This is a genomic window from Rhodobacter viridis, assembly GCF_003217355.1.
GTDB lineage: Bacteria > Pseudomonadota > Alphaproteobacteria > Rhodobacterales > Rhodobacteraceae > Rhodobacter > Rhodobacter viridis.
Map to the genome: position 1 here is coordinate 167,872 of NZ_QJTK01000004.1, position 57,671 is coordinate 225,542.

Annotated in this window: 45 protein-coding genes (2 of these 45 only partly in view); 23 read left to right on the forward strand and 22 right to left on the reverse strand. The window is 65.3% G+C overall.

From position 1 onward, the window contains the following. The 4 genes from hypE to C8J30_RS07955 all read left to right on the forward strand — a co-directional run. Positions 1 to 876, forward strand: the 3' portion of a protein-coding gene (hypE, locus tag C8J30_RS07940) for a hydrogenase expression/formation protein HypE (protein WP_110805309.1). 147 nt of this gene lie to the left of the window's left edge; 876 of the gene's 1,023 nt are visible here — the last part of the coding sequence; the start codon falls outside the window, past its left edge; it ends in the stop codon at positions 874 to 876. A gap of 178 nt (positions 877 to 1,054) precedes the next feature. Then, the gene (locus C8J30_RS07945) at positions 1,055 to 4,057 is read left to right on the forward strand and encodes a CheR family methyltransferase (protein WP_110805310.1); all 3,003 of its coding nucleotides are present in this window, start codon (positions 1,055 to 1,057) and stop codon (positions 4,055 to 4,057) included. Next, on the forward strand, positions 4,054 to 6,738 hold the full coding sequence (locus C8J30_RS07950; RefSeq protein ID WP_110805311.1) for an EAL domain-containing protein: 2,685 nt from the start codon (positions 4,054 to 4,056) through the stop codon (positions 6,736 to 6,738). Before C8J30_RS07945 ends, C8J30_RS07950 begins: the two co-directional genes overlap by 4 nt. Before the next feature lie 73 nt (positions 6,739 to 6,811). Beyond that, a complete protein-coding gene (locus tag C8J30_RS07955; protein WP_146227877.1) occupies positions 6,812 to 7,015 on the forward strand; it encodes a hypothetical protein in 204 nt (67 codons plus the stop codon). Between the two features lie 56 nt (positions 7,016 to 7,071). On the opposite strand, the gene C8J30_RS07960 is transcribed toward C8J30_RS07955, so the two are convergent. The 8 genes from C8J30_RS07960 to xdhA form a co-directional block, all read right to left on the reverse strand. Then, entirely contained in the window at positions 7,072 to 8,355 is a 1,284-nt protein-coding gene (locus C8J30_RS07960) for an NAD(P)/FAD-dependent oxidoreductase (RefSeq protein WP_110805313.1), read from the reverse strand. A 164-nt stretch (positions 8,356 to 8,519) separates the two neighbouring features. Next, positions 8,520 to 9,602 carry a BMP family ABC transporter substrate-binding protein gene (locus tag C8J30_RS07965; RefSeq protein ID WP_110805314.1) on the reverse strand — a complete coding sequence of 361 codons (1,083 nt, stop codon included), beginning with the start codon at positions 9,600 to 9,602 and terminating at the stop codon, positions 8,520 to 8,522. A gap of 39 nt (positions 9,603 to 9,641) precedes the next feature. After that, positions 9,642 to 10,571, reverse strand: a complete 930-nt coding sequence (locus C8J30_RS07970; RefSeq protein ID WP_110805315.1) for an ABC transporter permease — start codon at positions 10,569 to 10,571, stop codon at positions 9,642 to 9,644. Next, entirely contained in the window at positions 10,568 to 11,647 is a 1,080-nt protein-coding gene (locus C8J30_RS07975) for an ABC transporter permease (RefSeq protein WP_110805316.1), read from the reverse strand. The genes C8J30_RS07970 and C8J30_RS07975 overlap by 4 nt, the downstream gene beginning before the upstream one ends. Next, the gene (locus C8J30_RS07980; RefSeq protein WP_110805317.1) at positions 11,644 to 13,161 is read right to left on the reverse strand and encodes an ABC transporter ATP-binding protein; all 1,518 of its coding nucleotides are present in this window, start codon (positions 13,159 to 13,161) and stop codon (positions 11,644 to 11,646) included. The genes C8J30_RS07975 and C8J30_RS07980 overlap by 4 nt, the downstream gene beginning before the upstream one ends. Beyond that, positions 13,158 to 14,096: a xanthine dehydrogenase accessory protein XdhC gene (gene xdhC, locus C8J30_RS07985; RefSeq protein WP_110805318.1), complete on the reverse strand. Its 939-nt coding sequence runs from the start codon at positions 14,094 to 14,096 to the stop codon at positions 13,158 to 13,160. The genes C8J30_RS07980 and xdhC overlap by 4 nt, the downstream gene beginning before the upstream one ends. Continuing rightward, positions 14,093 to 16,393: a xanthine dehydrogenase molybdopterin binding subunit gene (gene xdhB, locus C8J30_RS07990; protein ID WP_110805319.1), complete on the reverse strand. Its 2,301-nt coding sequence runs from the start codon at positions 16,391 to 16,393 to the stop codon at positions 14,093 to 14,095. The genes xdhC and xdhB overlap by 4 nt, the downstream gene beginning before the upstream one ends. Next, complete coding sequence (gene xdhA / locus C8J30_RS07995; RefSeq protein ID WP_110805320.1) at positions 16,390 to 17,778, reverse strand: xanthine dehydrogenase small subunit; 1,389 nt, start codon at positions 17,776 to 17,778, stop codon at positions 16,390 to 16,392. Before xdhA ends, xdhB begins: the two co-directional genes overlap by 4 nt. Before the next feature lie 207 nt (positions 17,779 to 17,985). On the opposite strand from xdhA, the gene dnaE reads away from it, so the two are divergent. Beyond that, entirely contained in the window at positions 17,986 to 21,495 is a 3,510-nt protein-coding gene (dnaE, locus tag C8J30_RS08000; RefSeq protein WP_110805321.1) for a DNA polymerase III subunit alpha, read from the forward strand. A 6-nt stretch (positions 21,496 to 21,501) separates the two neighbouring features. On the opposite strand, the gene C8J30_RS08005 is transcribed toward dnaE, so the two are convergent. After that, positions 21,502 to 21,708 (reverse strand): SlyX family protein, encoded by a 207-nt coding sequence (locus C8J30_RS08005; protein WP_110805322.1) that lies wholly within the window; start codon positions 21,706 to 21,708, stop codon positions 21,502 to 21,504. A 73-nt stretch (positions 21,709 to 21,781) separates the two neighbouring features. Between C8J30_RS08005 and hisS the strand changes: the two genes are divergently transcribed. From hisS to hisG, 3 genes are read left to right on the forward strand one after another with little or no spacing between them, the layout of a single operon-like run. After that, a complete protein-coding gene (gene hisS / locus C8J30_RS08010; RefSeq protein ID WP_110805378.1) occupies positions 21,782 to 23,281 on the forward strand; it encodes a histidine--tRNA ligase in 1,500 nt (499 codons plus the stop codon). Then, the gene (locus C8J30_RS08015) at positions 23,281 to 24,351 is read left to right on the forward strand and encodes an ATP phosphoribosyltransferase regulatory subunit (RefSeq protein ID WP_110805323.1); all 1,071 of its coding nucleotides are present in this window, start codon (positions 23,281 to 23,283) and stop codon (positions 24,349 to 24,351) included. Before hisS ends, C8J30_RS08015 begins: the two co-directional genes overlap by 1 nt. Beyond that, positions 24,348 to 25,055, forward strand: a complete 708-nt coding sequence (gene hisG / locus C8J30_RS08020) for an ATP phosphoribosyltransferase (protein WP_110805324.1) — start codon at positions 24,348 to 24,350, stop codon at positions 25,053 to 25,055. Before C8J30_RS08015 ends, hisG begins: the two co-directional genes overlap by 4 nt. Before the next feature lie 9 nt (positions 25,056 to 25,064). Here hisG and C8J30_RS08025 read toward each other — a convergent pair whose 3' ends face one another. From C8J30_RS08025 to C8J30_RS08065, 9 genes are all read right to left on the reverse strand, one after another. Then, entirely contained in the window at positions 25,065 to 26,003 is a 939-nt protein-coding gene (locus C8J30_RS08025) for a 2-hydroxyacid dehydrogenase (protein WP_110805325.1), read from the reverse strand. Positions 26,004 to 26,006: 3 nt separating this feature from the next. After that, positions 26,007 to 27,146, reverse strand: a complete 1,140-nt coding sequence (rodA, locus tag C8J30_RS08030; RefSeq protein WP_110805326.1) for a rod shape-determining protein RodA — start codon at positions 27,144 to 27,146, stop codon at positions 26,007 to 26,009. A 10-nt stretch (positions 27,147 to 27,156) separates the two neighbouring features. Beyond that, positions 27,157 to 29,094, reverse strand: coding sequence for a penicillin-binding protein 2 (gene mrdA / locus C8J30_RS08035; protein ID WP_110805327.1), 1,938 nt, complete (start codon positions 29,092 to 29,094; stop codon positions 27,157 to 27,159). 15 nt (positions 29,095 to 29,109) lie between these two features. Beyond that, positions 29,110 to 29,649, reverse strand: coding sequence for a rod shape-determining protein MreD (locus C8J30_RS08040; RefSeq protein ID WP_110805328.1), 540 nt, complete (start codon positions 29,647 to 29,649; stop codon positions 29,110 to 29,112). Further along, entirely contained in the window at positions 29,642 to 30,541 is a 900-nt protein-coding gene (mreC, locus tag C8J30_RS08045) for a rod shape-determining protein MreC (RefSeq protein WP_110805329.1), read from the reverse strand. The genes C8J30_RS08040 and mreC overlap by 8 nt, the downstream gene beginning before the upstream one ends. Positions 30,542 to 30,577: 36 nt before the next feature. Then, on the reverse strand, positions 30,578 to 31,615 hold the full coding sequence (locus tag C8J30_RS08050) for a rod shape-determining protein (protein ID WP_110805330.1): 1,038 nt from the start codon (positions 31,613 to 31,615) through the stop codon (positions 30,578 to 30,580). Positions 31,616 to 31,925: 310 nt separating this feature from the next. Then, the gene (locus tag C8J30_RS08055; protein WP_110805331.1) at positions 31,926 to 33,485 is read right to left on the reverse strand and encodes a 2-isopropylmalate synthase; all 1,560 of its coding nucleotides are present in this window, start codon (positions 33,483 to 33,485) and stop codon (positions 31,926 to 31,928) included. Positions 33,486 to 33,769: 284 nt separating this feature from the next. Then, positions 33,770 to 35,215 carry a sensor histidine kinase gene (locus C8J30_RS08060; protein WP_110805332.1) on the reverse strand — a complete coding sequence of 482 codons (1,446 nt, stop codon included), beginning with the start codon at positions 35,213 to 35,215 and terminating at the stop codon, positions 33,770 to 33,772. Between the two features lie 188 nt (positions 35,216 to 35,403). Beyond that, positions 35,404 to 36,846 (reverse strand): MORN repeat-containing protein, encoded by a 1,443-nt coding sequence (locus C8J30_RS08065; RefSeq protein WP_110805333.1) that lies wholly within the window; start codon positions 36,844 to 36,846, stop codon positions 35,404 to 35,406. Between the two features lie 152 nt (positions 36,847 to 36,998). Between C8J30_RS08065 and C8J30_RS08070 the strand changes: the two genes are divergently transcribed. Further along, on the forward strand, positions 36,999 to 38,657 hold the full coding sequence (locus C8J30_RS08070; RefSeq protein WP_110805334.1) for an NAD+ synthase: 1,659 nt from the start codon (positions 36,999 to 37,001) through the stop codon (positions 38,655 to 38,657). Between the two features lie 261 nt (positions 38,658 to 38,918). Here C8J30_RS08070 and C8J30_RS08075 read toward each other — a convergent pair whose 3' ends face one another. Further along, the gene (locus C8J30_RS08075) at positions 38,919 to 39,383 is read right to left on the reverse strand and encodes an REP-associated tyrosine transposase (RefSeq protein ID WP_110805335.1); all 465 of its coding nucleotides are present in this window, start codon (positions 39,381 to 39,383) and stop codon (positions 38,919 to 38,921) included. Between the two features lie 54 nt (positions 39,384 to 39,437). Beyond that, positions 39,438 to 39,755: an antibiotic biosynthesis monooxygenase gene (locus C8J30_RS08080; RefSeq protein WP_110805336.1), complete on the reverse strand. Its 318-nt coding sequence runs from the start codon at positions 39,753 to 39,755 to the stop codon at positions 39,438 to 39,440. Between the two features lie 291 nt (positions 39,756 to 40,046). On the opposite strand from C8J30_RS08080, the gene C8J30_RS08085 reads away from it, so the two are divergent. The 4 genes from C8J30_RS08085 to C8J30_RS08100 all read left to right on the forward strand — a co-directional run bounded on the left by C8J30_RS08085 (position 40,047) and on the right by C8J30_RS08100 (position 43,929). Beyond that, entirely contained in the window at positions 40,047 to 41,144 is a 1,098-nt protein-coding gene (locus C8J30_RS08085; RefSeq protein ID WP_110805337.1) for an ABC transporter substrate-binding protein, read from the forward strand. A gap of 72 nt (positions 41,145 to 41,216) precedes the next feature. Continuing rightward, positions 41,217 to 42,107 (forward strand): ABC transporter permease, encoded by an 891-nt coding sequence (locus tag C8J30_RS08090; RefSeq protein WP_394341920.1) that lies wholly within the window; start codon positions 41,217 to 41,219, stop codon positions 42,105 to 42,107. Next, a complete protein-coding gene (locus C8J30_RS08095; protein ID WP_110805338.1) occupies positions 42,104 to 42,886 on the forward strand; it encodes an ABC transporter permease in 783 nt (260 codons plus the stop codon). Before C8J30_RS08090 ends, C8J30_RS08095 begins: the two co-directional genes overlap by 4 nt. After that, positions 42,883 to 43,929, forward strand: coding sequence for an ABC transporter ATP-binding protein (locus tag C8J30_RS08100; protein WP_110805339.1), 1,047 nt, complete (start codon positions 42,883 to 42,885; stop codon positions 43,927 to 43,929). The genes C8J30_RS08095 and C8J30_RS08100 overlap by 4 nt, the downstream gene beginning before the upstream one ends. Positions 43,930 to 44,061: 132 nt before the next feature. Here the strand turns inward: C8J30_RS08100 and C8J30_RS08105 are convergent, their stop codons facing one another. After that, complete coding sequence (locus tag C8J30_RS08105; RefSeq protein WP_110805340.1) at positions 44,062 to 44,934, reverse strand: MurR/RpiR family transcriptional regulator; 873 nt, start codon at positions 44,932 to 44,934, stop codon at positions 44,062 to 44,064. Between the two features lie 153 nt (positions 44,935 to 45,087). On the opposite strand from C8J30_RS08105, the gene C8J30_RS08110 reads away from it, so the two are divergent. The 9 genes from C8J30_RS08110 (at position 45,088) to C8J30_RS08150 (ending at position 55,795) form a co-directional block, all read left to right on the forward strand. Beyond that, entirely contained in the window at positions 45,088 to 45,858 is a 771-nt protein-coding gene (locus tag C8J30_RS08110; protein ID WP_245909729.1) for an N-formylglutamate amidohydrolase, read from the forward strand. After that, on the forward strand, positions 45,858 to 46,364 hold the full coding sequence (locus tag C8J30_RS08115) for a TRAP transporter small permease subunit (protein ID WP_110805342.1): 507 nt from the start codon (positions 45,858 to 45,860) through the stop codon (positions 46,362 to 46,364). The genes C8J30_RS08110 and C8J30_RS08115 overlap by 1 nt, the downstream gene beginning before the upstream one ends. After that, the gene (locus tag C8J30_RS08120) at positions 46,364 to 47,689 is read left to right on the forward strand and encodes a TRAP transporter large permease (RefSeq protein ID WP_110805343.1); all 1,326 of its coding nucleotides are present in this window, start codon (positions 46,364 to 46,366) and stop codon (positions 47,687 to 47,689) included. Before C8J30_RS08115 ends, C8J30_RS08120 begins: the two co-directional genes overlap by 1 nt. Before the next feature lie 45 nt (positions 47,690 to 47,734). Next, positions 47,735 to 48,769: a TRAP transporter substrate-binding protein gene (locus C8J30_RS08125; protein WP_110805344.1), complete on the forward strand. Its 1,035-nt coding sequence runs from the start codon at positions 47,735 to 47,737 to the stop codon at positions 48,767 to 48,769. A gap of 56 nt (positions 48,770 to 48,825) precedes the next feature. Further along, positions 48,826 to 50,190: a glutamine synthetase family protein gene (locus tag C8J30_RS08130; RefSeq protein ID WP_110805345.1), complete on the forward strand. Its 1,365-nt coding sequence runs from the start codon at positions 48,826 to 48,828 to the stop codon at positions 50,188 to 50,190. Positions 50,191 to 50,230: 40 nt separating this feature from the next. Further along, entirely contained in the window at positions 50,231 to 51,619 is a 1,389-nt protein-coding gene (locus C8J30_RS08135) for an aldehyde dehydrogenase family protein (RefSeq protein WP_110805346.1), read from the forward strand. Next, a complete protein-coding gene (locus C8J30_RS08140) occupies positions 51,616 to 52,770 on the forward strand; it encodes an iron-containing alcohol dehydrogenase (protein ID WP_110805347.1) in 1,155 nt (384 codons plus the stop codon). Before C8J30_RS08135 ends, C8J30_RS08140 begins: the two co-directional genes overlap by 4 nt. Positions 52,771 to 52,925: 155 nt before the next feature. Then, a complete protein-coding gene (locus C8J30_RS08145; RefSeq protein ID WP_245909730.1) occupies positions 52,926 to 55,109 on the forward strand; it encodes a YjbH domain-containing protein in 2,184 nt (727 codons plus the stop codon). Continuing rightward, positions 55,106 to 55,795 carry a YjbF family lipoprotein gene (locus C8J30_RS08150; protein WP_181420813.1) on the forward strand — a complete coding sequence of 230 codons (690 nt, stop codon included), beginning with the start codon at positions 55,106 to 55,108 and terminating at the stop codon, positions 55,793 to 55,795. The genes C8J30_RS08145 and C8J30_RS08150 overlap by 4 nt, the downstream gene beginning before the upstream one ends. 157 nt (positions 55,796 to 55,952) lie before the next feature. On the opposite strand, the gene C8J30_RS08155 is transcribed toward C8J30_RS08150, so the two are convergent. Next, the gene (locus C8J30_RS08155; RefSeq protein WP_013067107.1) at positions 55,953 to 56,138 is read right to left on the reverse strand and encodes a hypothetical protein; all 186 of its coding nucleotides are present in this window, start codon (positions 56,136 to 56,138) and stop codon (positions 55,953 to 55,955) included. Positions 56,139 to 56,449: 311 nt separating this feature from the next. On the opposite strand from C8J30_RS08155, the gene C8J30_RS08160 reads away from it, so the two are divergent. Then, on the forward strand, positions 56,450 to 57,671 hold the 5' portion of the coding sequence (locus C8J30_RS08160) for a UDP-glucose dehydrogenase family protein (protein WP_110805350.1). Its footprint extends 83 nt past the window's final position; the window shows 1,222 of its 1,305 coding nt (coding positions 1-1,222); its start codon is at positions 56,450 to 56,452; its stop codon lies beyond the right edge, outside the window.

The window sequence follows — 57,671 nt, forward strand, 5'->3', positions numbered from 1 at the left end:
CCCGGCGCGCGGCTGGCCTTCACCACCGACAGCTATGTGGTGACGCCGATCGAATTTCCGGGCGGCGATATCGGCAAGATCGCCGTTTGCGGCACGGTGAACGATCTGGCCGTGGGGGGCGCGCGGCCGCTCTGGCTCTCGGCCGCCTTCATCATCGAAGAGGGGACCGAGATCGCGCTGTTGCGCCGGATCGTCGCCACGATGGCGCGCGAGGCCGAGGCCGCCGGGGTGCGGATCGTCACCGGCGACACCAAGGTGGTCGGGCGCGGCGCCTGTGATGGTGTCTTCGTCACCACCGCGGGGGTGGGGGTGATCCCGCCGGGCCGCGAGATGGCGGCGGGGCTGGTGCAGCCCGGCGATGTGGCGATCGTCAATGGCGTGCTGGGCGATCATGGCGCGACCATTCTGGCGACGCGGGGGGATCTGGCGCTGTCGAGCGACATCGAAAGCGATTGCGCGGCGCTCGGCCATCTGATGGCCGGGGTGATGGCGGCGGCGCCCGGCATTCGGGCGGCGCGGGATCTGACCCGGGGCGGTCTCGCCTCGGCGCTGAACGAGATCGCGCAGGCGGCGGGCTGTGGCATCGTGATCGACGAGACCGCGCTGCCGCTGCGCGCCGAGGTGGTGGGGCTGTGCGAGATCCTTGGTCTCGATCCGCTTTATCTGGCGAACGAGGGGCGGCTGGTCACCTTCGTGCCCGAGGCTGAGGCTGCGGCGGCGCTGGCCGCGATGCGGGCGCGGCCCGAGGGCGCAGGGGCTTGCGTCATCGGGCGGGCGGTGGCAGACCACGCAGGACAGGTGCGTATGCGCACAGCCTTTGGCGGCGCGCGCATCGTGGACATGCTGGTGGGTGAGCAGTTGCCGCGGATTTGTTGAGCGGTGGGTCGGAGCGGCGAGGGCCGGTCCGGCATCTGGAAATGGGTTGACAGCGAGAGGCCAAGTGCTTCTCAATCGGTAAAATTTCGGTGGTTGGGCAAGGTCTTCGCACGTGTCGCGAGGGGCGGGTCGAAACCGGCGAAAACGCTAGGGCAGAGCCCGGAAAGGAGCGATCGCGATGGACGTTCCTGCGCAAGAGACGGACCTGCAGACGGAGCCCGCGGCCGAGACCTCGGCGGGGCCGGAACCGCGCGCAGTGGTGGCGATCGGCGCCTCGGCCGGGGGGCTTGATGCGCTCGAGCGGCTCTTTGACGGGTTGCCCGCCGATACCGGCGCGGCCTATGTGGTGATCCAGCACCTGTCGCCCGATCACAAGTCGATCATGGCCTCGCTCTTGGCGCGGCATACGAAGATGCCCGTCGTCACCGTCGAAGACGAGATGGAACTGGCCGCCGACACGGTCTTTCTGATCCCGCCCGCGACGATCATGACGCTCGAAGGGCGGCATCTGCGGCTGGCGCCGAAGGATCGCCGCGTGCTCTCGCTGCCGATCGATGCCTTCTTCACCTCGATGGCCTCGGGCTATGGCAGCCGCTCGGTCGCGGTTGTGCTGTCGGGCACCGGGTCGGACGGCACCCGCGGCGTTGGCGCGGTGCATGCGGCGGGCGGCGTTGCCATCGCGCAAGACCCGCGCGATGCGCGTTTCGACGGCATGCCGCGCTCGGCCATTGCGACGGGCTTCATCGATTCCGCGCTCGGGATCGAGCGGATCGGCCCCTGGATCGCCGATTACCTGATCCGCCGCCCGCGGCTTGGGCAGCTGACCGGGGCCGAGCGTCCCGATGCGGGCGGGGCCGCGGCGGTGGATGACGACCGGCTCGCGGTCGGGCAGTTCGACGGGCTGGAACCGGCCGAGGCGCTGGGGCGGATCGTCGAGATCCTGTCGCTCTCGGGCGAGGTCAACTTCCTCGATTACAAGCCGGGCACGGTGCAGCGCCGGATCGAGCGGCGGATGGGTGTGCGGCAGGTGCCGGACCTGACCTCGTATCTGGAATTGCTGACGCATGATCGCACCGAACTGGCCTGCCTGCGCCGGGAAATGCTGATCCCGGTCACCTCGTTCTTCCGCGACCCCGATTCCTTCGCCGAACTGGCGGAAAAGGTGATCGACCCGCTTGTGGCGCAAGCTGCGGTGGGCTCGACGCTCCGGGTCTGGACGGCGGGCTGCGCGACGGGCGAGGAAGCCTATACGCTGGCGATGCTCTTCTTCGACGCGTTCGAGCGGGCGGGGCGCTGGCCGACGCTGAAGATCTTTGCCACCGATGTCGAACCGATGAACATCGAGACGGCGGCGGCCGGGTTCTTCCCCGAGACGATCGCGGCCGACCTGCCCATGACCTTCCTCGAGCGTTTTTTCACCACCCGCGGCGGCCAATATACGATCCGCCCGGAGATCCGGCAGACCATCGTCTTTGCCCGGCACAACCTGCTGTCCGATCCGCCCTTCACCCGGATGGATCTGGTGACCTGCCGCAACACGCTGATCTATTTCCGCCCCGAGGCGCAGGAACGCGCGCTGCGGCGGATGCATTACGCGCTGCGCACCGGGGGGTATCTGTTCCTTGGCGGCTCCGAGGCGCTGGTGCAGGTGCAGGATGATTTCTCGGTCCTGTCGGCGCGGCACCGGATCTGGCAGGCGCTGCGCCCGGGCGCGGCCCCGCTCACCGACCGCCGCGCCGGGCTTTACGTCACGCCGCGCCCGCCCCGCACCCGGTCGGACAATGCGCCCGTCACCGCGGTCGAGCGCGGCTTTGCCACGCTCTCGCGCACCTACGCCCCGCCGCCCGCGCTTCTGGTCAACAGCCATCACGAGATCCTGCATTCCTATGGCGACGTGAGCCGCTTCATGCAGATGCGCGAAGGCGCGGCCTCGCTTGAAATCGGGCGGATGCTGGTCGAGCCGCTCTTGCCCGTGGCCTCGGCGCTGCTGTTCAAATCGGCGCGTCTGGGCGAGGAAGCGGCCTCGGATTCGATCCCGCTGGCCGAGGGGCTGATCGGCCCCGATCCGATGCGGCTGCGGCTGCGCGTCGTGCCGGTCAAGCAGGGCCCCGACAGTGACGAGGGGCGGCTTTACGTTCTGGCTTTCGAGCCGGACGAGGGCGCCGATGACGGCATCGCGGGGATCGACATCGACCGCGAGGTCGGCGCGCGCATCGAGATGCTCGAAGCTGAACTCGCGATGACGCGCGAAAGCCTGCAGGCGATGATCGAGGAACTGGAAACCTCGAACGAAGAGCTGCAGGCGACGAACGAAGAGATGATGGCCTCGAACGAGGAGCTGCAATCGGCGAACGAGGAATTGCAGTCGGTCAACGAGGAACTGAACTCGCTCAACGCGGAATATCAGGAAAAGATCGACCTGCTGAACCGCTCGAATGCCGATCTGGACAGCCTGACCGAGATCATGGCGATGGGCACGATCTTCGTCGACAGCGAGCTGACGGTGACGCGCTTCAGCCCGGATGCGGCCGAGCTGTTCCGCATCCGCGATGTCGACATCGGCCGCCCCTTGGGCGACCTGACGCATCGGCTTGATTATCCGGGGCTGCTTGACGATCTGCGCCGCACGCTGCAGGGCCAGTCGCGCACCGAGCGCGAGGTTTCCGGGCTGAACGGGCGGCATTATCTGGTGCGGATGCTGCCTTACCGCGTGCCCTCGTCTTCGGCGCAAGGCGCGGTCGTCACCTTTGTCGACATCACCCAGACCCGCAACCTGCAGCTTCTGCAGGCGGTGATCGACGGGCTGGCCGAACATGTGGCCGTGCTCGACAGCCACGGCGATATCCTGCTGGTGAACGCCGCCTGGACCCGGTTTGCGGTCGACAATGGCGATCCGGCGCAGGCCCATACCGGGGTCGGCACCAATTATGTCGGGCGCTGCGATATCGGCGAGGCGGCGATCGATTGTTCCTATGCCAAGCGCGCGGTCGAGGGGATCCGCGGCGTTCTGGCGGGCAAGCAGCGGCATTTCACCATGGAATATCCCTGCGATGCGCCCGGCCGTCCGCGCTGGTTCGTCATGCACGCCCGGCCGCTGGACGGCTTGCAGGGCGGCGCGGTGGTCAGCCATATCGAGATCACCCGCTGGCACAGTCAGACCGACGAGGTGGCTGGTTCATGAGCCCGACCCGCTCGGTTTCGGCACAGACGATCGAGGGCGATCGCGCCGAGCTGGCGGGGGGCTTTGGCCACGACCTTGTCACCCTGACCGACACGCAGTTCCGCCTGGTCGAGGAGCAGCTGCGGGCGGCGGGCCTTGATGAGGCGACGCTGCTGGGCTTCAATCGGCTGCGTGTGGGGGTGGCCGAGCAGGCCGCCGCGCTGTCGGAACTGATCGACGAGGGCGCGCGGCAGCAGGAGGCGCTTGACGAGTTGCGGGCGCTCCTGCGCAATGCGCCGCTGCCGGTTCTGCGCGTCGATGCGCATCTGGCGTTGCAGCATTCGAACGAGGCGGCGCGGCAGTTTCTGGGCGAGAGCTTCGAGGAAAATGGCGTGGCCGCGCTGCGCCGGGCGCTGACGCGGCCGCAGATCGGGCGGCTGATGACGGCCTTGGCGCTGGCGACCGAGCCCGCGGCGGGCGAGATCGCGCTGCCCCTGCCGCTCATTCTCAGCACCGATGCCGGGCAGCAACGCGGGGCGCGGGCCTCGGTCCTGCGGGCGCGCAAGCCGCATCCCGACAGCCCCAGCGCCTGGTGGCTGATGCTGCAGCCCGAAACCGCCCCGGCCGCGGCCGATGCCGACCTGATGCGGCTTCTTTTCGATGCCTTCCCCGATCCGGTCAGCATCACCGATCTCGAAGGTCGGGTGAGCTTGGCGAACCGCGCCTATCTGCGCGCGACGGGCAGGTCCGAGACCGAGGTGCTCGGCCGGACGCCAAAGGACTTCCTGCCGCTGATCGAGGCGCTGCATGTGACGCAGCTCGACACACGGGTGCGGGCGACGCAGACCGCGGTCACCTTCGAGCAGACCCGGCGGCGCCTGCCCGAAGAGGTCGCACTGGCCCCCGAGGGAGCGATCGGTGCGAATTGGGAACGTCATCAGACCGAGAAACGGCCGCTTTTTGACGGCTTCGGGCAGCTGATCGGGGTCGTGACGCACAGCCATGACGTGACCGAGGAACTGCGGGCCCGGGAACTGGCGGAGATGGTCTTCGACCAATCCGCCGAAGCGATTGTGCTGACCGATCCCGATCTGCGCATCCTGCGTGCCAATGCCGCTTTCGAGCAGATCGCGGGCTTCGGGAATGAGCAGCTTGCCGGGCGGATGATCGAGGGGCTGGTCACGACCGCCGGGGCCGGTGAACCGAGCAGTGCGGCGCGCACGCTGCGGACCGAATTGCGCGCGCAGGGCAGCTGGCGGGGCGAGGTCGTCGTGCGCTCCTCCGAGGGGGCGACGATCATCTGCTGGAGCCGGATCACCCGGCTGGCCGACACGGCGGGGCGGATGCTGGGCCATGTGGCGATGTTCTCGGATCTGACGCCGCTGCGGCAGGCGCAGGCCGACAATCTGCGACTGGCGAATTACGACCTGCTGACGGGCCTGCCGAACCGCAACATGCTGGCCGAGCGGATCGACGCCTGGATCCGGCTGGCGAGCGGCAGCGCGCGGGTTTTCGCGGTGCTGTTCATCGACCTCGACCAGTTCAAGGCGGTGAATGACACGCTCGGTCACGAGACCGGCGATCTGCTGCTCTCGGCGGTGGCGCAGCGGCTACGGATCGGCGAGGGCACGGATCATTTCATCGCCCGCATCGGCGGCGACGAATTCGTGCTGCTTTTGGGCGACGCCGGAGCGGCGGAAGCGCTTGCCCATGCGCAGGCGCTGCTCGAGGCGCTGGCCGCGCCGATCGACCTGCCGGGGCTGCATCAGTATCGGCCTGCCGCGACGGTCGGCATCGCCTGTTTCGGCGCCCATGGCGACAGCCGCGACGTGCTGTTGCGCAATGCCGATCTGGCGATGTACGCGGGCAAGATCCAGCGGCACCGGGTGATGATCTACGAGCCCGAAATGGGCATCGAGGCCGCGCGCGAGCTTGATCTGCGCAACGCCCTTGCCGGGGCGGTGGAGCGGGGCGAGATGGTGCTGCATTTCCAGCCGCTCTTCGGGCTTGGCGATCGTATCCCGCGCGGCTGCGAGGCGCTGATCCGCTGGAACCGGCCGGGCCGCGGGCTGATCTCGCCCGGCGAGTTCCTGCCCGTGGCGCAGCGTGCCGGGCTGATGCCCGCGCTGGATCGCTGGGTGTTTTCCGAGGCGCTGGCCACGATGTGCCGCTGGCGCCACGAGGGGCTTGTCGATGTCGACTGGCTGATGTCGATCAACCAGACGGCGGCGGATCTCGCCGCGCCCGATTGGGCGGAGGCGCTGGTGGGCTGTCATGGCTGCGGCTGCGGTTGCGCCGGCTTGCAGATCGAGCTGACCGAGGAGCAACTGGCCGACCGCGTGCCCGGCGCGGTCGCGGCGCTGGAACGGTTGCGCGCGCGCGGGCTGCGCCTTGCGATCGACGATTTCGGCACCGGCTATTCTTCGCTGGCCTATCTGTCGCGGCTGCCGGTTTCGATGCTGAAGATCGATGCCCATTTCGTCCGCGGCATCGAGGCGGATCACAATGCCCGGCTGATCGTCGAGGCGATCACGGCGCTGGCGAAGCGTTTCGGCTATGGCACGCTCGCCGAGGGGATCGAGACCGAGGCCGAGGCCGCCGTGCTGGCCGAGATCGGCTGCGACATGGGGCAGGGGTTCCTGATGGCTCCGCCGCTGGCGCGACAGGCCTTCGAAGCGCGTTTCCTGCGCCCGGGGGGGTGACCCTGTCCTTTGGCGCGGGCGGCCCTACCATCAAGGGATTGCCAATTCCGTCCGACCCGAAAGGAGCATGCTGATGTCGAACCTGCCGCCGACCCCGCTCGGCACGTCGAAGAATTATCTGATCGCGATGGGAGTCGCCCTGCTTCTGGGGGGCTTTGAATATCTGGGCATCTGGCGGCACGAGGAACGCGCCAAGGCGCTGGCCGCCGCGGCGGCGGCCTCGGCGGCGGCGAAACCCGCCCCCGCCGCCAGCACGTCTACGGCCCCGGCGCATTGAAACGAAACAGGCGCGGTCTGCCGCGCCTGCCTGTCCAGGTCCGGTCGGAAGGGGGCTTACCCCTTCTTCACCGCCTTCAGCTTGTCGATGCCGAGGAATTTCATCGCCGCCTTCTCGTAGAAGGTTTCCGAGGTGCCCCGGCGCAGCTTGTGCATGAAGTAGCGCTCGAAGCCCTCTTTCGCCCAATGCACCCATTTGCCCTGGCTCGACCAGTTCACATTGCGCGGCGGGATCTGCGGCTGCGCGACGAAGGCGATGCCCTGATCGCCGAAATCGGCCAGACAGACGGCGTTCCAGCTGCCGACCTCGTCCGCCTCGAAGCCGCGCACGATCCGGCCGATGTTATGGGCGGTCGCGGTGACCATGCTTTCGATCATGAAGCCGGTCTTCGGCACGCCGCAGGGCACCGGCGTCGCCGCAATCGGCGGGATCGCGACGCAGACGCCGACGGCGAAGACATTCTTGTATCTCGGGTTCTGCTGGTGCTGATCGACGAGAACGAAGCCGCGCGGATTGACCAGCCCTTCGAGCCCCATCAGCGCCTTGATGCCGCGGAAGGCGGGCAGCATCATCGCATAGCCGAAGGGCATTTCCTTTTCGGGTTTGACCGAGCCATCCTCGTTCACCTCCTCGACCACCATCTTGCCCTTTTCGACGCGCTTGATCCGGGTCGAGGTCATCCATTTGATGTGCTTGTCGCGCAGGTTGCTTTCCAGAAGCCCCTTGGTGTCGCCCACGCCGTCAAGGCCCAGATGGCCGACATAGGGTTCCGAGGTGATGAAGGTCATCGGCACCCGGTCGCGGATCTTGCGCTTGCGCAGCGCAGCATCAAGGATGAAGGCGAATTCATAGGCCGGGCCGAAGCAGCTGGCGCCTTGCGCCGCGCCGATGATGATCGGGCCCGGGTTTTCGCAAAAGCGGTCAAAGGCCACGCGCGCATCTTCGGCATGATCGATGTGGCAGATCGATTGCGTATGCCCCGCGGGACCGAAGCCCTCGATCTCGTCAAAGGCGAGTTCCGGGCCGGTGGCGATGACGATCTGATCGTAGCTGACCGACTGGCCGTTTTCGAGCTCGACCCGGTTTTCGTCGGGATGAAGCCGCTTGGCCGCCACCGGGATGAAGTTGATGTTCTTGCGCGCCATCGTCGGCGCAAGGTCCACGGTGATGTCCTTGCGCGACCGCCACCCCACCGCCACCCAGGGGTTCGAGGGCACGAAATGATACATCGGGTCCTTGGTAATAACGGTGACCTTGTCTTCCTTGCGCACCTGTTCGCGCAACTCGTACGCCATGATGGCACCGCCCAAACCGGCACCCAGAACCACGATATGAGCCATCTGTCCCTCCCCGAACTGGCTGTCGGGCCGAGGCCCGTATATGCACATATGGGAATATGAATCTATGACCTGTCAAGCGGGAAGATCGGTTCCGCTGGACCGGGGGCAAAAGAAAGGGGCGGACTCGCGTCCGCCCCACAACCTTAACAGGAAAAATGCTCAGGTCACTTGGGCATTTCAGCCGCAATGCCTTCGACGAAGAAGTTCAGACCGGCCAGTTCGCCATCCTCCGGGGTCTTGCCCTCGGCCAGCCATTCCGAGCCGTCCTGTTTCTTCAGCGGGCCGGTGAAGGGGTGATAGGAGCCGTCGCCGATCTTCGCGATCAGCTCTTCGGCTTCGGCCTTTACCTCGGCGGGGACCGCATCGGTGATTTCGCCGATCTTCACCATGCCGGTGCCGATGCCGCCCCAGGTGCTTTCCGAGGCCCAGGTGCCATCGACCAGCGCCTGCGCGCGCTTGATGTAATAGGGCGCCCAGTTGTCGATCGTCGAGGCGACGCGGGGCGAGGGTTTGAAGGCTTCCATGTCCGAGGCCTGCCCGAAGGTGAAGACATTGCCCGCTTCCTGGGCCTTCGCCTGCGGCGCGGTCGAGTCGGTGTGCTGCAGGATGAAGTCGCAGCCCTCGGCGATCAGCGCGGCGGCGGCATCGGCTTCCTTGGCCGGGTCGAACCAGGTGTAGGCCCAGACCACCTTGATCTCGACATCCGGGTTCACCTTCTTGGCGTGGATGTAAGCGGCGTTGATGCCCTGGATGACTTCCGGGATCGGGAAGGAGCCGATGTAGCCGATCTTGTTGGTCTTCGTCATGCGGCCCGCGATCGTTCCCTGCACGGCACGACCTTCGTAGAAGCGCGCGTCATAGGTGGCGAGGTTGTCGGCGCGCTTGTAGCCCGTCGCATGCTCGAACTTCACGTTCGGGAATTTCGCGGCGATGTTCACCGCGGCTTCCATGAAGCCAAACGAGGTCGCGAAGATCATCTGGTTGCCTTCGAGCGCCAGTTGGGTCAGGGCGCGCTCGGCGTCCGGGCCTTCCGGCACGTTCTCGATGAACGAGGTGACGACCTTGCCGCCCAGCTTCGCTTCCATCGCGCGGCGCGCGACGTCATGCTGATACGACCAGCCCATGTCGCCGACCGGGCCGACGTAGATGAAGCCGATCTTCAGCGGATCGGCGGCGCGCACCGGCAGGCCGACGGCGGCAAGCGTCGCGGTGGCGGCGGTGGTTTTCAGGAAGGATCTGCGGTCCATGGGAGCTTCCTTGTTGCGGGCGATGGCCCGGGTTTGGCCTCAGTTCGAGGCGTGGAACGTCCGCCCGAGGGCCGCCGGCGCGGCCGGTGCCCCGTAGCGGTGGGTTGCGGAGAGGACCACCAGCACGAGCACGGTGATCACGTAAGGCGCCATCGACAGGAAATGCACCGGGATCGCATAGCCTGCCGCCTGCAACTGCAATTGCAGCGCGGTGATGCCGCCGAAAAGATAGGCGCCGATCAGCACGCGCTCGGCCCGCCACGACGCGAAGACGACGATGGCAAGCGCAATCCAGCCCGCGCCTGCGGTCATCCCCTCGGTCCATTGCGGCACCCGCACGAGGCTGAGGTAAGCTCCGCCAAGCCCGGCCAGCGCGCCGCCAAAGGCGAGGGCGGCAAAGCGCACGGCGATGACGCGATACCCCAGCGCATGGGCCGCGTCATGGTTTTCGCCCACGGCGCGCAGGATCAGGCCAAGGCGCGCGTATTTCAGGAAGGCCCAGACCGCGGCCACGAGGGCGAGCGAGACATAGACCATCCAGTCATGACCAAAGACGATCGGGCCGACGACGGGCAGATCGGCGAGCGGGCCGAAGGGCACCTTGCCGGTGGGCGGCGGGCGCACACCCTCGAAGCCCTTGCCCGCCAGCGCCGAAAGACCCAGCCCGAACAGCGTCAGCGCAAGGCCGGTGGCGGTCTGGTTCGACAGGAAAACCTGTGTGAGAAGCGCAAAAAGCGACGCCATCAGCGCCGCGGCCAAGGCGCCGCCCGCAAAGCCCAGCACCGGGCTGCCGGTGGTGACGGCGGTGGCAAAGCCCGCGACGGCGCCGACGATCATCATCCCCTCGACCCCAAGGTTCAGAACGCCCGCCTTTTCCGCGACCAACTCGCCCGTCGCTGCCAGCAGAACCGGCGTCGAGGCGGCCATCAGCGCCGCGATCAGGGTGACGATATCGATGCCGCCGATCATTTCGAGCCCTTTCCAAGCCGCAGACGGTAATGCGTCAGCAGATCGAACCCCAAGAGGAAAAACAACAACATCCCTTGGAAAACCTGAATCGCCGCGGTGGGCAGGCCCAGCATCAGCTGCGCCATGTCGCCGCCGATATAGGTCAGCGCCATCAAGAGGCCCGCAAGCAAGATGCCGATCGCATTCAGCCGCCCGAGGAAGGCGACGATGATCGCGGTGAAGCCATAGCCCGCGTTGAAACTGTCGGTGATCTGGCCCGAGGGGCCCGAGACCTCGAACATCCCCGCAAGGCCCGCCAGCGCCCCGGAAAGCCCAAGGCAGAACATCACGAGGTTTGCGGGCAGAACGCCTGCAAACCGGGCCGCCCGCGGCGCCTCGCCCGCGACGCGGATGCGGAAGCCCGCAATGTGGCGCTGCATCAGCACATAGGTGGCGATGACGGCAATCAGGGCCGCGACGACGCCCCAATGCATGCCGGTGCCCGCGAACAGCTCGGGGTTATGCGCGGACGGATATTGCTGCAGGTTGCGCGAGCCGGGAAAGCCGTAGCCCTCGGGGTTCTTCAACGGACCAAAGGCCGCCCAGGCCAGAAAGTTCTGCGCCACATAGACGAGCATCAAGGACACGAGGATTTCCGAGGTGCCGAACAGCACCTTCAGCACCGCCGGGATCATCCCCCAGATCCAGCCGCCCAAGGCGCCCGCCACCACCATCGCCGGAAACAGCCAGTGGCTTTCCGCGGGATAGGCCGCCAGCGCGACCGAGGCCCCCGCAAGCGCCCCCATGATGTATTGCCCCTCGGCGCCGATGTTCCAGATGCCCGCGCGAAAGCCGACGGCCAAACCCGCGGCGATCAGGATCAAGGGCCCCGCTTTCACCAGCAATTGACCCCGGAAATAGGCCGCGTTCGGACCCAGAAGCGGGTCCCAGAAGATCACTTTGATCGCCTGCACCGGGTCCTTGCCCAGAATGGAGAACAGCACACCGCCCGCGATCATCGTGGCGATGACGGCCAGAACCGGCGTGGTGAAGGACCAGAAGCGCGAGGGCGTCGGGCGTTTGATCAGCGTAATCACAGCGCCGCCTCCTGCATGCCATGGGCGCCGCCCAGCATCAGCCCGATCTCTTCCATCGTCAGCCCCTCGGTCGGGCGCGGCTCCGAAAGCCGCCCCTCGTTCAGCGCACAGAAGCGATCGGCGATTTCCATAAGCTCGTCAAGGTCTTGGCTGATCACGATCACAGCCGCGCCCTTCGCTGCCAGATCCAGCAGTGACTGCCGGATCGCGGCGGCGGCGGCGGCATCGACGCCCCAGGTCGGCTGGTTGACCACCAGCACTTCGGGCGATTGCAGCACCTCGCGGCCGATGACGAATTTCTGCAGGTTTCCGCCCGAGAGCGCGCGGGCGGCCACATGCGGCCCCGGCGTGCGGACGTCGAAGCCCTTGATGATTTCCTCGGCAAAGCGCCGCGCCGCGCCCATGTTCAGAAAGCCGTTCCGCGTCAGCGGACGGCGCACGGTGCCGGTCAGGATCGCGTTTTCCGTCAGGCTCAGGTTCGGCACGGCGGCATGGCCCAGCCGTTCCTCGGGGGCGGCCAGCAGCCCCAGACGGCGGCGGTCGTTCGGCCCGAGGTCGGAAATGTCCTGCCCATGCAGGCTGACCGTGCCCGCGCCCGAGGGACGTTCGCCCGAGAGCGTGGCCAGCAGTTCCTCCTGCCCGTTGCCCGCGACGCCGCCGATGCCCAGCACCTCGCCGGCGGCCAGGCTGAAGCTCACATTCTTCAGCGCCGGGCCGAATTGCGTCATCGGCGGCAGGTTCAGGTGATCGACTTCGAGGATCGTCGCGCCGCTGACCCGTCCGGCCCGGTCGGTCGCGGCAAATTCGCCGCCCACCATCAACTCGGCCAGCTCGCGCGCCGATTTCTCGCGCGGGATGCAGCTCGCCACCACCTTGCCGCCGCGCAGGATCGTCGCGCCGTCACACAGGCTGCGGATTTCCTCGAGCTTGTGGCTGATATAAAGAATCGCCGTGCCCTCGGCCGCAAGCTTGCGCAGGGTGTGAAACAGGATCTCGACCTCTTGCGGCGTCAGCACCGAGGTCGGCTCGTCCATGATCAGAAGCTTCGGGTCCTGCAAAAGACAGCGGATGATCTCGACCCGCTGCCGTTCGCCCGCGGACAGATCGCCCACGGTGCGCGCGGGATCGAGCGGCAGGCCATAAGCCGTTGAAATCGCGCGAATGCGTTCGGCCAAGTCACCCATCGGCGGCGGGTTTTCCATGCCAAGCGCGACGTTTTCCGCCACATTCAGCGCCTCGAACAGCGAGAAATGCTGAAACACCATCGCGACGCCCGCAGCCCGCGCCGCCCGCGGCTCGGCGGGCGTGTAGGGGCGGCCCTGAAAGGTCATCCGCCCGGCATCGGGTTTCACCAGCCCGTAGATCATCTTCACCAGCGTCGATTTGCCGGCGCCGTTTTCGCCCAGAAGCGCATGCACCTCGCCCGGCGCGACCTCGAAACCGACGCCGTCGTTCGCCACGACCCCGGGATAGGCCTTGGTCAGGCCCTCGATCTTGAGCAGCGACCCTGTCACCCGGTCTGTCCTTCCGTGTTGACGGCCAGCGAGGCTCGGCTGACCCGCTCTCTCAGTAGCGCGGCGGCGACCGAAATCGCAATGGCCTGCGGCTCCTTTCCGAGCCGCGGATCGCCTATCGGGCAGGCAATGCGCGAAATTTGCGCGGGGGAATGCCCCAGATCACGCAGCCGGTGCTGAAATCTTGACCATTTGGTCGCAGAGCCGATCAGCCCGCAACCGGCGAAGCCGTGGGACAGAATCCGGTGGCACAACTCGAGGTCGAGCGCATGCGAGAAGGTCAGGATCAGATGGTGTGCTGATGTAGCGGCAAGCGGCGCCAGATCGGCGGGATTGGCCGCGATGACCGGGGTGACCTGGTCGGGAACCGACTCGGGGAATCGGCTTTGGTCGGTGTCGGCCCAGCGGATCGACCAATGCGGCAGGGGCGCGAGCGTGGCGACCAGCGCGCGGCCGACATGGCCCGCGCCCCAGATCCAAAGCTCCTGCGCCGGGGGGGCGAGCGGTTCGATCAACCAGCCGTCCAGAAGCAGTGGCGGGGCTTCGCCGCTGTTGCGCGCTTTCGCGAGCGCGCGTTGCACCGACAGTGGCATCTCGGGCCGGGTCAGGGGCCGGGCATGGATCGGCCCGCTGATCTGCGCCAGTTTTGCCGCATCCAGCGGCTCGAAGGCGAGCGTCACCGACCCGCCACAGCACTGACCCAGCGTCGGGCCAAGCGCGAAGCGGCGCAGGGCAGGGGCGGTCAAGCCGCGGGCGATCGTGATCGCCTCGGCTTCCAGCGTGCCGCCGCCGATCGTGCCTTCGGTCCGGTCCTGCCAGATCCGCATCTCGGCGCCCACCTCGCGCGGGGTCGAGCCCTTCGTCTCGACCACCAGCACGCGCCAGAAAGGCCCTTTGATCGCCGCCTGTGCAAGGGCCTGAAGAGGCAGACTCATGCCCGTCCCTCGGCGCGGTGGACGGCGGCCATAACCGCCTCGGGCGTGGCGGGAGCCTGCAGATCGGGCCAATGCGGCCCACAGGCGGCGCAGGCGTCATTCAGCGCCAGAAAGGCGGAAATCCCCAGCATGAAGGGCGGTTCGCCCACGGCTTTCGAGCGAAAGATCGTGTCCTCGCGGTTGGGCTGATCCCAGAGCGCGACGTTGAAGATGCGCGGCCGGTCGGAAAAGGCCGGGATCTTGTAGGTCGAGGGCGCATGGGTCATCAGTTTTCCGCGTTCGTCCCAAACCAGTTCCTCGGTCGTCAGCCAGCCCGCCCCCTGCACATAGGCGCCCTCGATCTGCCCGATATCGAGCGCCGGGTTCAGGCTCGCCCCGGCATCGTGCAGAATATCGGCGCGCAGTATGCGGTTTTCACCGGTCAGCCGGTCGATCACCACCTCGGTGATGGCCGCGCCATAGGCGAAATACAGGAACGGCCGCCCCTGACCGCGCAACCGATCCCACGAGAGTTTCGGGGTCGCGTAAAACCCTGTCGCGGAAAGGGAAATCCGCGCCATATAAGCGGCCGCGACGATCTCGGCAAAGGGCCAGGTCTTGCCCTGGGCCTGCACCTTTCCGCCCTCGAAGATCACCCCGCCCGGTGCACAGCCCTCGCGGGCAGCGATGAAATCGGCCAGACGCCCGCGCAGAATCTCGCAAGCGTCCTTTACCGCCATCCCGTTCATGTCCGCGCCAGAGGAGGCCGCCGTGGCCGAGGTGTTGGGTACTTTCGAGGTGTCGGTCGCGGTGATCCGCACCTGTGCCGTATCGATTCCCAGCACTGCCGCGGCGACCTGCACCATCTTCGCATGCAGACCCTGACCCATCTCGGTGCCGCCATGATTGAGCGCGACCGAGCCGTCAGTATAGATCTGCACCAGCGCCCCCGCCTGATTGAGATGGGTCAGCGTGAAGGAGATCCCGAACTTCACCGGCGAAAGGGCGATGCCGCGCGCCAATGTTCGATTAGTGCTATTCCATTCGGCAATTTCGGCCCTTCGAGGCTCAAAATTCGCGGATTTCTGCAAGCTTGCGACGAGGTCGGATAGCGCGAAATCTTCAACCTCCTGCCCGTAATGGGTCGTTTGGACCTTGGTCGGACTATTCTTGACGATCGGCGGGTCATAGAAATTCCGCGCCCGCAACGCGGCCGGATCCTGTCCCATCACCCGCGCCAGATGCTCGATGGCGCGCTCCATCCCCAGCATCCCCTGCGGACCACCGAAACCGCGAAAGGCGGTGTTCGATTGCGTGTTCGTGCGCAGCCGATTGCTTTCGACGCGCAGCGCGGGAACGAAGTAGCTGCTGTCGGCATGCAGCATGGCGCGGTCACAGACCGGCAGGCTCAGGTCCGCCGACCAGCCGCAACGCGCCAGATGCACGAAATCTGCCCCGACCAGCTTGCCCGAGGCATCCGCGCCGATCCGATAGCGAATGCGGAAATCATGCCGCTTGCCGGTGATCACCATGTCGTCGTCGCGGTCGTAGCGCATCTTGCAGGGCCGCCCCGTCGCCTGCGCGGCGACGGCACAGGCAATCGCCAGATGATTGCCCTGACTTTCCTTGCCGCCGAACCCCCCGCCCATCCGCCGCATCTCGACGCGGACATCGTGGAAGGCGAGCCCCAGCGCCTGCGCCACCTTGTGCTGGATTTCCGACGGGTGCTGGCTGGAACAGTGGATCACCATGCCGCCCTCGGCCGGCAGCGCCAGTGCGGCCTGGCCTTCCAGATAAAAGTGCTCCTGCCCGCCGATTTCGAACGTGCCTTCGGCCAGATGCGCGGCCCCGGCCAAGGCGGCATCTACGTCGCCGCGCGCCCAGATCACCGGGCCGCCCTCGAACCGGCTGTTCGCGGCAAGCGCCTGATCCAGGGTCAAGATCGCCGGGCGTCGCGTATAGGTTACCTGCGCTTTCCGCGCGGCAATGCGTGCCGCACGGTGGCTGTTTGCTGCGACCAGAAAAATCGGCTGACCCACGTAATGCACCTCGCCCGTCGCCAGAACCGGCTCCGGGCTTGGGGCGGGCGAAGCATTGTTTTCATGCGGCAGGTCTTCCGCGCTGAAGACGGCCACGACCCCGGGGCAGCGCCGCACCGGATCAAGGTCGAGGGAAATGATCTCGGCCGAGGCCTCGGTCGACAGGCCAAAGGCCAGATGCAGCGTGTTGGCGGGACAGGGCAGGTCGTCGAGATAGCGCGCCTGACCCGTCACATGTGCCCGCGCCGAGTCATGCGGAAGCGGTTTGCCCACGCTCATGCCGATACCTCCAGCACCGAGACCGAGAGGCCGGAAAGCTCGCGGACATACCGAAGCGCCATGGCCTGCGCGGCATTCATCCGATAGGCGGCGGACGCGCGCATGTCGGAGAGCGGCGTAAAATCCTGCTCCAGAAGCGGCAGGGCGGCGGTGATGGACTCTTCGGTGAAAGGCTGTCCGATCAGCGCCGCCTCGAAGTTTGAGGCGCGTTTCGGGATGCCCGCCATGCCACCAAAGGCCGCGCGCGCACTTTCAATTTTCGAACCTTTCAGGGTCAGATTTAGGCATACGCACACGGAGGAAATGTCCTGATCGAACCTTTTCGAGAGTTTGTAGCAGCGCAGCTCCGGCGCGGATTTCGGCAGCGTGACGCCTTCGACGAATTCGCCCGGACGGCGGTCCTGCTTGCGATAATCGAGGAAGAAAGCCTCAAGCGGGATCACGCGGCGGTCCTTTCCTCGCCGCAGCGTCAGGCTTGCCCCCATCGCGATCAGAGCCGGGGGGCCGTCGCCGATGGGGGAGCCATTCGCGATATTGCCGCCGATCGTCGCCATCTGCCGCACCTGCTCCGAAGCAAACCGGCGCAGCAATCTGGCCAAGGCTGGATGCGGCCCCTCGGCCCAGGCGCGCAGGGCCGCGATGGTGACACCTGCGCCAATCACGAACCCCTCGGAAGTTTCGCGGATCTGCGTCAAATCCTTGCAATGATCCAGAAACGCGACTTCGGGGAGGTCGCGCAGGCCTTTTGTCACCCAAAGGCCGACATCGGTGCCGCCCGCGATCAGCGTCGCCTCGGGGTGGGCAAGATACCACTCGGCCAGCGCATCGGCGGTTTCGGGCAGGAAGGCGGTAGCGGTTTGCCCCGGCCCGCCCGGGGATCTTTGTGTCAAAGCAAAAGCCGCATCGGCGCACAGCCATTCGGCGGGCGGTGCCGTGGCGGCGGCTTCGGCGGCGCGCAGGATCGGGGCGTAGCCGGTGCAGCGGCATAGGTTTCCCGCCAGGAGATCGTCGTAGTCGGTCCGTTCCTTGCCATGCGCGGCGGCCATCGAGACGATGAAACCGGGGGTGCAAAAGCCGCATTGGCTGCCGTGATGATCGATCATCGCTTGTTGCACCGGGTGCAATGTGCCGTCGGGGGCCGCGATCCCTTCGACCGTGCGCAGCGCCTTGCCCGCCACCTGTGGCATCATCGTCAGGCAGGCATTGACCGCCCGACTGCCCGACGCATCACGCACCATCACCGTGCAGGCGCCGCAATCGCCCTCGTTGCAGCCCTCCTTGGTGCCGGTCAGCCCCTCGGCCCGCAGCCAGTCCAGCAGGCTTTGCGTGGGGTCATCAATCCTCACCTGCCGGGTTTCTCCATTGAGAAGAAACGCAATTTCCATGGCATGTTCCGCCGCGATACCGGTTTCCGGCTTCCCCCGCCCGATGCGGCGTAGAGCGGGGGGCTCTCCCTGAGCCCAGATTTGCGCAAGGCGCGGGGTCTGGCAAGAATTTCCACGGAAGGTTGCACGAAAATGCACCGGATGGTCAATATTTGGGCGCTCGCGCGCGCCCTTGCCCAGCCCCTTTGCCGCCCTTAGTCTGCCGCAATGCGTGATCCCCGATTCATCCATCTGCGTGTGCACACCGAATATTCGCTGCTCGAGGGCGCGGTTCCGGTGAAGAAGCTGATCAAGCTTTGCGACGCGATGAATATGCCCGCCGTTGCCGTGACCGACACCAATGCGATGTTCGCGGCGCTTGAATTTTCCGTTCTGGCACAAGGGGCTGGGCTGCAACCGATCGTCGGTTGCCAGGTCTCGGTCGCCTATGAGATCGCTGCCCCGGGCGAGAAACCGCGGCTGCCTGCGCCGCTTGTTCTGCTGGCGCAGAACGAGGCGGGCTACATGAACCTGATGAAGCTCTCGTCCTGTCTTTATGTCGACAAGGGCGGGCAGCTGCCGCAGGTGACGCTCGAGGATCTGGAACGCCATGCGGAGGGGCTGATCTGCCTGAGCGGCGGGGCCGAGGGCCCGGTGGGCAAGCTGTTGCAGCATTCTCAGGCGGGCAAGGCGCGGCTCTTGATGGAGCGGCTTGCCGCCTGCTACCCGACCCGGCTTTATGTCGAGCTGCAACGCCATCCGGGCGAGGGCGGGCAGCTGACCGAGGGCGAGCGGATGACCGAGCGTCCGTTCCTCGAAATGGCCTATGACCTTGGCCTGCCGATCGTGGCGACGAACGATGTCTACTTTCCAAAATCGGACATGTACGAGGCGCATGACGCGATGATCTGCATCGCCGAGGGTGCCTATGTCGATCAGATCGAGCCGCGTCGCCGCCTGACGCCGCAGCATTATCTCAAGACCGAAGCCGAGATGGCGGCGCTGTTTGCCGATCTGCCCGAGGCGCTTGAAAACACGGTTGAAATCGCCAAACGCTGTGCCTTTGCCGCATTCAAGCGCAAGCCGATCCTGCCGCGCTTCGCCGATGACGAGGTGGAGGAACTCCGCCGTCAGGCCTGGGAAGGGCTGAGCGCAAGGCTCGCCGTGATCCCCCATGCGGTGCCGGTGGCCGAATACGAAGAAAGATTGAAATTCGAACTTGGCATCATCGAGCAGATGGGCTTCCCGGGCTACTTCCTGATCGTGGCCGACTTCATCAAATGGGGCAAGTCGCAGGGGATTCCGGTCGGCCCGGGGCGGGGCTCCGGGGCCGGTTCGCTCGTCGCCTATGCCTTGACGATCACCGACCTTGACCCGCTGCGCTACAGCTTGCTTTTCGAACGGTTTCTGAACCCCGAGCGGGTCTCGATGCCAGACTTCGACATCGACTTCTGCATGGATCGCCGCGAGGAGGTGATCAAATATGTGCAGGGCAAATATGGTCGCGACAAGGTGGGGCAGATCATCACCTTCGGGGCGCTCTTGTCGAAGGCCGCCGTGCGCGACGTGGGTCGTGTGTTGCAGATGTCTTACGGACATGTCGACAAATTGTCGAAAATGATCCCGGTCGAGGGGGTGAAACCCGTTTCGATCGAAAAGGCCTTGGCGGATGAGCCGCGTTTGCGCGAAGCGGCGAAATCCGAAGAGGTGGTGGCGCGGCTCTTGAACTATGCGCAGGCGATCGAGGGGTTGTTGCGTAACGCCTCGACCCATGCCGCGGGGGTTGTGATCGGCGACCGGCCGCTTGATGCGCTGGTGCCGCTGTATCAGGATCCGCGGTCCGACATGCCCGCGACGCAGTTCAACATGAAATGGGTCGAACAGGCGGGGCTGGTGAAGTTCGACTTTCTGGGGCTGAAGACGCTGACGGTGATTCAGAACGCGGTCAACCTGATCCTGAAATCCGGCCGTCCGCTGCATGTAAACCCTTTGGGCGAAACGCTTTATACGCCCGCCGCCGGGGCCGAGAACGAGATCAACCTGATCCCGATCGACGACGCGAAGACCTATGAGCTTTACGCGGCGGCGAAGACGGTCGCGGTGTTCCAGGTCGAATCCACCGGCATGATGGACGCGCTGCGGCGGATGAAACCGACCTGCATCGAGGATATCGTGGCGCTTGTGGCGCTCTATCGTCCCGGCCCGATGGAGAACATCCCGACCTATTGCGAGGTGAAACACGGGCTGCGGCCGCTCGAATCGCTGCATGTGACCATCGATCCGATCCTGAAGGAGACACAGGGCATCATCGTCTATCAGGAACAGGTGATGCAGATCGCGCAGGTCATGGGGGGCTATTCGCTGGGCGGGGCCGACCTTCTGCGTCGCGCGATGGGGAAAAAAATCGCCGAGGAAATGGCGAAAGAGCGTCCGAAATTCATCGAGGGCGCCAAGGCCACGCATGGCATCGACGCGAAAAAAGCGGGTGAAGTCTTTGACCTGCTTGAGAAGTTCGCGAACTACGGGTTCAACAAATCGCACGCCGCCGCCTATGCGATCGTCAGCTATCAGACCGCCTGGCTGAAGGCGAACCACCCCGTCGAATTCATGGCCGGGGTGATGAACTGCGATATCCATCTGACCGACAAACTCGCCATCTACACCGCCGAGGCGCGGCGGGGCTTGGGGATCGAGGTCGTTCCGCCTTGCGTGAACCGCTCGCTTGCGACCTTTGATGTCGTGGATCAGAAGCTGATCTACGCCTTGGGCGCGTTGAAAAACGTCGGCGTCGAGGCCATGCGGCTGATCGAAAAATCCCGCGAGGACAAGCCCTTCCGCGATCTGGTCGACTTCGCGCGGCGCTGTGACCTCAAGCGGATCGGCAAGCGGCCGCTTGAGATGCTGGCGCGGGCGGGGGCGTTCGACAAGCTCGATCCGAACCGGAAACGCGTGTTCGAAAGCCTCGAATCGCTGATGGCCTGGTCGGCGGCGGTGAGTGAGGCGAAGTCCTCGGCGCAGGTGTCGCTTTTTGGCGAAGCGGGCGATGATCTGCCGCCGCCGCGGCTTGCCGATACGGACGATTGGTTGCCGGGCGAGCGTCTGGCCGAAGAGCACAAGGCGATCGGCTTTTATCTCTCGGGCCATCCGCTTGACGACTATCTACCTGCTCTGAAAAGGAAAAAGGTGCTGACACTGGCCGATGTCACGGCCAAGGCGCTGGGGCAGGGGCCTTTCATCGGCAAGATTGCCGGACAGGTCGCTGCGCGGTCGGAACGCAAATCGGCCAAGGGCAACCGTTTTGCCTTCGTGTCGCTTTCGGACCCCACCGGGCCCTACGAGGTCACGGTCTTTTCCGACACGCTCGAAGCCTGTCGCGCGCATCTGGAACCCGGTCTGGCGGTCGTGCTGACGGTCAAGGTCGATGTCGAGGGCGAGACGGTGAAGATGCTCTGCCAGACCGCGGCGCCGATCGACACCGTGGCCAGCGATGCCGGGGCCGGATCGGGATTGCTCATTCATCTCGAAACGCCCGAGGCGGTGTCGGCCGTGGCAGCACTTTTCGAACGTATTGCCTCCGAAGGTCGGGTGAAATCACGCGGACAAGTGACCTTTTCCGTCTTCGACCCGGAAAAGCGCCGTCGCTACCAGATTGCCGCCGGACGCGAGTTGCCGGTGAACCCGCAGGTCAAGGGCGCGCTGCGCAGCCTGCGCGGCGTCGTGCAGGTGGAAGAGGTCTGAGCCCGATCACCAATGCGGCGGCTTCTGATCCGCAAGGGGGATAGCTCCGCCTGCGGCAAATTCGCGCTCGGCCTCGCGCTCCACCAGCAGGCCCAAAAGCCGCGACATCCGCTCGATATCGCGGCCCTGCGCCGCCAGAACGTCGCTGAGTTCGTCCACGGTCTTGCGCAGATGCGCCAGTTCTTCCTCGGCGCGCTCGATCCTGTCGCTCATTTGCCCTCTCGTGCTTGCCGCGATGGCCCCCATCCGCTACACCCTCGCCCGAGAAACGATCGGGTGCAAGACCATGTCCAGCGAGAAGAAACCGCGCCGTCCGAAGGCCGAGACGCCCAAGGGGTTCCGCGACTATTTCGGCGCCGAGGTGACCGAGAGGGCCGCGATGCTCGGCAAGATCGCCGAGGTTTATCGCGCGCATGGGTTTGACCCGCTGGAAACCTCGGCCGTCGAAACGGTCGAGGCGCTGGGCAAGTTCCTGCCCGATGTCGACCGCCCGAACGAGGGCGTGTTCGCCTGGCAGGACGAAGGCGGCGATTGGCTGGCGCTGCGCTATGATATGACGGCGCCCTTGGCCCGGGTCGCGGCGCAGTTCCGCAACGACCTGCCCTCGCCCTATCGGCGCTATACGATGGGGCCGGTCTGGCGCAACGAAAAGCCCGGTCCGGGGCGGTTTCGTCAATTCTATCAATGCGATGCTGATACGGTGGGCGCGGCCTCGGTCGCCGCTGACGCCGAGATCTGCGGCATGCTTTCCGACGCGCTCGAGGCGGTGGGCATCGATCGCGGCGATTACATCGTGCGGGTGAACAACCGCAAGGTGCTGAATGGTGTGATGGAAGTGGCGGGCGTGCTCGACCCCTCCGACCCCGATCGCTTTGCCGAGGAACGCGGCATCGTGCTGCGGGCGATCGACAAGTTCGACAAGTTCGGCGAGGCGGGCGTGCGCGCGCTGATGGGCAAGGGGCGGCTCGACGAGTCGGGCGACTTCACCAAGGGCGCTGGGTTGTCGGATGCTCAGGCCGATGTGGTGATGGGCTTCATGGACGCGAAACGCGAGACGGGGGCTGCCACCGCCGCGCGTCTGCGCGAGCTGGTGTCGGGCTCGGCGCTCGGTGCCGCGGGGGTCGATGAACTTGAATTCATTGCGCAAATCCTTGACGGACAAGGCTACGGCCCGGACCGGATCGTGATCGACCCCTCGGTCGTGCGCGGGCTTGGCTATTACACCGGGCCGGTGTTCGAAGCCGAACTGACCTTTGAAATCCTGGATGAAAAGGGCCGCAAGCGGTCCTTTGGCTCGGTCGCCGGGGGCGGCCGTTACGACGATCTGGTGAAACGTTTCACCGGGCAGGAAGTGCCCGCGACCGGCGTTTCGATCGGGGTGGATCGGCTGCTCGCGGCGCTGCGGGCCAAGGGCCGGATCGGCGGCACGGCACAAGGCCCGGTCGTCGTCACCGTGATGGATCGCGACCGGATGGGCGAGTATCTCGCCATGGCCGCGACGCTGCGCCGGGCGGGGATCCGCGCCGAGGTTTATCTGGGCAACCCGAAAAACTTCGGCAACCAGCTCAAATATGCCGACAAGCGCGAAAGCCCGGTGGCGATCATTCAGGGCGCCGACGAGGCTGCCCGCGGTGTCGTGCAGATCAAGGACCTGGTCCTGGGGGCGAAGATCGCCGCCTCCGCCAGTGTTGAAGAATGGAAAGCGCAACCGGCGCAGTTCGAGGTTTCGACGGGTGATATGGTTGCAAAAGTGCAAGAGGTTCTTGCGCGCTACGGGGTGAAGTGATGGCGTCCAAGGCCGAAGCGCGATCCATCGGGCAACGGCTTCTGGCCGCCTTTGAAGCTGCAGGGGCGGTGGAAGTCACTCCAGACATCCTGCAACCGGCCGAAGCGCTTCTGGACCTTTACGGCGAGGATATCCGCGCCCGCGCCTATGTCACCGCCGACCCCTTGCGCGGTGAAATGATGCTGCGCCCCGACTTCACCGTGCCCGTCGTGCAGGCGCATATGGCCGAGGGGGCGGAACCCGCCCGCTACGCCTATATGGGCGAGGTCTTCCGCAAGCAGGATCATCGCGGCGCGGCCCGGGTGGCCGAATATTTTCAGGCCGGTTACGAGGTCTTTGATCGCGAAGACCCCGAGGCGGCCGATGCCGAAGTCTTTGCGCTTTTCGCCAAGCTTCTGAAACCGCTCGCTCTTTCCGCGACCATCGGCGATATCGGTCTGCTGCGCGCCGCGGTCGAAGGGCTGGATACGTTGCCCGCGCGCAAGGCGGCGCTCGCCCGTCACATCTGGCGCCCCAAACGCTTTCATCGGCTGATGGAACGCTATGCGGGGCTTTCGCCGATGCCGGAAAGCCGTGCGGCGCTTCTGGCGGGGGCGCGTTCTGACGCCCCTTGGATCGGTCTGCGCACGCCCGAAGAAATGACCGCCCGCATCGCGGTGCTGCAAGCCGATGCCGCGACCGCGCCGATCGCGGCCGAGGATGTGGCCCGGCTCGATGCACTTTTTGCGCTGCGTTGCACGGCCGACCGGGCGCCTGCGCAGTTGAGCGACCTTGGCATCGCGGCGCTGGCCCCGGCGATTGCGCGGCTCGAACGGCGGCTCGCGGCGCTGGACGCCCGCGGCATCGACCTGACGGCGCTCGCCTTCGAGGCCAGCCACGGCCGCGCCACGATGGAATATTACGACGGCTTCGTCTTCAGCTTCGAGACCGCCGATCCGGGCTTTCCGCCGATCGCCTCGGGCGGGCGCTACGACGCGCTGACCCGGGTTCTGGGCGGCGGGCGCGAAATTCCGGCGGTGGGCGGCGTGATCCGTCCGGGTCTTGTCGCCGATCTGGGGGGGCTGGCATGAGCGCGATCAAACTCGGTGTGCCCTCGAAGGGGCGGCTGATGGAGCAGTGCTTCGACTGGTTCGCGGCGCGCGGCCTGACGCTCAAACGCACCGGCTCGGACCGCGAATATGCGGGCGCGGTCGAAGGCGCGGAAGCCGTTGAACTGGTTCTGCTTTCGGCGGGCGAAATCCCGCGCGAGCTGGCTGCGGGGCGGATCCATCTGGGGGTCACCGGCTCGGATCTGGTCCGCGAGAAGCTGGCCGATTGGCAGACGCAGGTGGCCGATCTGGCGCCGATGGGCTTTGGCCATGCCGATCTGATCATCGCCGTGCCTGCCTGCTGGAGCGATGTCGACACGCTCGAGGACCTCGATGCGGCGGCGCATGCCTTCCGCGCCGCGCATGGGCACCGGATGCGGATCGCAACGAAATACCATCGTCTGCTGCGCGAGTTTCTGGCACGCGAGGGTGTGGCCGACTGGCAGTCGGTTGACAGTCAGGGTGCGACCGAGGGCACGGTGAAGAACCTGACCGCCGAGGCTGTGGCCGACATCACCTCGTCGGGGGAAACGCTGCGGGCGAACCACCTGAAGATCCTGTCGGACGGCATGATCCACCAGTCGCAGGCGACGCTGTTTGCCGCGCGTTCTGCGGATTGGGCGGGCCTTGAAGCACCTTTCGCGGTGCTTTGCGAACAGCTTGGGGTCGCGAAGCCTCTCCTCTGAGCCGCGGCCTCAATACCCGCGGCTGCGATCCACCAGATGCAGCGGCACCTCGCCCGCCTCGAACCGGCGGATGTTTTCGGCGATCACCCGCGCGGCCGAGGCGGGGCGGGTTTCCGCAGCGATATGCGGGGTGACGGTGACCTTCGGATGCGCCCAATAGGGGTGCTCGGGCGGCAGCGGTTCGACGCGGAAGACATCGAGCGTCGCATGGCCGATCTGCCCCGCATCGAGCGCGGCCAGAAGCGCGTCGTCGTCGATCAGATTGCCGCGCCCGGGGTTCAGGATCACCGCGCCTTTCGGCAAAAGCGCCAGCGTTTCGGTGTTCAGCAGATCGGTCGTTTCGGGCGTGTTCGGCAGCACGGTGACAAGGATTTCGGCCCGCGAGAGCGCCGCGCGCAACCCCTCGGCGCCCGACAGGCAGGTGACACCGGGCAGCGTCTTTTGTGTCCGGCTCCAGCCGGTGACCTGAAAGCCAAGCCCGGCCAGCGTTTGCGCACAGGCGCCCCCCAGCGCGCCAAGTCCCAGAACCACCACCGAGCGATCGCGCGCAAGGGGCGGCACGTTGCCCTCCTGCCGCCAGACACCATCCTGATGCGACAGGAAAAAATCGATGTTGAGATGGGCGCGCAGGGCATGGCCCGTGACCCATTCGACCATGCCGCGCTCGAGCCCCTCGTCGACCATCCGACAGAGAGGCTGCGTCAGTGTCGGGTTGCCCACCACGCGCTCGACCCCGGCCCAGAGGTTCAGCACCGCCTTGGCTCGCGTGTAGGCGGTGAAATCCTGCACCGGGCCGCGCGGGCTGTAGACGATGTAATCGACCGTCGCCGGATCGGCAGGCGGCAGCACCAGCTTTGCGTCGATCCCGGCCTCGGCCAGCGCGGTGGTCAGCGCGGGCTCGTAGGCGGGCCAGTTCTCGATCCGGTCGGCGAAAAGGACGGTCAGCATCGGTTACCTCGGTCGGTGGACATGGGCGCTCTGGACAAGGCCGAAGGCGGCGAGAAGGATCATCATCGCCGTGCCGCCATAGCTTACCATCGGCAGCGGCACGCCGACGACCGGCATCAGCCCCATCACCATGCCCATGTTGATGGCGAAGAAAAAGAAGAACGTGCCCGCGACGCCCAGCGAGACGAGCGAGGCATAGCGGTCCTTGGTCGACAGCGCCGTATAGGTCGCGAAGGCGATGATGCCCGCGTAAAGTGTCAGCAGGCCAAAGGCGCCGATGAAGCCGAATTCCTCGGCCAGCGTGGTGAAGATGAAGTCGGTGTGTTTCTCGGGCAGGAAGTTCAGGTGGCTCTGCGTGCCCTGCATGAAGCCGCGCCCCGACCAGCCGCCCGAGCCAAGCGCGATCTGCGCCTGCATGATGTTGTAGCCCGCGCCCAGCGGATCGGCCGCGGGGTCGAGGAAGGTGTCGATGCGCTTGAACTGATAGTCGTGCAAGAGTTGCCAGGAGGTGCCGCGGCTTTCGAGCACCGTCGCCACCAGCCCCACGATGAGCGCGATGACGGTGCCGAAATACCAAAGGCTGACGCCCGCCGCGAACATCACGAAGCCACCGCCGAGCGTCAGCATCACCGCCGTGCCAAGATCGGGCTGCGTCAGCACCAGAAAGGTCGGCATCAGGATCAGCGTCACCGGGACCAGAACCCAGATCGGGCTCGAGACCTTTTCGGTGGGCAGCCAGTCGTAATAGGCGGCGAGCAGCATCACCAGCCCGATCTTCATGATTTCAGAGGGTTGCAACCGCACCGGCCCGAGATCGAGCCAGCGCTGCGCGCCCATGCCGATATCGCCGAAGAACTCGACGGCAAGCAGCAGCAGCAGCGCCACCGTGTAGATCACCCCCGAGACGTTGCGCCAGAACCAGATCGGCGTCATGCCGACCGCGATCATCGCGACGATGCCGACGCCGAAGCGTTTCATCTGCGGCTCGGCCCAGGTCTCCAGATTGCCCCCCGCCACCGAGTAGAGCATCAGGAACCCGGCGCCCGCCACCGCGGTCAGCAGAAAGATCAGCGGCCAGTTCAGGAACAGGATCTTCGTCGGCCCGGTCGGGATGGTCTTGAGGTTGTTCTCGAGATAGCTCATCGCCCCCCCCTTATGCCCGGCCGCGGGTCGGCGCCGCGAATTGGGCCGGATCGATCAGATCCAGCGCCTCGAAGCGGGTCTTTATCGTCTCGCGCTGCGCCGATGGATAGGCCGAGAGCGGCGGCAGCCCGCCCGCCAGCGCAAAGAGCAGAATGTCGCGCGCGATCGGCGCCGCGGCGGCCGAACCGCCGCCGCCATGTTCGACGATCAGCGCGACCGCATATTTCGGCGCATCGAAGGGGGCAAAGCAGATGAAAAGCGCATGGTCGCGCTGAATCCACGGCACCGCCTTGTTGTTGACGACGGCCGAGCGCACCTGCGAGGTGCCGGTCTTGCCCGCCATCAGCCATTCCTCGGCCACGACTTTCGAGCCGCCCGCCGTGCCATGCGAGCCGTTCACCACCGCCCACATGCCGCGCCGCGCCACGGCCAGATGCCGCGGATCGATGTCGAGGGCAGAGGCCTCGGGTGCAGGCACCTCGACCCCGTCGCGCGCACGCACCAGCCGCGGCGCGATGGCCCGGCCCGAGGCCACGCGCGAGGCCATCACCGCCAGTTGCAGCGGCGAGGCCAGCACATAGCCCTGACCGATCGAGGCGTTGATCGTGTCGCCGATCAGCCAGTCCTTGCCATAGCGCTTCAGCTTCCAGTCCTTGGTCGGCGCATTGCCCTCGGCCACAGCCGACATCGGCAGGTCATGCTTGACGCCGATGCCGAGCCGCTTCGCCATCGCCGCGATCGCCTCGATGCCGACGCGCTGCGACACCTCGTAATAATAGCTGTCGCAGCTCTGTTCGAGACTGAAGACCGAGTTGACCCGACCGTGGCCGGAGTGCTTCCAGCAGTTGAAGCGGCGCCCGCCGACGGTGACATAACCCGGGCAATAGACCGTCTCTTCGGGGCCGATGACGCCCGCCTCGAGCGCGGCAAGCAGCGTCACCAGTTTGAAGGTCGACCCGGGCGGATAGACCCCCTGCACCGTCTTGTCGGCCAGCGGCCGGTGGTCGTTTTCCATCAGCGCGGTGTAATCCGCGCCCGAGATGCCGCGCACGAACAGGTTCGGATCGAAGGACGGCGCCGAGGCAATGGCCATGATGTCGCCATTCGTCACGTCCATCACCACGGTCGCGGCGCTTTCGCCCGCCAGTCGCTGCATGGCGAAATTCTGCAGCCGCGCATCCAGCGTCAGCTGCAGCGCCACGCCCGGATCGCCCTCGCGTCGGCTGAGTTCGCGCATCTCGCGCCCGGCCGAGTTCACCTCGACCCGGCGTTGCCCGGCCTTGCCGCGCAGCTCGTCTTCCAGCTTCGCCTCGATCCCCGATTTGCCAAGCTGAAAGCGCGGAATGCGCAGCAGCGGATCGGGGTTTTCGAGTTTCGAGAGGTCGTAATCCGACACCGGCCCGACATAGCCCAGCACATGCGCGAAATCGGCGCCGTGCGGATAGTGTCGCGACAGGCCGACCTCGGGCGAGATGCCGGGCAGGGCGGGGGTGTTGATCGAGACCGAGCAGAATTGCTCCCAGCTCAGCCGATCGGCGAGGGTGATCGGCGCATTGGCCGGACGGCGGTCGATTTCTTCCAGCAGGGCCGCCGCTTCCTCATCCGTCATCGGGATCAGGCGGCGCAGCGCGGCCAGTTCGCCCGGCACGTCCTCGGCATCTTCGCGCGTCATTGTCACGCGGTAATTCTGTTCATTGCCCGCCAGAAGCAGGCCGTTGCGGTCATAGATCAGCCCGCGCGCGGGCGGGATCAGCCGGATCTTGATCGAGTTGCCATCGGCCAGCATGCGGAATTCGTCCGCGCGCTCCAGTTGCATGTGCCGCATCCGCAGCCCCAGCGCCGCGACGACCGCGACCTGTGCGCCGCCCAGCATCAGCGTGCGGCGGGTGATCGAGGTGCGGCTGGCCTGAGCATTGGCCTGATTGCGCTGTCTGAGCCCCTTCAGCATCTCAAAGCCTCCCGCTCACAACGGCCGCCCGAGGTCGTCGACCTCGCCCGGCGCGGCCCGGCGCAGCCCGAAGGCGAGCGCCGACAGGGCCACGACGAAAGGATAGGCGACAAAGGTTGCCAGCATCCGCAAAAGTTCGCGCCCAAGCGGCGGCTGCTCGACCATGACCAGACCCAGAATGAAGCGATTGGCGATCAGCATGCCGATCATCACCGTGCCGATCAGCACGGCTTCGAGAACGAAGGGCAGATCGCGCGAGCTTTCCTCGCGCGCACGCAGGAATTCGGTGCCGCCAAGCACGATCAGCGTCCAGAGCCCGATCGGGCGCCAATACATGAAGTCTTCCAGCAGGAAGGCGGCGACGATCAGCGGCGCGGGCAGATAATCGGGGCGGCGCATCACCCAGGCCAGCGTCAGCGCCAGCGTCAGATCGGGGCCCGGGAACCCGTCCGAGACCGGGTTGATCGGCAGCATCCGCAGGAACAGGACGACCAGAACGAGGCCGATGTAAAGCGCCGCATGGATCAGGCGGCGCGAGGTGACCGGGTCAACCATCGTCCCCCTCCGGCGCCGGGGGCGGCAGGGGCTCGACCGCGGGCGGCGGCACCAGCGGGCCGACATCGGTGATCTGCTCGGCCGGATGCGAGCGCAGCACGCGCAGGAAATCAAGGCGTTGGTAGTCGGCGGCCAGAAGCACGCGCAGGCGGCGATCCTGCCCCTGCACGACCTGGCCGACCAGAAGTCCGGCCGGGAACACCCCGCCATCGCCCGAGGTCACGACCCGGTCGCCCGGCCGAACGAGGTCCGGGTTTTCCAGAAAATCGAGTGGCGGCAGGGTGGAGTTGTCCCCCGCCAGCAGCGCGCGCTGCCCCGCAGGCTGGATCGTCACCGGCACGCGCGAGGCGGTATCGGTCAACAGCACCACCCGGCTCGTCGTCTTGCCGACGCCCGAAATGCGCCCGACAAGCCCGAGCCCGTCCATCGTCGCCCAGCCATCGACGATGCCATCGCGCGAGCCGACATTGAGCAGCACCGATTGCCGGAAGGGCGAGCCGCTGTCCGCCAGCACGACGCCCGACACCGAGGTCAGCTTCGGATCCAGCCGCACCTGGTTTTGCGACAGCAGCTTGGCGTTTTGCTGTTCCAGCTGCACCGCCGCTTCCTTCCACGCCTTCATCTGCTGAAGTTCGCGGCGAAGCTCCTGATTTTGTGCATAGATCCGGGCGTAGCTCTGGAAGCCCTCGACCATGCCGAGCGCCTTCGACACCGGCACCATCGCCCAGTCGAAGGTCGGCACGAAGCGGTCGACAAAGGCCGAGCGCATCCGTTCGACCCGAGGGCCGTCGATACGCCAGAACAGAAAGGAAAGGGCGAGCAGGATCGCCAGCACCGCAATCAGGATGCGGCGCAGCGGTCCGGCATAGTCCTCGTCGCGGTCTCTCGCCACGCAAGCCTCCGGTCACGACTGAAACTGGGCGGGGCCTCAGCTGTCGTAGTCGATCACATGCCGCAGTTGCTTTTCGTATTCCAGCGCCTTGCCGGTGCCCAGAGCCACGCAGTTGAGCGGCTGGTCGGCGATGGAAATCGACAGCCCGGTCTGTTCGCGGAGCGACAGGTCGAGCTCGCCCAGAAGCGCGCCGCCGCCGGTCAGCATCACGCCGCGGTCGACGATATCGGCCGCCAGATCCGGCGGGGTGGTCTCGAGCGCCTGCATCACCGCATCGCAGATCTGCTGCACCGGCTCGGCCAGCGCTTCGGCGACCTGCGCCTGATTGATTTCCATTTCCTTCGGCACGCCGTTCAGAAGGTCACGCCCCCGCACCAGCAGGCTGGTGCCGCGCCCGTCGTCGGGCATGCGGGCGGTGCCGATGGTGGTCTTGATCCGCTCGGCGGTGGATTCGCCGATCAGCAGGTTCAGGTTGCGGCGCAGATAGGAGATGATCGCCTCGTCCATGCGGTCACCGCCGACGCGGACCGAGCCCGCGTAAACGATGTCGCCGAGCGACAGCACGGCAACTTCGGTGGTGCCGCCGCCGATGTCGACGACCATGTTGCCCGTGGGATCGGTGATCGGCATCCCCGCGCCAATGGCGGCCGCGATCGGCTCTGCCACCAGACCCGCGCGGCGCGCGCCCGCCGACAGCACCGACTGCCGGATCGCGCGCTTTTCCACCGGCGTCGCGCCATGCGGCACGCAGACGAGGATCTTCGGCTTCGAGAAGGTCGAGTGCTTGTGGACCTTGCGGATGAAGGTCTTGATCATTTCCTCGGCGCTGTCGAAATCGGCGATGACACCGTCGCGCATCGGCCGGATCGCCTCGATCGAGCCGGGGGTGCGGCCGAGCATCAGCTTGGCATCTTCGCCCACCGCCAGAACCTGCTTCTTGCCGTCCTTGACGTGATAGGCCACCACCGAGGGCTCGTTCAGAACGATGCCCTTGCCCTTGACATAGACAAGCGTGTTCGCCGTCCCGAGGTCGATTGCCATGTCGGAAGAGAAGATTCCGCCCAACCCGCCCATATACACGTTCCCATGATGAAGCTGCCGCGACTCGGCTTCGAGCCCGGTTTCAGCCCATATAGGCAAAGGCCCCGTGCGGGGGAAGACGATTCCCGAGCCGGTCGGGACCCCTGTGCGAGATTCCGCAGAGCGCTAACAATAATCCAATTTTTCAGCGGTTTGAGGTCAGGATTTAGCCCCTGGAATAGCACAAATCGAACATTTCACGAATCCGTCAGAAAAACTCATGGTGCCGCTTCTTCTTGGCGCAAATACGCTCTTCGCGACATCGAAAGAGGCGCCCCCATGCAGATGGGAGCGCCCCGAAAGCTCAGAGCTTGTAGCTCACCGACTTCACATCGGCATCCGGCGCGGTCTTCTGGCTGCGCACGCGCAGACGGTTCAGCGCGCCGACATAGGCCTTGACCGAGGCGAGGATGGTGTCGGTATCGGCGGCCGAGCCGGTGACGATGCGGCCGTCCTCGGCAAGGCGCACCGAAACGGTCGCCTGCGCGTCGGTGCCCTCGGTCACGGCATGGACCTGATAGATCTTCAGCTCGGCCTTGGTCGGATAGATCGCCTGCACCGCCTTGAAGCAGGCGTCGACCGGACCATCGCCCGCGCATTTCGCCGTCTTTTCAACGCCATCGACGAGCATCTTCAACTCGGCTTCCTGCCCGTCGCTGCCGCAGATCACCCGCAGCCATTTCACCTGCAGGAAGTCGTGATCGGTGTTTGCCGTGCTGTCGGTCAGAAGCGCGATCAGGTCGTCGTCATAGACTTCCTTCTTGCGGTCGGCCAAGGCCTTGAAGCGCACGAACACGTCGTTGAGCTGGTTGTCGGCCAGTTCGAACCCCAGATCGCGCATCTTCGTGCGCAGCGCGGCACGGCCCGAGTGCTTGCCCATCGCGATGTTGGTTTCGGTCAGGCCGATATCGGCCGGGCGCATGATCTCGAAGGTCTCGACGTTCTTCAGCACGCCATCCTGATGGATGCCCGATTCATGCAGGAAGGCGTTCTTGCCGACGACGGCCTTGTTGAACTGCACCGGAAAACCCGAGACCTGCGCGACGCGGCGGCTCAGATGCATGATCTTCGTGGTGTCGATCGCGGTGGTGAAGGGCATCAGATCCTTGCGGACCTTGATCGCCATCACGACTTCCTCAAGCGCGGTGTTGCCCGCGCGCTCGCCCAGACCGTTGATCGTGCATTCGATCTGCCGTGCACCGGCCGAGACCGCGGCCAGCGCGTTCGCCGTCGCCATGCCAAGGTCGTTGTGGCAGTGCGTGGCGAAGATCACCTCGTCGGCGCCCGGCACCTTTTCCAGAAGCATCGCGATGATGTCCGAGGATTCCGAGGGCAGGGTGTAGCCCACGGTGTCGGGGATGTTGATCGTGGTCGCGCCCGCCTTGATCGCGCATTCGACGACGCGGCAGAGGTAATCGCGCTCGGTGCGGATCGCGTCCATCGCCGACCATTGCACGTCTTCGCACAGGTTGCGCGCATGGGCGACGGTGTCCTGAATGCGCTCGAGCATCTCCTCGGTGCCGAGGTTGGTGATGCCGCGGTGCAGGGGCGAGGTGCCGATGAAGGTGTGGATGCGCGGCCGGGCGGCGTGTTTCACCGCCTCCCAGCAGCGGTCGATGTCCTTGTAATTGGCGCGCGAAAGCCCGGCGATCACCGAGTTCTTCGAGGCTTTGGCAATCGCCGAAACGGCTTCGAAATCGCCTTCCGAGGCGATCGGGAAGCCGGCTTCGATGATGTCGACGCCCATTTCGTCGAGCAGCATGGCGATTTCCAGCTTCTCGTCATGGGTCATGGTGGCGCCGGGCGATTGCTCGCCGTCACGCAGGGTGGTGTCGAAAATCAGAACGCGGGATTTGTCGGTCATGGTCTGGGCCTGAACTGTGGGATGTCGGTTTCTTAGCGTTGCGGGCTCCCGAATGCCAGCGTCTCGCCTGGTCCTTCGGGGGGTGGGCGCTGATACCTCCGAGCGGTCGCGCCCTTGGGCACGCTCAGAGGCTGCTAAGAAGAAGGAGACCGCGCACGGAGAGAAGGGGGGCGAAAGCCCCGCGCATGCCGAACGAACTGATGGTGTTCCGTGCCATGCGGCGGACTATGGCGGGGCCGCGGGGAAATGAAAAGCCCGAAAATGCGCGGCGGGGGGCCGCAGGCTCAGGCCTGCGAGGTGCGCAGGCCCGGTACCGTCCGGGACGCGCCCGATTGCGGCCGGTTCTGTGTCTGCGACGGCGGCATTTCCGAGGGCTGCGCATCTTGCGCGGTGTCGTTCCAGATTTCTTCGGTCGGGGCGATCGGCAGCAGCAGATGCATCGCCGTGCCCTCGGGCGAGCTGTCGATGGTCAGAAGCCCGCCGGATTGACGCGCGAAGCCATCGACCATGCTCAGGCCAAGTCCCGAGCCTTGCCCCACCGCCTTGGTGGTGAAGAAGGGTTCGGTGACGCGCCGGATGATCTCGGGCGGGATGCCGGTGCCGGTATCGGCCACCGTCACCTCGGCATAATCGCCCGCGTTCAGCACTGTGCCATCGGGCTGCGCATCGTCGGTGAACAGATGCACGGGGCGCGCCGAAACCGTCAGCGTGCCGCCATTCGGCATTGCGTCGCGGGCGTTGACGACCAGATTGACCAGAGCCGTGATGAACTGGTTTTCGTCGAGCGCGACCCAGAGCGGGGTGTTCGGCGCCTCGAAATCCTGGGTGATCGAGGCGGGCAGAAGCCGCCGTGTCAGCAGTTGCAGTTGCTCGAGCAGGGTGCTGACATCGCGGCGGGCAATCTGCATCGGCGTGCGCCGGGCATAGGCCAGAAGCTGCTTCACCAGCTCCGCCGCGCGCAGCGCTGCCGTCTTCGCTTCGGTCACCGCGTTGAGCCGTTCGGCATCAGTGTCCATCGCATCGTAAAGATCGAGATTGCCGATCACCGCGGTCAGGATGTTGTTGAAATCATGGGCAACCCCGCCCGCAAGCTGACCGATCGCCTCCATCTTCTGCGCCTGAACCGAGCGCAGGGCGGCGCGTTCCGCCTCGATCCGGACGCGGCGATGGGCGAGCATGGTGAGCGTGAAATAGACATGCAGCCCGACGGCGGCGAGCATCGTGCCGATGATCGCGCCCGGGTGATTGACTTGCTGGATGGTGCGGAAAACGACCCAGGCTATGGCGCAGCCGATCACGAAGATTTCGCCCAGCATGATCGTCAGCACGCGGTCCGATCGGTAGATCAGGAAGACCAGCATCGCCCCGATTCCCGCCGCGCCACCGACCCGCAAGGCCGGATCGGCCGAGGTGATCAGTTCCGCTGGCAGCCATATGAAGGCGGCGACCAGGTACCAGAACATCGCCCCGGCAATCATCACCTCGCGCCGAGAGCAGGTCTCGCCGCGGGTGCGCAGGAACAGGAAATGCACCGCATGGCCCAGCACCTGGGCAGCCATCCACCACAGCGTCAGGGTGGTGTCGATGTAGTAATGCAACACCACGCCCACGGTGAAGATGATGCCGAAGCGGAACAGGGCGTCGAGATGACGCCCGTATTCGAGATCGAACAGCCGGTCGATTTCCTTGCGACAGTCGATGCCATCAATGTCGGACTGCTGACTTGCCAACGCACCCACCTGACCCGATTGTTCCGGGCTGCCCCGCGCGGACAGGCCACACCGACCGAGTCCCCTTAACTCACGAATACCGCAGCTTTCCCTACCGATTTCTTACCATAGGATCACAAACGCGTCGGCGATACCACTTCCGACAGATTTTCCGGGCGAAAGCGCCGCAGCCTTGCCGAAGGGTCAGGTCACTCGACAGGGGCGGGCGCGGGCGTGGGCGCGGGGGGCAGCGGCTCGGCCGGTTGCGCCAGCCGATCATCCGCCCAGGTGCCGCCCGCCACCTTGCCCGAGGCATAGCGCATCACCCCCGTGCCCTGGCGCCGCCCATGCACGAAATTGCCCTCGTAGACATCGCCATTGGCATAGGTGGCCTTGCCCGGTCCGTCGATCTCGCCCTCGCGCCACTGGCCCTCGTAGGTGAAGCCGTCGGGCATGACGAGCTTGCCCTGACCCGAGCGCTGCCCGGCCTCGAAGCCGCCCTCGTAGACGGTGCCATCGGGATGGGTGGCCTTGCCCTGGCCCTGACGGGTGCCGTCGGCCCAGTCGCCCTCGTAGACATAGCCGTCGGGGTAGGTCATCTTGCCCTTGCCATGCTGCCGGGCGGCCAGAAATTCGCCTTCATAAACAAGGCCGTTGGCGTAACGTGCCACGCCGCGGCCGGCGATGCTGCCCGCCAGCCAGCCGCCGTCATAGGTGGCGCCGTCGGGATAGGTGATCTTGCCCAGACCCTCGGGCATGTCATTCCGGAAATCGCCCTCGTAGACCGAGCCATCGGGGAATTTCGCCCGGCCCTTGCCTTCGATCCGGCCCTCGACCCAGCCGCCGGAATAGTCGTAGCCGTCCGCGCCGTGGAAGCGGCCCTGACCCTGCGGCTTGTCGGCGAAAAAATCGCCGTCATAGACATCGCCATTGGCATAGGCGACATGGCCCTTGCCCTGCCGCTTGCCCGCCACCATCTGGCCCTCGTAGCGATCGCCATTGGGCTGGATCAGCACGCCCTGACCCTCCATCTGGCCGCCTTTCCAGTCGCCCTCGTAGGTGACGCCGGTCTTCAGGACGAGCTTGCCCTTGCCCTCGCGCTGGCCCTTGACCATGTTGCCGTCATAGGTGGCGCCATCGGGATAGGTGATCTTGCCCGTGCCCTGTTTCATCCCCTGCACCCAGCCGCCTTCGTAGCGGTAGCCATCGGCGCCGGTCAGCACACCTGCGCCGTCATGCAGCGCATTGGTGAAGGTGCCCTCATAGCGCGTGCCGTTCGCGTAATGCGCGACGCCCTTGCCGGTGATCTGCCCCGCGACCCAGTCGCCCTCGTAGGTGCCGCCATCGGCAAAGGTGATCTTGCCACGGCCATCGGGTTTGCCGCGGGCGAAATGGCCTTCGTAGATCGAGCCGTCGGGAAATCGGGCGCGGCCTTGTCCGGCGATTTCACCCGCTTTCCACGCGCCCTCGTATTCATAGCCCGAGGGCAGGCGATATTTGCCGGTGCCGTCCTGCTTGCCGTCCTTGAACGTGCCCTCGTAGATGCCGCCGTCCTCGTATTGCTTCGAGACGACCTCCTGCGCCTGCGCCGCTGCCCCGGTCAGCACCAGCGCCGCCGCCAGTGTCAGTCTCCGTCTGCCTGCCTGCCCCATGCGCTTCCCCTGACTCGGACTGTCTGAACGGGGCAAACCTACTGGCGCGCAAAATGCGTGACAAGCGCCGAGCGGTTCACGGCTTTTCGCGCCCGGGTGCTTTTCCCCGCCCGCCCTTGGCGTTACATCAGGGACAACAGACAGGATCCAGCATGACCGAGAGTTTTCGCATCACCCTTGCGCAACTGAACCCGACCGTGGGGGCGCTGGCCGCCAATGCCGAAAAGGCGCTGGCCGCCTGGCAGGCTGGCCGTGCGGCGGGGGCCGATCTGGTGGCGCTGCCCGAGATGTTCCTGACCGGCTATCAGACTCAGGATCTGGTGCTGAAACCGGCCTTCCTGCGCGATGCGATGGCGGCGATGCAGGCCTTGGCGGCGCAGGTGACCGATGGTCCGGCGCTGGGCATCGGCGGGCCTCTTGTCGATGAGACCGGCAGTTACAATGCCTGGTGGGTGCTGAAGGACGGTCAGGTGATCACCCGCGCGCTGAAGCATCATCTGCCGCATGACGATGTTTTCGACGAGATGCGGCTCTTTGATCAGGGACCGGTTTCCGATCCCCTGCAGCTTGGTCCGGTGCGGCTTGGCATGCCCGTTTGCGAGGATGCCTGGCACCCGGACGTGTCTGGGGCCTTGGCCAAAGCGGGGGCCGAGGTGCTGATGGTGCCGAATGGCTCGCCCTATCGCCGCGCCAAGATCGATCTGCGGCTCGAGGTGACGCGGGCGCGGGTGGCGGAAACCGGCCTGCCGCTTGTTTATCTGAACATGGTGGGCGGGCAGGATGATCAGCTGTTCGACGGCGCGAGCTTCGTTCTGAACCCCGATGGCACGGTGGCGGTGCAGCTGCCCGCCTTCGAGGAAGCGGTGGTGCATCTCGATCTGGAAAAGACCGCGGCGGGCTGGCGCGCGGTGCCGGGCGAGATCGTGGCGCAGCCGGGCGATATCGAGCAGGATTACCGCGCGATGGTGCTGGGTTTGCACGATTACCTGCGCAAATCCGGGTTTTCCAAGGTGGTGCTGGGGCTGTCGGGCGGGATCGACTCGGCGCTTGTGGCGGTCATTGCCGCCGATGCCTTGGGGGCCGAGAACGTGCACTGCGTGATGCTGCCCTCGCGCTACACCTCGCAGGGGTCGCTTGACGATGCCGCCGATCTGGCGCGCCGCGTGGGGGCGCGGCTTGATACGGTCGAGATCGAAGGGCCGCGGGCGGCGGTCGAGGGCGCTCTGGCCCATGTGCTCGCGGGCACCGCGCCCGACGTGACCGAGGAGAACATCCAGTCGCGTCTGCGCGGCGTGATCCTGATGGCGATATCGAACAAGTTCGGCGCGATGCTTCTGACCACCGGCAACAAGTCCGAGGTGGCGGTGGGCTACTGCACCATCTACGGCGACATGGCGGGGGGCTACAACCCGCTGAAGGACCTTTATAAAACCCGGGTATTCGAGACCTGTCGGTGGCGCAATGCCACGCATCGGCCGTGGATGAAGGCGCCCGCGGGCGAGATCATTCCGGTCGCGATCATCGACAAGCCGCCGAGTGCCGAGCTGCGCGAGAACCAGAAGGATCAGGACAGCCTGCCGCCCTATGAGGTGCTGGATGCGATTCTGGAACGGCTGGTCGAGGGCGATCAGTCGGTCGATCAGATCGTCGCGGCCGGGTTTGACCGCGCCACGGTGAAGCGGATCGAGCATCTGCTTTACATCTCGGAATGGAAGCGCTTCCAATCCGCGCCGGGGCCCCGGCTGACGACGCGGGCGTTCTGGCTCGATCGGCGCTATCCGATGGTGAACCGCTGGCGGGATAACGTCTAAGCGGGGGCTTCGCCTGCGGTTGCCCTGACCGAGGCCATCGCCGAGGTCACTTGGGAGAGATGCCTCGTGACCGCCGAGGGCCCAAAGGCACTCGGCCAGCGCCCGCCCCGCCCGCGGCGGGCGCTTCTCGCCCGCCGGGTCAGGCGCTGGCCTCTGTCGTGCTTGGGAAAACGGTCCTGTGACCCCGTGCCGATGCGGGCGGGGAAAGGCAGTGCCTTTCCTGTTCCGCCCGAAACCCAGGCGCAGACAGGGGGAGGGGGCCTACGCCCCCACCCGCCGCCGGGCCGCGATCCGCAGGTCGCGATGCAGCGAGGAATAGGGCCAGTCTTCGGGATGCTTGGCCAATCCCAGACGCACCGGCGCCTCCCAGCAGGCGGCCAGCGCCCGGTTCACCTCGGCACTGTCGCGCAGCGGTTGGATCAGGATTTCCGGCAGCCAGATCGTCTCGGGGGCCTCGGGCGCGACTCGCTGTGCAAAATCGCGGCGGACCTGCGACCAGCGCGCCGACACCGCCCGCGGCCCCGGCGGCAGCGTCAGCACCGCATGCAGGTGATCGGGCAAGACCACCATCGCGCCGCAGACCGTGGGATGATCCGCCACCATCGCGGCCCAGGCGGCCCGCAGGTCTTCGATGTGATCCACAAGCAGACTGCCCCCCGCCCGCGCCAGGCGCAGCGTGAAGAACTGGGTCTGCCCCGGAAGAGGGAATCGGTCCATGATGCTCATGCACCGATCCTGCGCTCACAGGGTTAATGAACCCTGAATCTGTCCGAAGCGGACCTAGAAGTCGGCGGCGACCTCATACATCACCGGCTCGAAGCTGCGGCAGAGCGTGGCGATGTGGCGGTTCCTTGTGATCATCTCGGGGCTGCGCAGCATCGCCTGATAATCGCCGCGCTTTTGCCATTTCGAATAGGTGGCGATGCGGGTGTGGGCGTCATTCATGTGCAGCCCGGCGCCGATGAAGCCCTCGGACTTGCTGATGCAGTCGGTGTAGGCGGCCTTGAGCGCCTCCATCAGCTCCATCGCCGTCGCGGGCGTCATCTCGAAGGTGCAGATCACCGTCTGACCGGTGAAATCCTTGGTAATCTCGGCCATTCCATCCTCCCTTTCGGTCCTCTCCGGATCCAGAATGACGCAGTTGCCCGAAAAATCCACCCCCCTCGCGCAGGAGGCGCGATCTGCCCCGGGGGAAGACTCGCGCTCCGGTCGAATGTGACGAAACGATAACAGAAATGTTGCAAGCGGCTGGTTTTCGGGCAAGTCTTTCGAAGTCGGCCAAGACCGACCGCCGGGGACCGCCCTGTCAACAGACTGTCACAGAGAGCGCCTAGGTGCTGGCTGGTGCCCATAGTGGGCCCAACCTTCCGATAACGGGGAGAGAGACAGATGAAACCGATGCACGTCCTTGCAGGCGCCGCTGCGCTGATGGCCACGACGGCGCTTGTTCACGCCGAAGACATGGCCGCGCTGGAAGCTGCCGCCAAGGCCGAAGGCCAGCTGACGACGATCGCGCTACCGCATGACTGGTGTGGATACGGGGCGGTGATCGAGGGCTTCAAGGCCAAGTATCCGGGCATTACGATCAACGAGCTGAACCCCGATGCGGGCTCGGCCGACGAAGTGGAAGCGATTCGCGCCAACAAGGGCAACACCGGCCCGCAGGCGCCCGACGTGATCGACGTCGGTCTCGCCTTCGGCCCGCAAGCCAAGGAAGAGGGGCTGATCCAGCCCTACAAGGTCTCGACCTGGGATGACATCCCGGCCGAGGTGAAGGATGCCGACGGCTACTGGTATGGCGACTACTATGGCGTCATGTCGTTCATGGTGAACAAGGATCTCGTGCCGACCCCGCCCGCCGACTGGGCCGATCTGCTGAAATCGGACTACGCCGGTCAAGTGGCGCTGGCGGGCGATCCGCGCGCCTCGAACCAGGCGATCCTCGCGGTTCTGGCCGCGGGCATGGCCAATGGCGGCAAGGCTGGCGAAGAAGCCGGGACCAAGGGGCTCGACTACTTCAAGGCGATGAACGACGCGGGCAACTTCGTGCCGGTGATCGGCAAGGCCGGCACGCTGGCTCAGGGCGCGACGCCGATTGTCGTGATGTGGGACTACAACGCCCTTGCCGCGCGCGACACCCTCAAGGGCAACCCGCCGGTCGAGATCGTCGTGCCGCAGACGGGCGTTCTGGCGGGCGTTTATGTGCAGGCGATCTCGGCCTATGCGCCGCACCCGAATGCCGCGAAACTCTGGATGGAATACCTCTATTCGGATGAAGGTCAGAATCTCTGGCTGAAGGGCTACTGCCACCCGGCGCGCTTCAACGCGATGTCGGCGGCGGGCAAGGTTCCGGCGGAACTGCTCGCGGCGCTGCCGCCGGCTGACGCCTATGCCAAGGCCTATTTCCCGACCCTCGCCGAGGTGGATGCCAACAAGGCCGCCGTCACCGCGGGCTGGGACAAGGTCGTGGGCGCCAACGTCCAGTAATCGGCTCGACACAGTCTGCGCCGCCTCCGGGGGTCCCGGGGGCGGCTTTCCCGCTCCGGACCAAGGGTTCCCGTGACCGACACATCCCCCCCCGCCGCCCCGCCGATCGCGCCGCGCCGACGGTTGAGCTTTGCCTGGCTTGGCATCGTTCCCTTCGCGCTGTTCGTCGGGCTGTTCCTGATCGCGCCGACGATGAAGATCGTGATCGGCGCCTTCCAGCGCGCCGATGGCAGCTTCACGCTGGAAAATCTGGCCGGGCTCTTCACCCCCTCGATCCTGTCGAGCTACTGGATCTCGATCAAGATTTCCGTGGCCTCCGCCGCGCTGGGCGCGCTGATCGGGTTCCTGATGGCAGCCGCGATGGTGCTGGGTGGGCTGCCGCGCTTCATCCGCGCGCCTTTGCTCACCTTCTCCGGTGTTGCCTCGAACTTCGCGGGCGTGCCGCTCGCCTTCGCCTTCCTCGCCACGCTCGGACCGCTGGGCCTTGTGACGGTCTGGCTGCGCACCGAGTTCGGCATCAACCTGCGCGCCTATGGGTTCAACATCCTCAGCTTCTGGGGCCTGACGATCACCTATATCTTCTTTCAGATCCCGCTGATGATCCTGATCATCACCCCGGCGCTGGACGGGCTGAAGCGGGAATGGCGCGAGGCGGCGCAATCGCTTGGGGCCAGCGCCGTGCAATACTGGACCTCGGTCGCGCTGCCGATCCTGTTCCCCTCGCTTCTGGGCACCTTCGCGCTTCTCTTCGCCAATGCCTTCGGCGCCGTCGCCACCGCCATCGCGCTGACCGGGTCGAGCCTGAACATCGTGCCGATCATGCTGTTTGCGCAGATCCGCGGTGACGTGCTCGGCAATCCGCATCTGGGCTATGCGATGGCCTTTGGCATGATCCTGATCACCGCTCTGGCCAATATCCTTTATATCTGGCTGCGGATGCGGTCCGAAAGGTGGCTGAAATGAAGCGCCTTGCCGCCTGGGCCATTTTCATTTTCGGGATGGCCTATTTCATCCTGCCGCTGATCGGCATGGTGGAGTTCTCGCTCTCGATGCTGCGCGGCCAATACAGTTTCGAGGCCTATCGCGTCGTCTTTGCCGATCCGCGCTTCAGTCAGACGCTCAGCTATTCCGTGCTGATGGCGCTTCTGACCATCGTCTTCGGCGCGCTTCTGGTGGTGCCCACGGCGTTCTGGGTGCGGCTCAAGCTGCCCGAGTGGCGCCCGGTGATCGAATTCGTCACCCTGCTGCCGCTCGTCATCCCGGCCATCGTCATCGTCTTCGGCTATATCCGGCTTTACAACACCTCGAGCTGGCTGCCGCTGACCGGATCGACCACCGGCACCAACCTGCTCCTGCTCTTCGGCTATGCGACGCTGAGCCTGCCTTACATGTATCGCTCGATCGATACCGGGCTGCGCACCATCGACGTGGCGACGCTGACCGAGGCCGCGCAATCGCTCGGCGCAGGGTGGGTGACGATCCTCGCACGGGTGATCCTGCCGAACGTGCTTGTCTCGGTGCTCTCGGGCGCGTTTGTCACCTTCGCCATCGTCATGGGTGAATTCACGCTGGCGGCGCTGCTCGACCGACCCGCCTTCGGGCCTTACCTGCAGCTGATGGGGGCGAACCGCGCCTATGAACCCTCGGCGCTTTCGACCCTGACCTTCATCATCACCTGGGCCTGCATGGGGCTGATCCAGCTCGTGACCCGGTTCACCAAACACGACAAGGCCCCGAGATGAGCTATCTTTCGCTGACCCATCTGGAAAAAAGCTTCGGCACGCTGCGCGTGGTGAAAGACTTCAACCTGACCGTGGAGAAGGGCGAGTTCATCTCGCTGCTCGGCCCTTCGGGCTGCGGCAAGACCACCGTGCTGCGGATGGTGGCCGGGTTCGAGCTGCCGACCTCTGGCGCGATCACCATCGCCGGCAAGGAGGTGACGGACCTCAAGCCGAACCAGCGCAATATCGGCATGGTGTTTCAGGCTTACGCGCTGTTTCCGAACCTGACCGTGGCGCAGAACGTCGGTTTCGGGCTCAAGGTCAAGGGCACGCCCAAGGCCGCGATCGACAAGCGGGTCGAGGAGATGTTGTCGCTGATCGGCCTGCCCGATCTGGGCAACCGCTATCCGTTCCAGCTTTCGGGCGGGCAACAGCAGCGCGTCGCGCTGGCCCGGGCGCTGGCGCCGAAACCTTCGGTGCTGCTGCTTGACGAACCGCTCTCGGCGCTCGACGCCAAGGTGCGGGTATCCTTGCGCAACGAGATCCGGGCGATCCAGCGCGAGCTGGGTATCACGACGATCTTCGTCACCCATGATCAGGAAGAGGCGCTGTCGATGTCGGACCGCGTCGTGGTGATGCACGAGGGCATCGCCGATCAGGTCGGCACGCCCTTTGACATCTACAACCGCCCCTCGACCCGCTTCGTCGCCAGCTTCGTCGGGACGCTGAACACGCTCAATGTGCAGGTGCTTGATGCGGCGAATGGCCGGGTGAAGCTGGGCGCGACCGAGATTGCGCTGGGCCGGTCGCTGCCCTCGGGGCCCGTGACGCTGGGTCTGCGCCCCGAGGCGGTGACGCTGGGGCAGGGGAACCACGACACGCGGCTTTCGGCGACGATCCGCGAGGTCGATTTCCTTGGCTCGGTGATCCGGCTGCGCGCCGATCTGGCGGGCCAGCCGATCGCGTTCGACACGTTCAACAACAGCCACGCCGCGCCGCCGGAAGTGGGAACCGAGGTCACGCTCGGCCTCAATGCGGCGGATCTGCTCGTTATCGGCGGCTAAGGGCGGGGGCTCTGCCCCCGCACCCCCGGGATATTTGGGGCAAGATAAATGAGAAGCGCAGATCGTGCTTTTATCTTGCCCCAAATATCCCGGGGGGTGAATTGCCGAAGGCAAGAGGGGGGCAGCGCCCCCCTACTTCCGCCCACGAAAGAACCGCGCGCGCTCGTAAAGCGCTTCAAGCCGCGCCATCCGGTCTGCCGTCGTCTGCCAGGTCAGATCCTGCACCGCGGCCATCAGCGTCTCGACAAGCAGTTGAATGGCCACCGTGCTGTCCCAGGCCGAGGGCACCTCGACTTGAACCGAGAACCGATAGCGCGCATGCGCCGCCGCCGGGCTCACCCAGGGGTCGGTGACCAGCACCACCTCGGCCCCCTGTTCGGCTGCCATCTCGACCAGTTGCAGCACGTTGTTTTCATAGCGCCGGATGTCGAAGACCAGAAGCACATCGCCGCGCCGCATCTCTAAAAGCGCGGGCGGCCAGGCGTTCGAGACCGGCATCAGCAACTCGACCTCGGGGCGGATCACCTTCATGTGGGTGACGAAATATTCCGCCATGGCGAGCGTGATCCGGCCGCCCGTGGCAAAAACCTTGCGCGCGGGATCGGCCATGAGCTGCGCCGCAGCATCGAAATCCTGCTGATCGATCTGAGCGAGCGTCGCCTGCAGATTGCCCAGCACCGCATCGGCGAAGCGGTTGAGAACATGGGCTTTCGGCGCCTGCGCCGACCAGCGGTCGTGCTTTGACAAGGGCCCTTCGAGCCGCGCCTCCAACTCGTCGCGCACCGCCGCCTGCAGCCCCGGATAGCCGCCAAAGCCCATCTTCTGCGCCAGCCGCACCACCGTCGGCGAGCTGACCTGCGCCGCCTTCGCCAGCTGCGTGACCGAGCCGAGCAATGCCACCGGATAATGCCGCAGCACATGCCCCGCCAGCTGCCGCTCGGCGCGGGTCATCGTCTCGATGGCGCCGCGCAGCTGCTCCTCGATCGTGGCCTTGCCTGCTGCCAAAACGGGCACCTCGCTGCGGCAAAGGCTGTCTGCCTCCGCCGAACAGATTGTAACAGAATTGCTCCCCTTGAAATAATGTTGACAGTTTCTTGCGTCCGGTCAAGCCTGCAAGACAGGAGATCGCAGAATCGCCGTCAAGACCAGGGAGCCAAGGTGGAAGATCCGACAGAAGGCGCGGTCGTCATCGAGGGAGACGCGGCTGCAAGCCCGTTCGTTCTCGTCTGTGAACATGCCGCGAATGCCTTTCCCGCCCGCTGGGGCGATCTGGGCCTGAGCCCGGCCGAACGTGACGCCCATATCGCCTGGGACCCGGGCGCGCTGGGTCTGGCCCGGGCGCTGGCGCGGCGGCTTGATGCGGCGCTGGTGCGGGCCACGACCTCGCGGCTGATCTATGATCTGAACCGGCCGCCGCAGTCGAAAGGCGCGAGCGCGGCGCGGTCCGAAATCTACACGATCCCCGGCAATGAAGCCCTGTCGCCCGCGGCGCGGCGCGACCGGACCCGTGCGCTTTACCTGCCGTTTCACGCCGCGCTGCGCGGGCTTTTGGCCGAGCGTCTGGCGCTGGGGCAAAGCCCGGTCGTGATCACCATCCATTCCTTCACCCCGCTCTGGCACGGCCAGCCCCGCGCTGTCGAATTCGGCATCATCCATGACGCCGATCCCGCATTGGCGCATGCGATCTTCGAGACGGCGAAGGCCCAGACCACGCTCGACGCACGGCTGAACGAGCCTTACTCTGCCGCCGACGAAGTCACCCATACGCTGGCGCTTCAGGCCACGCCGATGGGGCTGAGGAATGCGATGCTGGAGATCCGCAACGATCTGATCGCCGACACGTCCGCGCAGGAGGCGATGGCCGAGCGCCTCGCCCCGGTGCTGCTTGCGGCGCTCGCGAAACTGCGTGCCACCGAGGAGACAGCCTGATGCCGCGCGCCCTTGTTGCCTATGTGCAGTTCGTCGACGGTCTGAACCGGCGGATCGGCCGGTTCGCCATGTATCTGCTGTATATCATCATGGCGATCATGATCTGGTCGATGGTGACGAAGGCGTTCCACATCCCGGCGCTGTGGACGCTCGAGATGGCCCAGTTCACGCTGGTCGCCTATTACATGCTGGGGGCGCCTTGGGCGCTGCAGACCGATGTGAACGTGCGGATGGACCTGATCTATGGGCGGCTGTCGCACAAGGGGCAGGCGCTGACGGATGTGTTCACCGTCTTCTGCCTGATGTTCTATCTCGGCGTGATGCTTTACGGCGCCTTCGACAGCACCGTCTATTCCTACGAGATGAACGAAAAGAACCCGACCGCCTGGCGCCCGGTGCTTTGGCCGATCAAGACCATCATCACGCTGAGCTTCGGGCTGATGCTTCTGCAATCCGTCTCGCTTCTGATCCGTGACGTGGCCACCCTGCGCGGGGAGAAGATCTGATGGATTACAATACTATTGCCGCCCTGATGTTCTCGACGATGCTGCTGATGATGCTGACGGGGCAGCGCGTCTTTGGCGCGATCGGGATCGTCGCCGTCGTGGCCGCGCTGACGCTTTGGGGCGATGGCGGCACCGACATGGGCTTTTCCGCCGTGATGAAGCTGATGAAATGGACCGCGCTGCTGACGTTGCCGATGTTCGTCTTCATGGGCTATGTGATGAGCGAAACGCGCCTCGCCGAGGATCTCTACCGGATGTTTCACGTCTGGATGGGGCCGCTGCCGGGGGGCTTGGCGATCGGCACGGTGCTGCTGATGGTGCTGATTTCCGCGATGAACGGCCTTTCCGTCGCGGGGATGGCGATCGGCGCTACCATCGCGCTGCCCGAGTTGCAGCGGCGCGGCTATGACAAGCTGATGATTTCGGGGGTGATTCAGGCGGGCTCATCGCTTGGCATCCTGATCCCGCCCTCGGTCGTGCTTGTGCTTTACGCGATGATCGCGCGCCAGCCGGTGTCGAACCTGTGGCTGGCCGGGATCATGCCGGGGCTGCTGATGGCGGCGCTTTTCATCCTCTACATCATCATCCGTACCTGGCTGAACCCGTCGCTCGCGCCGCGGATGTCGGCCGAGGAACGCGCCGCGATCAGCCGCGCCGAGAAGTTCCAGCTTCTGCGCGCAGGGCTGCTGCCGGTCTTCATCTTCGTCGCGATGATGCTGCCCTTCATCAAGGGCTGGGCCTCGCTCACCGAAACCTCGGTCGTCGGTGTGGCCGCCACCGTGCTTGTTGCCTGGGCCAAGGGCCGGATGAGCTGGTATGTCCTTGAAACCGCGACGAAACAGACGCTGCTGATCACCGTGATGTTCATGATGATCATCACCGCGGCGCTGTCCTTTGGCGCGGTCTTCGACGGGCTCGGGGCGGGCCGCTCGATCCAGACCTTCTTCACCGAGGATCTGGGGCTCGCGCCTTGGCAGATCCTGGTGCTGATGCAGGTCAGCTTCCTGATCATGGGGATGTTTCTCGATGACACCGCGATGCTCGTCATTGTTGCCCCGGTCTATGTCAGCCTCACGAAGGCGCTCGGCTACGATCTGATCTGGTACGGCGTGCTTTACACGATCACCTGCCAGATCGCCTATCTGACCCCGCCCTTCGGCTATAACCTGTTCCTGATGAAGGCCCTTGCGCCGCCGGAATACACGCTGCCGGTGATTTACCGCTCGGTCTGGCCCTTCGTTCTGGTGATGATCCTGACGCTTGTCCTGATCATGGTGTTTCCGCAAATCGCGCTTTGGCTGCCGCAGGTGATGCTCGGGCGCTGAGTGAACGACCCCGAAAATGGGGCATCAACCGACAAGGAGAGAGAAATGACGACGACCAGACGGAAGTTCCTCACCACCGGCGCGGTGGGTGTTGCGGCGGGGCTGGCGACGCCGGCGCTGGCGCAATCGGCGCCGATCAAATGGCGGCTGCAGACCTATGCCGGCACGGTGCTGGCCGAGCAGGTGGTCAAGCCCGCCATCGACGCCTTCAACACCATCGCCAATGGCCAGATGGAGATCGAGCTTTACACCTCGGACCAGCTCGTTCCCACGGGCGAGCTGTTCCGGGCGATGCAGAACGGCACCATCGATGCGGTGCAGTCGGACGATGACAGCATGGCCTCGCCCACTGAAGTCACCGTGTTCGGCGGCTATTTCCCGCTCGCCTTGCGCTATTCGCTCGATGTGCCCGCGCTTTTCAACGAATGGGGCCTCGATCAGATCTGGAAGGAAGAATACGCCAAGGTCGGCATCAAGCACATCTCGGCGGGCTCGTGGGATCCGTGCAACTTCAACATGAAGGAGCCGGTGAAATCGCTCGCCGATCTGAACGGCAAGCGCGTCTTCACCTTCCCGACCGCCGGGCGCTTCCTGGCGCAATTCGGCGTGATCCCGGTCACCCTGCCGTGGGAAGACGTGGAAGTGGCGCTGCAAACCGGCGAACTCGATGGCCTTGCCTGGTCGGGCATCACCGAGGATTACACCTCGGGCTGGTCGAAGGTCGCGCCCTATTTCCTGACGAACAACATCTCGGGCGCCTGGATCGGGCATTTCTTCGCCAACATGGAGCGCTGGAACGCCGTGCCGCCGCATCTGCAGCAGCTCATGCAGACCTGTTTCGACCAGTCGCATTATCGCCGTCAGTGGTGGTATTGGGCGGGCGAAGCCAAGCTGCGCGTCGAGGGCGCCGACATGACGCTGACCTCGCTTCCGCCCGAGGATTATGCCAAGATCGAGGAAGCCGCGACGAAGTTCTGGGACGAGATCGCCGCTGAGAGCCCGCTGAAGGCGAAGGTGGTCGAAATCATCAAGAAATACAACGACACGATGGTCAAGGCCGGCGTGCCCTATCGCTACTGATCGGTGGGGCCGGGGGGACCAGCCCCGGCCCTTCCCCGCCCGAGGAGGAGAGAGAGATGCCCGCAAACCTGACCTTCGCCGCGCTGAAGGATGCCGTCGCCAAGGGCGAGATCGACACCGTCATCACCTGCATCTGCGACATGCAGGGTCGCTTGCAGGGCAAGCGCTTCCATGCCGCGCATTTCGTCGAAAGCGCGCATGAGGAGACGCATTGCTGCAACTATCTGCTGGCGACCGACATGGAGATGATCACCGTGCCGGGCTACAAGGCGTCCTCGTGGTCGCGCGGCTATGGCGACTATGTGATGAAGCCCGACCTGTCGACCTTGCGCACGATCCCCTGGGCGCCGGGCACGGCGCTGGTGATGTGCGATGTGCTCGATCACCACACCCATGAGCTTGTCCCGCATGCGCCGCGCACCGTGCTGAAACGCCAGATCGAGCGCGCCAAGGCGATGGGCTTTGACGTGATGATGGCGACCGAGCTTGAATTCTTCCTCTTCGAGGAAAGCTTCCCGGCGCTCTTTGATGCGGGCTATCCGCTGCCGACGCCGATGGCGCGCTACAATGTCGATTACAACCTGATGGGCTCGGCGCGCGACGAAAAGATCATGCGCGAGATCCGCAACAAGCTTTACGCCGCGGGCATTCCGATCGAATGCTCGAAGGGCGAGGCGGAAGCCGGTCAGGAAGAGGTCAACGCGAAATATTCGGACGCGCTCGACACTGCCGACATGCATTCGCTGATCAAGCTGGGCGTGAAGGAAATCGCCCAGCAGCATGGGGCGAGCGTGACCTTCATGGCGAAATACGATCACCGCAAGGCGGGCTCGTCGAGCCATATCCACCAGTCGCTCTGGAAAGAGGGCAAGAATGCCTTTTACGACAGCGCGGCCGAGCATGGCATGAGCCAGGTGATGCGGCATTATCTGGCCGGTCAGCTGGCCTTTTCGCGCGAGATCGCGGTCTTCCTTGCCCCCTATGTGAACAGCTACAAGCGCTTCTGCGTCGGCATGTTCGCGCCGACGAAGGCGGTCTGGTCGCTGGACAACCGCACCGCGGGCTATCGCATCTGTGGCGAGAACACGAAATCGGTCCGCGTCGAATGCCGGATCGGGGGCGCCGATCTCAACCCCTATCTGGCCTGTGCCGCGCTGCTGGCGGCGGGGCTCGAGGGGATTGAACAGATGCTCGATCCGGGCAAGCCGGTGAATGGCGACCTGTATCAGTCCGAGACCGCGCCGGAAGTGCCGCGCTCGCTGATCGAGGCGGCCGAGGCGCTGAAGGATTCCGATTTCCTGACCCGGGCCCTTGGGGCCGATGTGGTCGAGCATTACTACCATGCCGCGCGCTGGGAGATCGAGGAAAGCCTGCGGGTGGTGACCGATTTCGAGCGTCACCGGGGCTTCGAGCGCGCGTAACAGTTTCACGGGGCCGGAGGGGCTCCAAAGGAAGGTCGACATGACGAAGATGATCCAATGTATCTCGCCCGTGGATGGGCGGGTCTATGCGGAGCGCCCGGCGCTGACGCTCGCCGAGGCCGAGGAGGTTGCGGCCCGTGCGCGCGCGGCGCAGGTGGACTGGGCGGCGCGTCCGCTGGCGGAGCGCATCGCGCTGGTAAAGGCCGGGGTGGCCAAGCTGAACGAAATGAAAGACCGCGTGGTCGAGGAACTGGCTTGGCAGATGGGCCGTCCGACGCGGTTTGGCGGGGAATTCGGCGGCGTGAACGAGCGCACGAATTACATGTCCGAGATCGCCGAAAAGACCCTCGCGGCCACCGTGGTCGAAGACAGCGAGAAGTTCCGCCGCACTCTCGCGCGCGAACCCGTGGGCGTCGTCTTCATCATCGCGCCGTGGAACTATCCCTACCTCACCACGGTCAACACGCTGGTTCCGGCGCTGATCGCGGGCAACAGCGTCGTGCTGAAACATGCCACGCAAACCATGCTGGTGGGCGAGCGTCTGGTCGAGGCCTTCCTTGAGGCGGGCCTGCCCGAGGATGTGTTCCAGAATGTCTATCTGACCCATGACGTGACCGAGGAACTGCTGCAGAACCGCGCCTTCAACTTCATCAACTTCACCGGCTCGGTCGGTGGTGGTGCTGCGATCGAGCGCGCGGCGGCGGGCACCTTCACCGGGCTCGGGCTGGAACTCGGCGGCAAGGACCCGGGCTACGTGATGGACGACGCCGATCTGGACGCCGCCGTGGACAGCCTGATGGATGGGGCGATGTTCAACGCCGGTCAGTGCTGCTGCGGCATCGAGCGGATCTATGTGCATGAAAGCCTTTACGATGCCTTTGTCGAAAAGGCGGTCGCCTGGGTCAAGGCGCTGAAACTTGGCAATCCGTTCGATCCGGCGACGACGCTCGGGCCGATGGCGAACAAGCGCTTTGCCCATGTCGTGCGCGAGCAGGTGGCGGAAGCCATCGCCGAGGGCGCGACGGCGCTGATCGATCCGGCGCTTTTCCCCGAAGACGACGGCGGCGCTTACCTCGCCCCGCAGATCCTCGTGAACGTGAACCACGAGATGCGGGTGATGCGCGAGGAAAGCTTCGGCCCGGTGGTCGGCATCATGTCGGTCGCCAATGACGAAGAGGCGATCGCCGCGATGAATGACAGCCCTTACGGCCTGACCTGCTCGCTCTGGACCAAGGATGTCGAGCGCGCGGCCGCCATCGGCGCGCGGATCGAGACCGGCACCGTCTTCATGAACCGCTGCGATTACCTCGACCCGGCCCTGTGCTGGACCGGCTGCAAGGACACCGGCCGCGGCGCCGCGCTGTCGGCGCTTGGCTATTACTCGGTCACCCGGCCGAAATCCTACCATCTGAAGAAGGTGACGAAATGAGCGTTCCGAACAGAAACTGGAACTACCCGACGCCGATCAAATTCGGCTGCGGCCGGATCGCGGAGCTGGCCGAGCATTGCAAGTCGGTCGGCATCACGAAGCCGCTTCTGGTCACCGACAAGGCCTTGGCCTCGCTGCCGATCACGAGCCAAGCGCTTGATGTGATGGACAAGGGCGGGCTTGGCCGGGCGGTCTTTTCCGAGGTCGATCCGAACCCGAACGAGGGCAACATGGCCGCGGGCATCGCCGTCTACAAGGCGGGCGGCCACGATGGCGTGATCTGTTTTGGCGGCGGCTCGGCGCTTGATCTGGGAAAGATGATCGCGCTGATGGCCGATCAGCGGGCCGACCTGTCGGTCTGGGATCTGGAGGATGTGGACGACTGGTACACCCGCGCCGATGCCACGAAGATCGCGCCGATCGTCGCCGTGCCGACGACCGCGGGGACGGGCTCGGAAGTCGGCCGCGCCGGGGTGCTGACGAATTCCGCCACCCACAAGAAGAAGATCATCTTCCATCCGAAGCTGATGCCCGCGGTCACGATCTGCGACCCGGAGCTGACGGTGGGCATGCCCGCCTTCATCACCGCGGGGACCGGCATGGATGCGCTGGCGCACTGCCTCGAGGCCTATTGTTCGCCCTTCTACCACCCGATGTCGCAGGGCATCGCACTGGAAGGGATGCGGCTTGTCTTTGAAAACCTGCCCAAGGTCTACAAGGATCCGAAGGACATCGAGGCCCGCGCGCATATGATGTCGGCCGCCGCGATGGGCGCCGTTGCCTTCCAGAAGGGGCTGGGCGCGATCCATTCGCTGTCGCACCCGGTCGGCGCGGTCTACGGCACCCACCACGGCACCACGAATGCCTGCGTGATGCCGATGGTGCTCGACTACAACCGCGCCGCCATCGAGGAGCGGATCGAGAAGGCCGCGGCCTATATCGGCATCGCGGGCGGCTTCGATGGCTTCCGCGCCGCGGTGGTGGCGCTGAACAAGGAGCTGAACATCCCCGATACCCTCACCAAGATGGGTGTGAAGCGTGAAGACCTCGACATGCTGACCGAGATGGCTCTGGAAGATCCGTCTTGCGGCGGCAACCCGATCGAGATGACGCGGGAAAACACCCGCGCGCTCTTCGACACCTGCATGTGAGGGTCCGGCCCGGCGGTTCCACGCGCCGCCGGGCCCAACCCCCATCTGTTGCGGCTTTGCTGCCATGCCCCGACATTCCGGCCCAAAAGACTGCGTTTCGCTCTCGTCTCGACAAGGAAAACGGGTATAACGAGGAAAAGACTGGGGAGGTCCTCGTGCAGACTGCGATTGCGCCCGTGACGCAACAGGGAAAATCCGGCTTCGGCCGCTGGCTTTCGGCCACGAGCCTTGTCGTCCTTGCCGCCGCGATCGGTGCGGGGCCCGCACAGGCCGATCCGCTTGTGGGCAAGACGCCCAATACCTTCGGGATGCCGGGCGGGCTCGACCTGCCCAGTGCCGAGATGTATTCGGATGGCCAGCTGGGCATCGGCATGACGGCGCTGGAAGATGGCACCACCCGCGGCACCCTGACCTTCCAGATCGCGCCGCATCTTGTCGGCGCCTTCCGCTATTCCCGCGTGCCGGGGCTGATGCCGGTCAAGGATGACAACGACGTTCCGACCGGCGCCTATACCGCGCTTTATGACCGCTCCTTCGACATCCGCTGGCAGATGTTCGAGGAGGGGCGCTATCGTCCCGCCCTCGCCGTCGGTCTGAATGATTTCGTCGGCACCGGGGTCTATTCTTCGGAATATATCGTTGCGACGAAGAGCTTTGGCGACCGGCTGCGGGTTTCGGCGGGTCTGGGCTGGGGGCGGCTGGGCTCGAACGGGTCGATCGGCTCGATCGGCACCCGGCCGGACTATGACTACGGTTCGAACGGCGGGCAGTTCAACGGCAAATCCTGGTTCCGGGGCGATGTCGCGCCGTTCCTGGGCGTGGCCTGGGCGATGAATGATCGCCTGACCTTCAAGGCCGAATATTCTTCGGATGCCTATGTGAAGGAAACCGAACTCGGGGATTGGGACCCCAAGACCGCGGTCAATATCGGCGCCGATTACCAGCTGGGCGCCTTTACCCACATGCAGCTGTTCCTGATGCATGGTGACAAGCTCGGCTTCCAGATCACCCGCGCCATTGATCCGCATGAGCCGCCCTTTGCCTCGGGTATCGAAAAGGCGCCGCTGCCGGTGCAGCCGCGCCCGCCGCTGTCGGCCGACCGGCTCGGCTGGTCCGGCGAATGGAGCAAGGACCCGACCGCGCAGCCCGCCATTCAGGGCGCGCTGGCAGAGTCGCTTGCAAAGGACGGGCAGGTGCTCGAGTCGATGTCGCTGAGCGCGACCCGGGCCGAGCTGCGGATCCGCAACATGACCTATGGCGCGCAGCCGCAGGCGATCGGCCATGCCGCGCGTGTCGCCACCCGCGCGCTGCCGCCCTCGGTCGAGACGATCACCATCACCTCGGTCGAGCGGGGGCTGGCGATTTCCTCGGTCACCTTCCACCGCCGCGATCTTGAGCGGCTCGAAAACACCCGCGCCCTCGACATTCTGCCCACGACCACGATCACCGCCGCCGATGCGCATGATCCGGCGCAGGTGCGCACGGCCGATCTTTACCCGCGCTTCCGCTGGGGGCTGACCCCCTATGCCGAGGCCTCGATCTTCGACCCCGACAACCCGCTGCGGGCCGATTTCGGGGCGCAGCTGTCGGCGAAGTTCGAAGTGACGCCGGGCTTCGTCTTCTCGGGTCTCGTGCGGCAGAAGGTTGCCGGCAACCTTGATGCCTCGACGCGCGTGTCGGATTCCGTGGTGCAGCATGTGCGCTCGGATCTGGTCGAGTATCAGCGCAACGGCGATCTGGCGCTGCAATATCTGACTGTCAGCCACTACGGCCAGCCGCTGCCCAACGTCTTCTCGCGGGTGACGGTGGGCTATCTGGAGCGGATGTATGGCGGGGTTTCGGGCGAGTTGCTCTGGAAACCGGTCGACAGTCGGCTGGCGCTGGGCGTCGAGACGAACTGGGTGAAGCAGCGCGACTTCGATCAGCATTTCGGCTTCCAGGACTATGCGACCACCACCGGCCACGTCTCGGCCTATTACGACTTCGGCAAGGGCTATGTCGGCGAGCTGCATATGGGCCGCTATCTGGCGCAGGACTGGGGCGGCACGGTCGAGCTGGACCGCGAATTCGAAAACGGCTGGAAGGTCGGCGCCTTTGCGACGATCACCGACATGTCGTCGGAGGATTACGGCGAGGGCTCCTTTGACAAGGGCATTCGTCTGACCATCCCGGTCGCCTGGAGCACCGGCAAGCCTTCGGTCAATACGCTCACGACCACGATCCGGCCGCTGCAACGCGACGGGGGCGCGCGTCTTGATATCGATGGGCGGCTCTATGACACCATTCATGGTGCGCAGACCGGAACGCTCTACAACGAATGGGGGAGATTCTGGCGATGACGGGACAGCGTCGGGCCACTTTGGCCGCGCTGGTCCTCGCCACCGTGCTGGGCGCTTGCGGCACGGATCAGACCCGGCTTGAAACCGGGCGCGAGGCGACGGCCGAAGTGAAGAACATGGTGACGGGGCTTTTCCGTCGCGGGCCGAAGGCGGCCGCCCCGGATCCTCAGGTCATTGCCCGCGAGGCTTTGAATGCGAATGCGGGGCCGTTGATCCTTGTCTCGCTCGAGGCGACGAAGTCGACCTCGGTCTTTGCGCAGCGCGGCGAAAACAACGGCATGCGGACCTGGCTCTCGCCTGCGGGGCAGGGGGTCATCACCCGGTCCGGCGTGCTGGCCGGAACGCGCGGTTTCGGCAACGATCTGATGTCGTCCGACATCGGCCCGATGATTGCGGCGGTGCAGGGGCGTCGGGCGCAGGCGCTGAAGATCGAATTGCGCTATCTCGACGGGCTCGGCAAGGAACGCCCGCTGCCGCTGGACTGCACGTCCGGCACGGCGGCCGCAACCGCCTATGATTTCGCCGGGATGCATTTCGCGGGCACGCCCGTCGCCGTGCATTGCGAGGGCTACGGCTTCAAGTTCGACAACAGCTATATCGTCGCGAGTTCGGGGACCATCGTCGCCTCGCGGCAATGGATCGGGCCGCGGCTCGGCTATCTGACCATCCAGTCGCTGCGCAACTGAGTTTGACGACAGATCGAATCGACAGGGGCACCCGATCGGGTGCCCCTTGTCGTTTGCGCCGTCAGGCAGGCGAAGCCCCGCGTTTCGGGATTTCAAAAAGAATAAGACCGGAAAGCTTGCGCTTTCCGGCCAAATCGAGCGTGCTCGATCGTCGAACTTAGTTCGACGAAGCGGCCACGGCCACGCCGACGAGCAGCAGAGCCGGGATCAGGATGCCCGCGTTCGACGACGAGGTGCCGGCGACGACCGGGGTCGATTCGACGACCGGAGCAGTGTAGCCGCCAGCGAAAGCGGTCGAAGCCGAGAGGCCGAGGGCCAGGGCGATGGTAGCGATCTTTTTCATGTCAATCTCCGTCATTGCTGTAGAGAGCCGCCAAGCCCGGCAGCATCATGGCGAGAAAAGCATATGAGCCTCTAAATGCAAAGGGGAATTCGCTGAGGTTTCTGCATTGGTCCGGCGAGGTGTTGCAGTTTGGCACTCGTTTGCCGCATTGCGTTGCTGCAAAGCGGCATCACGTCTGTCGCCCGACCCGGCGCGCGAATAGTCGCCATTTTTAAGACGGTTGCATCGCTTTCATGTGCCTGGTGTAAGGCTTGGATTGACTTCATGGGGCGGGGGATCGAAATTCTGCCCAAACTGCGAAAGGATTGGCGATGAAGATTGCAATGATCGGCACGGGCTATGTCGGTTTGGTTTCGGGTGTGTGTTTCTCCGACTTTGGCCATGACGTCATTTGCGTTGACAAGGACCCCGGCAAGATCGAGCGGCTGAACCGGGGCGAAGTGCCGATCTACGAACCCGGGCTCGATGTTCTGATGGCGAAGAACGTGGCCGCGGGGCGGCTGTCGTTCACCGGGGATCTTGCGGCGGCGGTCGATGGCGCGGATGCGGTCTTCATCGCGGTCGGCACGCCGACCCGGCGCGGCGATGGTCATGCCGATCTGAGCTATGTGATGGCCGCAGCCGAAGAAATTGCGGCGGCTTTGACCGGTTACACTGTCGTGGTGACGAAATCGACCGTGCCGGTGGGCACGAACCGGCAGGTCAGGCAGGTGATCCGCAAGGCGCGTCCGGAGGCCGAATTCGATGTCGCTTCAAACCCGGAATTCCTGCGCGAGGGCGCCGCGATCGACGATTTCATGCGTCCTGACCGGGTCGTCGTCGGTGTCTCGTCGGAGCGCGCGAAGGACGTGATGGGCGAAATCTACCGTCCGCTTTTCCTGCGCGAATTCCCGATCCTCTACACCGATCTCGAAACCGCCGAGATGATCAAATACGCGGCCAATGCCTTCCTCGCGACGAAGATCACCTTCATCAACGAGATCGCGCGGCTGTGCGAAAAGGTCGGCGCCGATGTCAAGGAAGTGGCGCGCGGCATGGGGCTGGATGGCCGGATCGGCAACAAGTTCCTGCATGCCGGGCCGGGCTATGGCGGCTCGTGCTTCCCCAAGGATACCCAGGCGCTGGCACGGATGGGGCAGGATCACGCCGTGCCGATGCAGATCACCGAGACGGTGATCAAGGTCAACGACGAGGTGAAGCGGCGGATGATCGACAAGATCGTCGATCTTTGCGGCGGGTCGGTGAATGGAAAAACCATTACGGTGCTTGGGGTTACTTTCAAGCCCAACACGGATGACATGCGCGATGCGCCGTCCTTGACCATCGTGCCCGCGCTGATCGGGGCGGGGGCCAAGGTCCGTGTCGTCGATCCGCAGGGGATGCGGGAAGCCCAGCACATGCTGCCCGGCGTGAACTGGATGGACGACGCCTACAAGGCGGCGCAGAAATCCGATTGCGTCGTGCTGCTGACCGAATGGAACGAGTTCCGCGCCCTTGATCTGAAGAAACTGGCGAAGAAGATGACGACCGCGC

Excerpts from the sequence above, each read along its gene's own strand:
- C8J30_RS07945 (WP_110805310.1), top strand. The coding sequence starts at position 1,055 with ATGGACGTTCCTGCGCAAGAGACGGACCTGCAGACGGAGCCCGCGGCC.
- C8J30_RS07950 (WP_110805311.1), top strand. The coding sequence starts at position 4,054 with ATGAGCCCGACCCGCTCGGTTTCGGCACAGACGATCGAGGGCGATCGC.
- C8J30_RS07955 (WP_146227877.1), top strand. The coding sequence starts at position 6,812 with ATGTCGAACCTGCCGCCGACCCCGCTCGGCACGTCGAAGAATTATCTG.
- C8J30_RS07960 (WP_110805313.1), bottom strand. The coding sequence starts at position 8,355 with ATGGCTCATATCGTGGTTCTGGGTGCCGGTTTGGGCGGTGCCATCATG.
- C8J30_RS07965 (WP_110805314.1), bottom strand. The coding sequence starts at position 9,602 with ATGGACCGCAGATCCTTCCTGAAAACCACCGCCGCCACCGCGACGCTT.
- C8J30_RS07970 (WP_110805315.1), bottom strand. The coding sequence starts at position 10,571 with ATGATCGGCGGCATCGATATCGTCACCCTGATCGCGGCGCTGATGGCC.
- xdhC (WP_110805318.1), bottom strand. The coding sequence starts at position 14,096 with ATGAGTCTGCCTCTTCAGGCCCTTGCACAGGCGGCGATCAAAGGGCCT.
- xdhB (WP_110805319.1), bottom strand. The coding sequence starts at position 16,393 with ATGAGCGTGGGCAAACCGCTTCCGCATGACTCGGCGCGGGCACATGTG.
- xdhA (WP_110805320.1), bottom strand. The coding sequence starts at position 17,778 with ATGGAAATTGCGTTTCTTCTCAATGGAGAAACCCGGCAGGTGAGGATT.
- dnaE (WP_110805321.1), top strand. The coding sequence starts at position 17,986 with ATGCGTGATCCCCGATTCATCCATCTGCGTGTGCACACCGAATATTCG.
- C8J30_RS08005 (WP_110805322.1), bottom strand. The coding sequence starts at position 21,708 with ATGAGCGACAGGATCGAGCGCGCCGAGGAAGAACTGGCGCATCTGCGC.
- hisS (WP_110805378.1), top strand. The coding sequence starts at position 21,782 with ATGTCCAGCGAGAAGAAACCGCGCCGTCCGAAGGCCGAGACGCCCAAG.
- C8J30_RS08015 (WP_110805323.1), top strand. The coding sequence starts at position 23,281 with ATGGCGTCCAAGGCCGAAGCGCGATCCATCGGGCAACGGCTTCTGGCC.
- hisG (WP_110805324.1), top strand. The coding sequence starts at position 24,348 with ATGAGCGCGATCAAACTCGGTGTGCCCTCGAAGGGGCGGCTGATGGAG.
- C8J30_RS08025 (WP_110805325.1), bottom strand. The coding sequence starts at position 26,003 with ATGCTGACCGTCCTTTTCGCCGACCGGATCGAGAACTGGCCCGCCTAC.
- rodA (WP_110805326.1), bottom strand. The coding sequence starts at position 27,146 with ATGAGCTATCTCGAGAACAACCTCAAGACCATCCCGACCGGGCCGACG.
- mrdA (WP_110805327.1), bottom strand. The coding sequence starts at position 29,094 with ATGCTGAAGGGGCTCAGACAGCGCAATCAGGCCAATGCTCAGGCCAGC.
- C8J30_RS08040 (WP_110805328.1), bottom strand. The coding sequence starts at position 29,649 with ATGGTTGACCCGGTCACCTCGCGCCGCCTGATCCATGCGGCGCTTTAC.
- C8J30_RS08050 (WP_110805330.1), bottom strand. The coding sequence starts at position 31,615 with ATGGGCGGGTTGGGCGGAATCTTCTCTTCCGACATGGCAATCGACCTC.
- C8J30_RS08055 (WP_110805331.1), bottom strand. The coding sequence starts at position 33,485 with ATGACCGACAAATCCCGCGTTCTGATTTTCGACACCACCCTGCGTGAC.
- C8J30_RS08065 (WP_110805333.1), bottom strand. The coding sequence starts at position 36,846 with ATGGGGCAGGCAGGCAGACGGAGACTGACACTGGCGGCGGCGCTGGTG.
- C8J30_RS08070 (WP_110805334.1), top strand. The coding sequence starts at position 36,999 with ATGACCGAGAGTTTTCGCATCACCCTTGCGCAACTGAACCCGACCGTG.
- C8J30_RS08075 (WP_110805335.1), bottom strand. The coding sequence starts at position 39,383 with ATGAGCATCATGGACCGATTCCCTCTTCCGGGGCAGACCCAGTTCTTC.
- C8J30_RS08080 (WP_110805336.1), bottom strand. The coding sequence starts at position 39,755 with ATGGCCGAGATTACCAAGGATTTCACCGGTCAGACGGTGATCTGCACC.
- C8J30_RS08085 (WP_110805337.1), top strand. The coding sequence starts at position 40,047 with ATGAAACCGATGCACGTCCTTGCAGGCGCCGCTGCGCTGATGGCCACG.
- C8J30_RS08095 (WP_110805338.1), top strand. The coding sequence starts at position 42,104 with ATGAAGCGCCTTGCCGCCTGGGCCATTTTCATTTTCGGGATGGCCTAT.
- C8J30_RS08100 (WP_110805339.1), top strand. The coding sequence starts at position 42,883 with ATGAGCTATCTTTCGCTGACCCATCTGGAAAAAAGCTTCGGCACGCTG.
- C8J30_RS08115 (WP_110805342.1), top strand. The coding sequence starts at position 45,858 with ATGCCGCGCGCCCTTGTTGCCTATGTGCAGTTCGTCGACGGTCTGAAC.
- C8J30_RS08120 (WP_110805343.1), top strand. The coding sequence starts at position 46,364 with ATGGATTACAATACTATTGCCGCCCTGATGTTCTCGACGATGCTGCTG.
- C8J30_RS08125 (WP_110805344.1), top strand. The coding sequence starts at position 47,735 with ATGACGACGACCAGACGGAAGTTCCTCACCACCGGCGCGGTGGGTGTT.
- C8J30_RS08130 (WP_110805345.1), top strand. The coding sequence starts at position 48,826 with ATGCCCGCAAACCTGACCTTCGCCGCGCTGAAGGATGCCGTCGCCAAG.
- C8J30_RS08135 (WP_110805346.1), top strand. The coding sequence starts at position 50,231 with ATGACGAAGATGATCCAATGTATCTCGCCCGTGGATGGGCGGGTCTAT.
- C8J30_RS08140 (WP_110805347.1), top strand. The coding sequence starts at position 51,616 with ATGAGCGTTCCGAACAGAAACTGGAACTACCCGACGCCGATCAAATTC.
- C8J30_RS08150 (WP_181420813.1), top strand. The coding sequence starts at position 55,106 with ATGACGGGACAGCGTCGGGCCACTTTGGCCGCGCTGGTCCTCGCCACC.
- C8J30_RS08155 (WP_013067107.1), bottom strand. The coding sequence starts at position 56,138 with ATGAAAAAGATCGCTACCATCGCCCTGGCCCTCGGCCTCTCGGCTTCG.